At 49.7% G+C, this 57671-nt stretch carries 52 protein-coding genes (2 of these 52 running past the window's edge); 12 read left to right on the top strand and 40 right to left on the bottom strand.

Annotated features, from left to right (window positions below):
• The 4 genes from AB4124_RS21600 to AB4124_RS21585 form a co-directional block, all read right to left on the bottom strand.
• Positions 1 to 1582 carry the 5' portion of a glutathione ABC transporter substrate-binding protein gene (locus tag AB4124_RS21600; RefSeq protein WP_339265938.1) on the bottom strand. The gene continues 8 nt to the left of window position 1, outside the view, so only the first 1582 of its 1590 coding nucleotides appear in the window; the start codon lies at positions 1580 to 1582; the stop codon falls past the left edge of the window.
• A gap of 94 nt (positions 1583 to 1676) precedes the next feature.
• Complete coding sequence (locus AB4124_RS21595) at positions 1677 to 2681, bottom strand: asparaginase (protein ID WP_441974114.1); 1005 nt, start codon at positions 2679 to 2681, stop codon at positions 1677 to 1679.
• A gap of 28 nt (positions 2682 to 2709) precedes the next feature.
• A complete protein-coding gene (locus AB4124_RS21590; RefSeq protein ID WP_430104844.1) occupies positions 2710 to 3870 on the bottom strand; it encodes an ROK family transcriptional regulator in 1161 nt (386 codons plus the stop codon).
• Between the two features lie 817 nt (positions 3871 to 4687).
• Positions 4688 to 4924: an indolepyruvate ferredoxin oxidoreductase subunit alpha gene (locus tag AB4124_RS21585; protein WP_015736133.1), complete on the bottom strand. Its 237-nt coding sequence runs from the start codon at positions 4922 to 4924 to the stop codon at positions 4688 to 4690.
• 287 nt (positions 4925 to 5211) lie between these two features.
• Here AB4124_RS21585 and AB4124_RS21580 point away from each other — a divergent pair, with 287 nt between their 5' ends.
• Complete coding sequence (locus AB4124_RS21580) at positions 5212 to 5859, top strand: helix-turn-helix transcriptional regulator (RefSeq protein ID WP_076322011.1); 648 nt, start codon at positions 5212 to 5214, stop codon at positions 5857 to 5859.
• Between the two features lie 110 nt (positions 5860 to 5969).
• On the opposite strand, the gene AB4124_RS21575 is transcribed toward AB4124_RS21580, so the two are convergent.
• Both AB4124_RS21575 and AB4124_RS21570 read right to left on the bottom strand, forming a co-directional pair.
• Positions 5970 to 7049 (bottom strand): PQQ-dependent sugar dehydrogenase, encoded by a 1080-nt coding sequence (locus tag AB4124_RS21575; RefSeq protein ID WP_430106701.1) that lies wholly within the window; start codon positions 7047 to 7049, stop codon positions 5970 to 5972.
• A 32-nt stretch (positions 7050 to 7081) separates the two neighbouring features.
• On the bottom strand, positions 7082 to 8590 hold the full coding sequence (locus tag AB4124_RS21570) for a UDP-N-acetylmuramoyl-L-alanyl-D-glutamate--2,6-diaminopimelate ligase (RefSeq protein ID WP_441974113.1): 1509 nt from the start codon (positions 8588 to 8590) through the stop codon (positions 7082 to 7084).
• A gap of 963 nt (positions 8591 to 9553) precedes the next feature.
• On the opposite strand from AB4124_RS21570, the gene AB4124_RS21565 reads away from it, so the two are divergent.
• A complete protein-coding gene (locus AB4124_RS21565; protein WP_441974112.1) occupies positions 9554 to 10408 on the top strand; it encodes an SDR family oxidoreductase in 855 nt (284 codons plus the stop codon).
• Between the two features lie 194 nt (positions 10409 to 10602).
• On the opposite strand, the gene AB4124_RS21560 is transcribed toward AB4124_RS21565, so the two are convergent.
• From AB4124_RS21560 to AB4124_RS21530, 7 genes are all read right to left on the bottom strand, one after another.
• A complete protein-coding gene (locus tag AB4124_RS21560) occupies positions 10603 to 11343 on the bottom strand; it encodes a LutC/YkgG family protein (RefSeq protein ID WP_430104852.1) in 741 nt (246 codons plus the stop codon).
• Positions 11336 to 12856, bottom strand: coding sequence for a LutB/LldF family L-lactate oxidation iron-sulfur protein (locus tag AB4124_RS21555; RefSeq protein ID WP_430104854.1), 1521 nt, complete (start codon positions 12854 to 12856; stop codon positions 11336 to 11338). The genes AB4124_RS21560 and AB4124_RS21555 overlap by 8 nt, the downstream gene beginning before the upstream one ends.
• The gene (locus AB4124_RS21550) at positions 12843 to 13580 is read right to left on the bottom strand and encodes a (Fe-S)-binding protein (RefSeq protein WP_339290641.1); all 738 of its coding nucleotides are present in this window, start codon (positions 13578 to 13580) and stop codon (positions 12843 to 12845) included. The genes AB4124_RS21555 and AB4124_RS21550 overlap by 14 nt, the downstream gene beginning before the upstream one ends.
• A gap of 105 nt (positions 13581 to 13685) precedes the next feature.
• Positions 13686 to 14462 carry a DeoR/GlpR family DNA-binding transcription regulator gene (locus tag AB4124_RS21545; RefSeq protein WP_076322195.1) on the bottom strand — a complete coding sequence of 259 codons (777 nt, stop codon included), beginning with the start codon at positions 14460 to 14462 and terminating at the stop codon, positions 13686 to 13688.
• Between the two features lie 30 nt (positions 14463 to 14492).
• On the bottom strand, positions 14493 to 15962 hold the full coding sequence (locus tag AB4124_RS21540; protein WP_441974111.1) for a rhamnulokinase: 1470 nt from the start codon (positions 15960 to 15962) through the stop codon (positions 14493 to 14495).
• Between the two features lie 74 nt (positions 15963 to 16036).
• Positions 16037 to 17296: an L-rhamnose isomerase gene (rhaA, locus tag AB4124_RS21535; protein WP_441974110.1), complete on the bottom strand. Its 1260-nt coding sequence runs from the start codon at positions 17294 to 17296 to the stop codon at positions 16037 to 16039.
• A gap of 106 nt (positions 17297 to 17402) precedes the next feature.
• Complete coding sequence (locus AB4124_RS21530; protein ID WP_441974109.1) at positions 17403 to 19472, bottom strand: bifunctional aldolase/short-chain dehydrogenase; 2070 nt, start codon at positions 19470 to 19472, stop codon at positions 17403 to 17405.
• A gap of 509 nt (positions 19473 to 19981) precedes the next feature.
• Between AB4124_RS21530 and AB4124_RS21525 the strand changes: the two genes are divergently transcribed.
• Positions 19982 to 20875 (top strand): hypothetical protein, encoded by an 894-nt coding sequence (locus AB4124_RS21525; RefSeq protein ID WP_441974108.1) that lies wholly within the window; start codon positions 19982 to 19984, stop codon positions 20873 to 20875.
• Positions 20876 to 21188: 313 nt separating this feature from the next.
• Here the strand turns inward: AB4124_RS21525 and AB4124_RS21520 are convergent, their stop codons facing one another.
• The 3 genes from AB4124_RS21520 to AB4124_RS21510 all read right to left on the bottom strand — a co-directional run bounded on the left by AB4124_RS21520 (position 21189) and on the right by AB4124_RS21510 (position 23362).
• Complete coding sequence (locus AB4124_RS21520) at positions 21189 to 21533, bottom strand: hypothetical protein (RefSeq protein ID WP_430104862.1); 345 nt, start codon at positions 21531 to 21533, stop codon at positions 21189 to 21191.
• A 97-nt stretch (positions 21534 to 21630) separates the two neighbouring features.
• Positions 21631 to 22722, bottom strand: coding sequence for a redoxin domain-containing protein (locus AB4124_RS21515; RefSeq protein WP_441974107.1), 1092 nt, complete (start codon positions 22720 to 22722; stop codon positions 21631 to 21633).
• Positions 22723 to 22834: 112 nt separating this feature from the next.
• Positions 22835 to 23362, bottom strand: a complete 528-nt coding sequence (locus AB4124_RS21510) for an N-acetyltransferase family protein (protein ID WP_430104866.1) — start codon at positions 23360 to 23362, stop codon at positions 22835 to 22837.
• Positions 23363 to 23531: 169 nt separating this feature from the next.
• Here AB4124_RS21510 and AB4124_RS21505 point away from each other — a divergent pair, with 169 nt between their 5' ends.
• Both AB4124_RS21505 and AB4124_RS21500 read left to right on the top strand, forming a co-directional pair.
• A complete protein-coding gene (locus AB4124_RS21505) occupies positions 23532 to 25361 on the top strand; it encodes a DUF2334 domain-containing protein (protein WP_441974106.1) in 1830 nt (609 codons plus the stop codon).
• A 145-nt stretch (positions 25362 to 25506) separates the two neighbouring features.
• Positions 25507 to 26199 carry a pentapeptide repeat-containing protein gene (locus AB4124_RS21500; protein WP_441974105.1) on the top strand — a complete coding sequence of 231 codons (693 nt, stop codon included), beginning with the start codon at positions 25507 to 25509 and terminating at the stop codon, positions 26197 to 26199.
• Positions 26200 to 26330: 131 nt separating this feature from the next.
• On the opposite strand, the gene AB4124_RS21495 is transcribed toward AB4124_RS21500, so the two are convergent.
• Genes AB4124_RS21495 through AB4124_RS21480 form a run of 4 tightly spaced genes read right to left on the bottom strand, consistent with a single transcriptional unit; the run spans position 26331 to position 30481 of the window.
• Positions 26331 to 27437, bottom strand: coding sequence for a Gfo/Idh/MocA family protein (locus AB4124_RS21495; protein ID WP_441974104.1), 1107 nt, complete (start codon positions 27435 to 27437; stop codon positions 26331 to 26333).
• Between the two features lie 20 nt (positions 27438 to 27457).
• A complete protein-coding gene (locus tag AB4124_RS21490) occupies positions 27458 to 28189 on the bottom strand; it encodes a ThuA domain-containing protein (RefSeq protein WP_441974103.1) in 732 nt (243 codons plus the stop codon).
• A gap of 53 nt (positions 28190 to 28242) precedes the next feature.
• Complete coding sequence (locus tag AB4124_RS21485) at positions 28243 to 29403, bottom strand: Gfo/Idh/MocA family protein (RefSeq protein WP_441974102.1); 1161 nt, start codon at positions 29401 to 29403, stop codon at positions 28243 to 28245.
• Positions 29404 to 29428: 25 nt separating this feature from the next.
• Positions 29429 to 30481, bottom strand: a complete 1053-nt coding sequence (locus AB4124_RS21480; RefSeq protein WP_441974101.1) for a LacI family DNA-binding transcriptional regulator — start codon at positions 30479 to 30481, stop codon at positions 29429 to 29431.
• A gap of 350 nt (positions 30482 to 30831) precedes the next feature.
• Here AB4124_RS21480 and AB4124_RS21475 point away from each other — a divergent pair, with 350 nt between their 5' ends.
• Positions 30832 to 31875, top strand: a complete 1044-nt coding sequence (locus tag AB4124_RS21475) for an ROK family protein (RefSeq protein ID WP_441974100.1) — start codon at positions 30832 to 30834, stop codon at positions 31873 to 31875.
• Positions 31876 to 31904: 29 nt separating this feature from the next.
• On the top strand, positions 31905 to 33158 hold the full coding sequence (locus AB4124_RS21470; RefSeq protein WP_076322031.1) for an MFS transporter: 1254 nt from the start codon (positions 31905 to 31907) through the stop codon (positions 33156 to 33158).
• 86 nt (positions 33159 to 33244) lie between these two features.
• On the opposite strand, the gene AB4124_RS21465 is transcribed toward AB4124_RS21470, so the two are convergent.
• Complete coding sequence (locus AB4124_RS21465; protein ID WP_441974099.1) at positions 33245 to 35008, bottom strand: beta-galactosidase; 1764 nt, start codon at positions 35006 to 35008, stop codon at positions 33245 to 33247.
• 191 nt (positions 35009 to 35199) lie between these two features.
• On the opposite strand from AB4124_RS21465, the gene AB4124_RS21460 reads away from it, so the two are divergent.
• Both AB4124_RS21460 and AB4124_RS21455 read left to right on the top strand, forming a co-directional pair.
• Positions 35200 to 36114 carry an AraC family transcriptional regulator gene (locus AB4124_RS21460; protein ID WP_076322033.1) on the top strand — a complete coding sequence of 305 codons (915 nt, stop codon included), beginning with the start codon at positions 35200 to 35202 and terminating at the stop codon, positions 36112 to 36114.
• Positions 36115 to 36244: 130 nt separating this feature from the next.
• On the top strand, positions 36245 to 36637 hold the full coding sequence (locus tag AB4124_RS21455) for a DoxX family protein (RefSeq protein ID WP_215153961.1): 393 nt from the start codon (positions 36245 to 36247) through the stop codon (positions 36635 to 36637).
• A gap of 219 nt (positions 36638 to 36856) precedes the next feature.
• Here the strand turns inward: AB4124_RS21455 and AB4124_RS21450 are convergent, their stop codons facing one another.
• The 6 genes from AB4124_RS21450 to AB4124_RS21425 form a co-directional block, all read right to left on the bottom strand.
• Positions 36857 to 38098, bottom strand: coding sequence for an MFS transporter (locus AB4124_RS21450; RefSeq protein WP_441974098.1), 1242 nt, complete (start codon positions 38096 to 38098; stop codon positions 36857 to 36859).
• Positions 38099 to 38239: 141 nt separating this feature from the next.
• Positions 38240 to 38518, bottom strand: coding sequence for a hypothetical protein (locus tag AB4124_RS21445; RefSeq protein WP_441974097.1), 279 nt, complete (start codon positions 38516 to 38518; stop codon positions 38240 to 38242).
• Between the two features lie 9 nt (positions 38519 to 38527).
• Entirely contained in the window at positions 38528 to 40021 is a 1494-nt protein-coding gene (locus AB4124_RS21440; protein ID WP_430131144.1) for an alpha-N-arabinofuranosidase, read from the bottom strand.
• 196 nt (positions 40022 to 40217) lie between these two features.
• Complete coding sequence (locus AB4124_RS21435; protein ID WP_441974096.1) at positions 40218 to 40964, bottom strand: amino acid ABC transporter ATP-binding protein; 747 nt, start codon at positions 40962 to 40964, stop codon at positions 40218 to 40220.
• Positions 40965 to 40979: 15 nt separating this feature from the next.
• Positions 40980 to 41639: an amino acid ABC transporter permease gene (locus AB4124_RS21430; protein ID WP_076322039.1), complete on the bottom strand. Its 660-nt coding sequence runs from the start codon at positions 41637 to 41639 to the stop codon at positions 40980 to 40982.
• Between the two features lie 158 nt (positions 41640 to 41797).
• Positions 41798 to 42565, bottom strand: coding sequence for an amino acid ABC transporter substrate-binding protein (locus AB4124_RS21425; RefSeq protein WP_430131134.1), 768 nt, complete (start codon positions 42563 to 42565; stop codon positions 41798 to 41800).
• Between the two features lie 279 nt (positions 42566 to 42844).
• Between AB4124_RS21425 and AB4124_RS21420 the strand changes: the two genes are divergently transcribed.
• Complete coding sequence (locus AB4124_RS21420) at positions 42845 to 43570, top strand: hypothetical protein (protein ID WP_430131131.1); 726 nt, start codon at positions 42845 to 42847, stop codon at positions 43568 to 43570.
• Between the two features lie 118 nt (positions 43571 to 43688).
• On the opposite strand, the gene AB4124_RS21415 is transcribed toward AB4124_RS21420, so the two are convergent.
• The 9 genes from AB4124_RS21415 to AB4124_RS21375 all read right to left on the bottom strand — a co-directional run bounded on the left by AB4124_RS21415 (position 43689) and on the right by AB4124_RS21375 (position 51934).
• Positions 43689 to 44204 (bottom strand): hypothetical protein, encoded by a 516-nt coding sequence (locus AB4124_RS21415; RefSeq protein ID WP_076322042.1) that lies wholly within the window; start codon positions 44202 to 44204, stop codon positions 43689 to 43691.
• Positions 44205 to 44538: 334 nt separating this feature from the next.
• A complete protein-coding gene (locus tag AB4124_RS21410; RefSeq protein ID WP_441974095.1) occupies positions 44539 to 45468 on the bottom strand; it encodes a manganese-dependent inorganic pyrophosphatase in 930 nt (309 codons plus the stop codon).
• 126 nt (positions 45469 to 45594) lie between these two features.
• Positions 45595 to 46617, bottom strand: coding sequence for a UDP-N-acetylmuramate dehydrogenase (locus AB4124_RS21405; protein WP_441974094.1), 1023 nt, complete (start codon positions 46615 to 46617; stop codon positions 45595 to 45597).
• A 202-nt stretch (positions 46618 to 46819) separates the two neighbouring features.
• Complete coding sequence (gene rpoD, locus AB4124_RS21400) at positions 46820 to 47770, bottom strand: RNA polymerase sigma factor RpoD (protein WP_076322045.1); 951 nt, start codon at positions 47768 to 47770, stop codon at positions 46820 to 46822.
• A gap of 255 nt (positions 47771 to 48025) precedes the next feature.
• The gene (gene nagZ / locus AB4124_RS21395) at positions 48026 to 49345 is read right to left on the bottom strand and encodes a beta-N-acetylhexosaminidase (protein ID WP_441974201.1); all 1320 of its coding nucleotides are present in this window, start codon (positions 49343 to 49345) and stop codon (positions 48026 to 48028) included.
• A gap of 174 nt (positions 49346 to 49519) precedes the next feature.
• Positions 49520 to 49675, bottom strand: coding sequence for a hypothetical protein (locus AB4124_RS21390; protein ID WP_165593394.1), 156 nt, complete (start codon positions 49673 to 49675; stop codon positions 49520 to 49522).
• Positions 49676 to 49798: 123 nt separating this feature from the next.
• Positions 49799 to 50647, bottom strand: a complete 849-nt coding sequence (locus tag AB4124_RS21385) for a DegV family protein (RefSeq protein WP_213644287.1) — start codon at positions 50645 to 50647, stop codon at positions 49799 to 49801.
• A gap of 150 nt (positions 50648 to 50797) precedes the next feature.
• Positions 50798 to 51151, bottom strand: coding sequence for a GIY-YIG nuclease family protein (locus tag AB4124_RS21380; RefSeq protein WP_379404421.1), 354 nt, complete (start codon positions 51149 to 51151; stop codon positions 50798 to 50800).
• A gap of 27 nt (positions 51152 to 51178) precedes the next feature.
• On the bottom strand, positions 51179 to 51934 hold the full coding sequence (locus AB4124_RS21375) for a DUF2087 domain-containing protein (protein ID WP_430205500.1): 756 nt from the start codon (positions 51932 to 51934) through the stop codon (positions 51179 to 51181).
• Between the two features lie 157 nt (positions 51935 to 52091).
• On the opposite strand from AB4124_RS21375, the gene AB4124_RS21370 reads away from it, so the two are divergent.
• Entirely contained in the window at positions 52092 to 53390 is a 1299-nt protein-coding gene (locus tag AB4124_RS21370) for an MFS transporter (RefSeq protein ID WP_339266007.1), read from the top strand.
• On the opposite strand, the gene AB4124_RS21365 is transcribed toward AB4124_RS21370, so the two are convergent.
• The 4 genes from AB4124_RS21365 to AB4124_RS21350 all read right to left on the bottom strand — a co-directional run bounded on the left by AB4124_RS21365 (position 53380) and on the right by AB4124_RS21350 (position 57171).
• Positions 53380 to 54057 carry a DUF4166 domain-containing protein gene (locus AB4124_RS21365; RefSeq protein ID WP_441974093.1) on the bottom strand — a complete coding sequence of 226 codons (678 nt, stop codon included), beginning with the start codon at positions 54055 to 54057 and terminating at the stop codon, positions 53380 to 53382. The two genes, AB4124_RS21370 and AB4124_RS21365, sit on opposite strands and share 11 nt — an antisense overlap.
• A complete protein-coding gene (locus AB4124_RS21360) occupies positions 54041 to 55000 on the bottom strand; it encodes a DoxX-like family protein (protein ID WP_441974092.1) in 960 nt (319 codons plus the stop codon). The genes AB4124_RS21365 and AB4124_RS21360 overlap by 17 nt, the downstream gene beginning before the upstream one ends.
• Positions 55001 to 55189: 189 nt before the next feature.
• On the bottom strand, positions 55190 to 55828 hold the full coding sequence (locus AB4124_RS21355) for a response regulator (protein ID WP_441974091.1): 639 nt from the start codon (positions 55826 to 55828) through the stop codon (positions 55190 to 55192).
• A complete protein-coding gene (locus AB4124_RS21350) occupies positions 55825 to 57171 on the bottom strand; it encodes an ATP-binding protein (RefSeq protein ID WP_441974090.1) in 1347 nt (448 codons plus the stop codon). The genes AB4124_RS21355 and AB4124_RS21350 overlap by 4 nt, the downstream gene beginning before the upstream one ends.
• Before the next feature lie 259 nt (positions 57172 to 57430).
• On the opposite strand from AB4124_RS21350, the gene AB4124_RS21345 reads away from it, so the two are divergent.
• Positions 57431 to 57671, top strand: partial view of a polyphosphate polymerase domain-containing protein gene (locus AB4124_RS21345; protein ID WP_430104904.1) — the 5' portion only. 473 nt of this gene lie beyond the right edge of the window; 241 of the gene's 714 nt are visible here — the first part of the coding sequence; the start codon lies at positions 57431 to 57433; its stop codon lies off the right edge, out of view.

Below are 57671 nucleotides of genomic sequence, written 5' to 3'. Positions count from 1 at the left end.
CTTCTGCGTTGATCACGCTGATCGATCCGTCCGGAAGAGCTTTAACGCCTTCAAGATAAGCTCTCTTGCCGGTGATGACCTGATCGACCCCGAGGAATGCCCAAGGAGCGTCTTCCCAGATTTGTTTTTGGATGTTTGCATAGATTTCTTTTGCATCTTCAGCTTTTACGGAGGCGTTAGCATCCTTGATCCATTGATCTACATTGTCGTTCTTGTAGTATGCTGTATTGGAACCAGCTGGCGGGAAGAATTCACTGCTGAACAGACCCTTTGTTGCACCGTCAGCATCACCCGACGAAGGGGACCAGCTTACATACCACATTTGAATTTTTGCGTTTTCCGGCGTAGCCGAGTTAATCTGATCAGACAGGGTAGCACCCTCCATCGATTTCGGTTCAACTTTGATTCCGACAAGCGCCAGCTGCTGCTGAATGAACTGCATGCCTTTTACCGTTTCGGAATCGTTTTCTCCCCAAATCTCAGCTTCGAATCCATCCGGATAGCCTGCTTCCGCCAAGAGGGATTTGGCTTTCTCCGGGTCATACTCATAACCGGATTGCTCAGCGTAATACTGCGTCATGGAGGACATGGAAGAGTTCAGCTTCGAGCCCAGTCCGGATTTAACTACTTTAATGTAAGCATCTTTATCGATAGCATAGTTGATGGCTTGACGAACCTTCAGATCGTCATAAGGTTTCTTCATGGTGTTAAGCGTAATATAACGAACGATGGTGGAATCGGTCTTATCAATGACGATATTGGAATCGCCTTCTACTTCAGAGACTTGCTCGGTAGGCATTGGATAGATGAAATCCGCTTCGCCCGTCTTCAGCATCGCGATCCGGGAACCGTTCTCCGGTACCGGTTTGAACGTAATGCTGTCTACCTTCGGAAGACCTTCTTGCCAGTAATCTTCATTCTTTACAACGACAAGGCGGTCACCTTGAATCCATTCCTTGAACTTGTATGCCGCCGTACCTACAGGATTCTTCGTGATGTCGGCACTTTCTTTAAGCGCTTTCGGGCTGATCATCAGCGCCATTGCGGTTTTGTTCAAGAAAGCGTTGTACGGTTGGCTAAGGGTGATGACAACCGTGTGGTCATCCGGAGTTTTAACATCGGCGACGGTAGAGAAGCTTTTACGCATTCTAAGATTGTTCTTTTCATCCATGATGCGATCCAGGTTGACTTTTACAGCTTCTGCATTGAAATCCGTTCCATCATGGAACTTTACGTTCTGGCGCAGATTGAATGTGTAAGTCAGGCCGTCTTCGCTGATCTTGTAGTCTTCAGCCAGCACAGGAACGAGTTCCATCTTCTCGTTAAAGCCCATCAAACCTTCGTACATCGTGCGTGCACCGGAAATGGAGTGCGTGTCTCCGGCATTGTGAGGGTCAAGCGTAATGAAGTTGGCGTTAATCGCAATGACAACATCTTTGTTATCTTTTGTCACCGGCTTACTCTCGCCGCCGCCTTCACTTGCCCCTTTGCCGCTTCCGCTGTTTCCGCCGCAGCCTGCCGCAACAATCGTAAATGCGAGCAGCAGCATGAGCAGTGACCATGTTCTACCTTTGAATCTCATTGTTTTACTCCCCCTTTGATGTAGTGAATATCTATAGATTCACTCGCCGCGTCAGCATATAACATCCTGCCGATCACCTTGAGTTCCTCACAGCTTAAACATTCCATTCATACACCGCGTGTCGCTTCCCAACCAGCGTACCGCCATCATTGAAAATCTCATTCGGAACAAGCGCATACAATCTATCGATCGTAGCTTGATCGCTGTAACCGAGGCGCTCCAGAATGGAAGCGATAATGCATGGCCATACTTGCTCGGAGCCATCGGATACTTTAAGCGAGATCGCCAAGCGTTCTTTCCGAAGTCCGATGCCATACACACCCTTGGCGCCGCCCTTGGCTGCCAGGTTGTGGTCCCGGAGCAAGGCGGAGCACACAAACTTCGTGTCTGCAATGATATCCGGATACTCATTCATCAGCTTTGCCATTCTGGCAGCTGCATCCGCCGTCTCTGCGTCCTTGATCAAATCCGGGCAGGCCAGCTTAAGGAAAGCGTATCCGATACGGTCCAGCGGAAGCGCGAAAATGGGAAGCCCACAGCCATCAATGCCTTGCGGAATCGAGGAAACCGGAACTTCGGCAAAATAAGCCAGCGTCTCGATGATCTCTTGCTGAACCGGATGCTCCGGCTTGTAATACGTGCTCTCGTCCCAGCCCATATGCTTACACAAAGCAATCAAGCCGCTGTGCTTACCCGAGCAGTTATGGAAGATCCGCCGCTTGTCCTCATGATCTCGATGGCGCTGCGCCTTGGCATCCTCGTTCAATGGATAAGTTGCGCAGCAGTGTAGCGTTTCTTCCTGAATCCCGGTTTTCTTCAAAATAGATTCCAATGCATCAATGTGGAAACGTTCGCCCCGGTGGGAAGCGGCAAACAAGGCCGTTTCTTCCCCCGTAAGTCCGTACACCTCGTCAATCCGACGTTTCATTACCGGTATTGCTTGGAATGGTTTAGCCGCCGATCTCAGAAAGGTCATATGATGCGGATCACCCGCTGCATAAACCACCTTTCCGTTCTCGTCTACAACGCTGATCGCTCCGTAGTGAATGTTCTCCAGTACGTTTCCGCGATATTCCTCTACCAATGGCACAAATCCCATGATTTTGCTCCCCCGATCTCCAGTTGTATTAATTCAATCGAAAATAACGATCCTGTGCGACAAGTCCCGACCCTATGATGACCCCATGTTCGTGAAGCTCGGAGCGGACAATCGTGAAGGAATCCTGAAGCGGTTCCCAGATATACTGTGAGTAGCACAGGTCGGTGATCTCTTCATATACTTCAGGAAACTTGTCCAGAATCTCACCACTCAATATGACGCTGTCCGGATTGTACATGCTGACGACGTTATTAATCGTAATCGCCATATACGCGAGTGCCCTATCGATTAAATAAGTCGCCCATCGTGTTCCAGCCCGTCTTTCCGCGAACAGTTCCTCAATCGTACGAACAGGCTTAATCTTGCTGGCTTCCGACAACAAGGACGGTATATTGATATAAGTTTGGAGGCAACCGGCTTTTCCGCAGTCACACATCATACCTTCAGGATCAACGGTCGTGTGTCCGATTTCCCCCGCGCTATTGGTCACCCCGCGGTAAATCTCCCCTTCCAGGATCAGCGCTGAGCCTACCCCATTACCGAACCCAAGGAGAACCGTCCGGTTGGAGCCGTATGCCGAGCCTTTAAGCTGCTCTGCCAACGCCTTTACCTTAAGCTCATTGTCTACCACCGCTTGAAGTCCGGTTAATTCCTTGAGCCTCTCGGCAAGCCTCACATTCTTCCAACCAAGCTGTACCGAGAAATTAACCACTCCGGCATCAACATCGATGATGCCCGGCAGTCCCACGCCAATGCCCACCACCCGCCTGCGATCGATATCGCATTCCGCGATGAGTTCCTCAATGGTGTATGCAATTTGGGCCACCGTGGCTTCGGCTGTATCCTCCGATACTCTCGGAAAACTTCCGCTGCACAATACATTTCCCTGAACATCGATGAATCCAATATGGGCTTGATGGCGATCGAGCTCAACGCCAATCGAGATGACCGCCGTATCCAGCAGTCTTATTAAGGAAGACTTTCTTCCGCGTCCCGCCGAGGCTTGTTCTTCCGTCTCGTGAACGTACCCTTCTTCCGTCAGCTCCGATACGATCCGGCTGACCGTTGTCGGACTCATTCCCGTCTGTTTGGCAATAGCTGCTCTTGAAATCGGCTGTTCGTTCTTGATGATTTGGAATACTGTGAGTCTGTTCTGCCGCTTCATAAAGTCTTGATCATGCTTTTTCATGAAGACATCCCCTATTTAATTTCACCAGTAGATTAATTAGATCATTTTTCCAAATAAAACGATCCGAAATCATCAAAAAACCGTGATTATTATCAAATTTATTATTTTTATTCTCCAGTGATATTAATAATAAAACGTGTTTCGTAAATGTGTCAATATATATGACACATTTAAATTAATATTTTTTTGTTTCTGGAAATGTAAGTGTTTCAATCTTTTGCGAAAGAAATTCAATCTCGTACATACATACAGATGACCGCGCTTCGCGCACAACATGACATCAACTTAACACGAAGTCTCCTAAAATGTAGATAACAACGTTGTTCCACCTCATAAATAAAGCCATCTGAGGAAAGAATGATTGGGGCATTCTTCATCTCGGATGGCTTCAAAAGGAAAATTTTATGATTATTTCGAATTATTGAGCGTCTAACTGTGTTCTAATGTATCTTCCGCCCATAACGAATTAAACCACCCGAGAAATAAATTCGAGGTGACCCTCAAATGATCCCGGATGGCTTATGTATAGAGAACACGCATTTTGATTATCATGAAGCAGGTTAACGCTCAATTTTCCGACTAATTATCTTAGCCGCCTTTATTTGTTTACTTGCTCTTAATGTCTAGTCTTCTATCTTTAATTAATCTTTTAATCTCTTATCTCTTTATCTTTAATCTTTTGATCTTTCCCACCAGCGGAGGTTTGAGGATAGCAGATCCTTTGGGAGTCCGTTTCTACCTTACCCATTTCATTCTGGAAACGGACGGACAACAGAGCGGATAGCCTCAAACCGGAGCGAACCAAACCGGAGCGCCCCTACTTGTTTTTGTAATATTCAACTGCTTTATCAAAATAATGCTTCTGGTCTTCCGGCAGATCCTCAAAATAGAAAATGGCCGCAACCGGACAAGCCGCTTCGCAAGCCCCGCAGGAGATACAAATATCGGTATCGATATAGAACTGGTCATCTCCTTCTTCTATGCAATCCACAGGGCAAACGTCAACGCATTCTCCCGCTTTCTCTTCAATACAAGCTGAGCCAATAACGTACATCCGTATTCCACCTTCCTGAGTGTAATAATCTTTCAAACATTCGACTGACTATCATTGCAAAAAGCTCAAACTTCATCAATTCCTTAGTTTTCTATACTTTTTATACTAAAATATATCATAATTATGTGGTTAATCATGCCAATTGTCAATAAACCGCGTGATGATAGCCTCAAAACAGCCATTCCGGTTGACTTATAGAAAGTAAAGACATAAGATGAGACATATTGCTTTTTAACCTTTTTTGTTAAAAAAGAAAGCATTCATCGAGAAACAAGGCGGTGATTATAGTGGATCAAGAAGTCGCATACAGTACTCGCGAGTATATCATGCAAATGTTAAAAATAAATGGTGAACTCAGCACAAAATCCATTACCGAGGCACTGGGCATAACAGGGATGGCCGTTCGGCGCCATCTGGAGAGCTTGAAGAGCGAGGGTTACATCACCTATCGAACCGTGAAACAACCGATGGGAAGACCCGTCTCCTTATATAGTCTTACGGAATCCGCCGAAGATTTTTTCCCTAAGAACTATCATGCACTTGCACTCGATCTGCTGAACGAGCTGCAGGACGAGGCCGGTGATGAAATGATTTCACGGCTCTTCGACAAGCGTAAGGATACATTGCTGAACAAGTACACGCCTACGGTGAAAGCCGATGCGCTCGAAGATCGGGTTGCAGCCCTGGCCCAGGTTCAGAACGACAACGGATATATGGTGGATTACAAAAAAGTCAACGAAGAAGAATATCTCCTCGAAGAACTGAACTGCCCCATATCCCAAGTAGCCAACCGGTACCAACACGCATGCCGCTGTGAGCTTGACCTGTTTCAATCCTTGCTGGAGGCGGATGTGGAACGTACCGAGTGCCTTGCCAAGGGCGACAAAAAATGCGTCTACCGTATTCGAAAACAAACCGAAGCCAAGCAAACATAATATCTGTTATTGCCACTTCAGGCTCCTTCCATACAGGAAGGGGCCTTTTTTGTTATCGTACTTGTCCTATCTTATTCTCTTAAATTGCAAGACATGTATAATTCTTTGAATTATTTCAGCACCAGCAGTCGATCATCCTGATCGGAGGGCACCCCACGGCCATCGGTATTGTTGGTAATGACATAGGTTTTGCCATCATGGACTTTGACGTCTCTTAATCGGCCTTCCCCCTCCAATACCAACTCAAGTGAGGCATTCTCCGGCTGAAATCGGTACAGCTTCTGGCCGCGAAGGGTGGCCACGTACATGTGATCCTCCTCATCAAAAGCGATGCCTGAAGGAGCAATAGCCGTTTCACTGCTGTGGTAGAGCGGGGATTTCATGCCCTCTTGCTGTTCATCCCCGATAATCTCGGGCCAGCCGTAATTGCTGCCAGCCGTGATCTCATTAATCTCATCATGTCCGCCGGGTGTGCCGGACGGTCCATGCTCTGAGCTGTAGAATTCACCTTCGGAATTCCAAGCCAAGCCCTGCGAATTTCGATGCCCTAACGTATATACATAAGAACCTGCGGTCGGATTATCCGTCGGGACCTTGCCGTCCAGCGTCAATCGCAATATTTTGCCTGCAAGGCTCTCCTGGTTTTGCGCAAGCTCTCCTTCACCCGAATCTCCCGTCGTTACGTAGAGCATCCCATCAGGTCCGATCGCAATTCTGCCGCCGTTATGTACGTTAGAGCCGGGAATGCGCTCAAGAAAGACATGCGACTCTGTCCATTGATTCCCCTCCTGCTTTAGAAGGACCAACAACCGGTTCATGACTTTTCCATCCTGATTATAGGTGTGGTAGGCGAAGGCCTTGCCGGAATTTTGAAAATCAGGGGCTAACGCAAAGCCCAGGAATCCGCCTTCTCCTTGATGGGCGACTGGCTTCTCGGTATGTACCGACTGTCTGGTAAAAGTGCCGTCCTTGATCTGAACGATATTTCCTTCCCGCTCGCTAATATAAATCGTATCGCCGTCAAAATCGATAGACCAAGGTGTCCTCAACTGCTCTGCAAGCACTTGATAAGCGGAATCATTTTTTTCCTCCCGATGATCTTCCTGCCTCCCTTCTTCCTTAGAAGGAGAAGACTGTGTACAGGCAGTAATAAGCAGCAAAGCTGCAATTAAAGTTGCCCCAACCACCATTCGTTTCAAAATCCAGCACCTCCCGGGTAATTTTATAGCTCCGGTGTCATCATCTGGATGCCTTGCTCCATGTCCAGCAAGGAACGCAATACAATATCCTCATCGCTAAACGATTCGATCTGGCTGCCTGCTACATAACGGGTCTCATGTCCTCGTCCGGTAATAATGATCCTGTCCTCGTCACCTGCCAATTCCACAGCTCGTTGAATGGCTTCTTTACGATTCAGGATCACCTCCCAATTCCCCGCTTCATGCGAGGTTAAGCCACCCAACATCTCAGCCATAATCTGCTCCGGATCCTCCGAGAACGAATTGTCTGTCGTGAACAATACATAATCCGAATACGAAGCTGCAATGTCCGCCATGAGCGGACGTTTCAAGCGATCTCTTTCGCCCCGGCAGCCCATCACGCATATCATTTTTCCTGAAGTGATTTCTTTGGCGGATTGCAAAGTTGCCTTAAGTCCACCTGGATTATGCGCATAATCCACAACCACGTGAAATCTTCGTCCTGTTTCTATTTCTTGAAATCGTCCATGAACCCCTGCAAATTGATGAAGACTTCTACGGATTTCTTCAAGCGTTACCCCTTCCAGCAAACAAGTGGTCATGGCAGCAAGTGCGTTATACACATTGTGAACACCATGCACCTTCAGACTGAAGTCGCCGTGTCCCCATGGCGTTTCTATATGAAATGTGCAACCTTCACGCTTGTTTTGAATTTGTGTTGCCCGAACATCAGCCTCGTTACGAATGCCATAAGTTACGATCTGTGCGGATGTACGTTTTGCATAATAGGACGATGCTTCTTCATCCGCATTCAGGACGGCCTTCTTCAGCATATCACGGTTACTGTTACCGATCTGGGCGAACAAAAGCTCCTTCGTATTGCGATAGCCCTCCATATTCTGGTGGAAGTCCAGATGATCATGCGTTAAATTCGTAAAGACCACGGTCTGAAAATCGCATCCGCGCACTCTCCCCATATCCAATCCGTGCGAAGACACTTCCAACACGGCATAGGCCCCGCCATGAGTGACCATCGTGTGAAAATAACGCTGCAGTTGGATCGTATCCGGCGTGGTATTCAGCGTCTTCTCCATATGATCTCCGATCTTCATGTAAAGTGTGCCAATAATGCCCGTTTTGCGGTGAGCGTCATTAAGTATTTTTTCTACCATATGGGTTGTCGTTGTCTTGCCGTTCGTCCCGGTAATTCCGATCAGTTTCAACCGCTGCGTGGGATCTTCAAAAAAAGCGTTTGCGAGAATCGGCAGAATTCTTCGGGTATCCGGTACCGTTATACGCGTTACGTTTCCTGGAAGCACTGGCAGCTCCCGCTCAGCTACAATGGCAACTGCGCCGTTGCTTATCGCATGCCGGGCATAATCATGGCCGTCCACGTGAAAGCCCGGGACACAGACAAACAGGCCGCCAGGCCGAATCTCTCTTGAATCTGTATCCAAGTTCGTGATATCCACGGAAGTACTGCCTGTTATGGTCTTAAGTATCAGCTGCTCCGTCAGTGATTTCAGAATCATGTCAGGTTCCTCATCTCGTGATGTAATCAAAATCCCAGGGTAAGTGGCAGTATGATATATAAGATGTAGAATTTACGACGATGTATCGTTTTAACCAGTATTTCTTATTAACCTAACCAAGCAAACGCATTCTGAAACTTAAAAAGGCGGATTCCTTGATGATCAAGCTCGATCGTGCGCACAGGGAGCAGTGCGCACGATGTCTACTAATCCTCCCATATACTGGAACCTTCATTTGGCTCCTGCGTATTTAACATCAAGGGGTTGATCTTATGTTTTTACTAATACTCTATGCTCTGATCATAACGGTCAACGTTCTGATCGTGTTGTTCGGCTTGTATGTCTTCAATCATCCAGATAATGATTGGTTACGAATGTTCAATGGAATTCCTGAGGATGTAGAACAAGATGATATTGATTTATTGAAAATTAAATTCAGGGCTGTAATCGCAATAATAGTCGGTCTGATCATGGGTTCGTTTTCGGTATTGCAGGTCATCGTTACACATATTGGGTAGGGAGGTAAATCATTTGTTTCCAATGCTAGTTGGTGTGATAATGAAATAGACGATCATGACATTTTAAAGGTGCAAGCACTTGGAATTTTAATTCCAACAAATTCATTTGAAATGAGGTAAATATATCATGAGAAAGATTAACTGGCCCGGACGAACCAAGTTAGAAAATTCATCTGGTAACGCCTCTCTGGTTCTGGATGTTATTCTCTATATCCCTCGTTGGATAATGAGGCTTTTTTAGTGGAGGGTATTCGCTCCATCACCTTGTCCGGTTGCAATCGGGAATCACTTAAAGAATGTGATGACTGGAAGCGTTAACCATGTTACGTTTGAAGTAAGCGGTTGCAATACCAATGTTGCCAGATGTTAATGCAGCCTGCCAATAAAGGATGTGTACAGAGGATTCGCTACGCTACTCCATATCTGCTTGAAAGGAGAACCATCGATGGGACCGTTCACTGACGATTTGCTTCAAAATAAAGTCGTATTGATCACGGGAGGCGCCACGGGGCTGGGGCGTGCCATGGGGGAGAAATTCGCCCAGCTTGGCGCCAAACTCGCCATCTGCGGACGCCGTGAGGAAGTTCTGCAGCAAACGGCCGAAGAATTAAGACAGCAGGGCTGTGAGGTATGGTACAAGAGCTGCGATGTACGGGACCCTGCACAGATCTCGGAACTTGTTGAAGCGGCAGAGCAGCATTACGGAGGCATTGATGTGCTTGTCAACAATGCAGCCGGGAATTTTATCAGCCCCACGGAGCGTCTCTCCCCTCGGGCTGTAGATGCCGTGCTGAACATTGTGCTGCACGGCACCTTTTACGCAACCCTTGAAGTCGGCAAACGCTGGATTGAACAGGGCAAAAGCGGAACGATGCTCAACATCGTCACAACATATGCCTCGACAGGCTCTGGCTACGTGGTCCCTTCGGCAGCTGCAAAAGCGGGCGTGCTTGCGCTGACACGGTCCCTCGCGGTGGAATGGGCTCCTTACGGCATCCGTCAGGTAGCGATCGCCCCGGGTCCGTTCCCGACCGAAGGCGCTTGGTCAAGATTATCGCCCACGCCGGAACTGGAACAGAAAATGATTGACCGCATTCCTCTTAGGCGCGTTGGCGATGCAGAGGAACTAGCCAATCTCGCCGCGTATCTCATTTCCGATTATGCCGGTTATATTAATGGTGACGTGATCACCATCGACGGCGGCGAATGGCTGAGGGGTGCGGGGCAATTCAACGACTTGGCGGAAGTGACCCATGAGCAATGGGACCGTCTGGCCGAACTGACACGCAAAGGCAAATAACCTCATATGTAAGAAAAACATCTATCGACGTACTTTTACTACAGCAGACAGACTGCCTTTAGAGGTTTATCGAAATTTTCAGCTTCACTGAAAACTTATACATTCCATAATCTTATAATAGCCCCAAGCCGTGAGCATGTCATAACTGCTCCCGCTTGGGGCTATCCGGTATCCTGTGTTTCCTATGTTATTCGTTAACTCTCATAGGTATCGACCAGCAGGGCATACACGATCCCTGGCCCGTGAACGCCAATCGTAAGATCGTTCTCGATATCGGCGGAACGGCTCGGACCCGAGATGAAGTGGATTCCCGCCGGCAGCTGCTCGCGTCCGGACTGATCGAACTGAACCAGAATCTCGCCTAGTCGGGTAACCATCCGCTCTACGGGGATGATAGCCATCAACACGGTCGGCAGCAGGCTGACGGATCTGCCTTTATGCGGGGCCGATTTCACCGTAATCGAACCGGTATAAGCCGCTGCGTAATCCGCCATGACGACGCCAAAATCGGCTCTGGCCGCTACAGCCCTCCAGTCCGTGTCCGCTGCATCATTCCAGGAGAGAACAAGAGCCTCCGGCAGGCTCTCTTCAAGCCCCAGGCGGTCCAGTGCCTCTTCCTGCTGACGAAGAATCGTAGCCGCGCTCATCTCCTTCGCTTTGTCCCTGATAAACCGGCTGACCTCTTCGCGATGGCTCAGCCTTACCACATGGCCCCCGGCCGCTTCAAAGTTGGCGGTAAACTGTGTAATCCTCTCCTCAAGGGGCCACTCAAATTCATTCCAGAAGTCGGGGGCACCGCGGAAAGGGTGCTCCGGGGCGGTGCGAACCCGTTCTCTCCCCAGCTTCGCGGCGATACCATCCATGAACTGCTCCTGCTTCTTGCGAGACTGTTCTTCAAGTCGGTTCAGCCAGCTGCGATCAGTTTCGTTAGTCATGGGCATTCTCCCCCTTTCCGGACTTCTGCTGCTGAAGCCGCTCCTTCAATCGGTTTGCGATTTCAGGGTCCATCGACCCGGAGGTTCTGCGAATATCCTGCTCCATCTCCGACCATCGGTCACGGAAGGATTCCTTAGGGAGACTCGGCGTTACCCTGTACGAATTCCACCCCTTCAAAGGACCGATCCTCGTTCGGATCTCCCCGCGTCGCACCACCAATTTCTGCCCCCACTTTCCGAGGGATACCACACTACGGTAACGCTTGGCATTCCCCATAATCGCCGAGAAGCCCTTCATTCCCATCGCTTCCAGCTTGTCACCGCGCCCAGCTTCAATCTTCCGGCGGCGCAGGGAAACCAGCATATCATGCAGCGGAATCTTCACGGGGCATGCTTCATAACAGGCCCCGCACAGGCTGGATGCGTTGGCGATATCGTCCCATTCCGCGACATTCTTGTTCAAGGCCGGTGTTAATACGGCACCGATGGGGCCGCTATATGTGCCTCCATAGGCGTGCCCGCCAATATGGCGATATACCGGACAAGCATTCAGGCATGCGCCGCAGCGTATGCAGTTGAGCAGCTCCTGAAATTCGGGGTCGCCGAGCTGGAGAGAACGTCCGTTATCGATGATGATAATATGCATTTCGTCCGGTCCATCGGCATCCAATTCTCTCTTCGGACCACTGATTCCAGACATGTAGACTGTCAGCTTCTGACCCGTCGCCGAGCGCGGCAGCAAGGTAGCCATCACTTCGAGATCCGCCCATGACGGGATAATCCGCTCCATACCCATCAAGGTAATCTGTGTCTTGGGCACCGTCGTCACCATGCGGGCATTGCCCTCATTCTCGAACAATACCATCGAGCCTGTCTCGGCGATCGCAAAATTACAACCCGTCATGCCAATGTCCGCTTCTAGGAATTTCTCGCGCAGCTTCATGCGGACAAAACCCGCCATAATCGCCGTATCGGGCGGCAGCGTTTCGCCTGCCTCTGCGGACAACAGCTCCGCGATCTGATAACGGTTCTTATGGATGGCAGGAATGATGATATGAGATGGCGTTTCATCCGCAAGCTGAATAATATACTCACCGAGATCCGTTTCGACGGCTTCCACCCCGATCGAGTCGAGCGCCTTGTTCAGATGCAGTTCCTCGGACACCATCGATTTTGATTTTACGACGGACTTGGCCGCCTTATGCTCCGCAATCTGCAAGGAGATCGTGACCGCTTCTTCCGCCGTCTCCGCAAAATGGACATGGGCTCCGTTCGCCCTGGCCTGTTCAGCAAACTCATTCAAATAGTAATCCAAGTGCGCAATGGTATGAAGCCGAATTTGGCGTCCCCGTTCCCTCCACGCATCCCAGTTGCCATGTTCCTCCGACGCAAGCTTTTTGCCAAGCCGCAGCCGTTCTGTCGTAAACTTCACCGCATTGCGCAAAAAATCATTATTTAGGGCGTAGCCTGCACGTTCCTTAACTGTCTGCGCTTTCGATTCAGCTGTGCTCATGTACGCTCACCCCCTCATACAGAAGCTCGGCCAAATGTTTGACCTGAACCTTCTCGCCCCGGTGACGCAGATTGCCGGCAATATTCATGAGACAGGCCATATCGAGACCGACAAGCACGGACGCCTCGGTCTCCAGCACATGATCGCTTTTCTCTGTCACCATGGCCCCCGAAATGTCCGCCATTTTCACGGCAAACGTTCCACCGAACCCGCAGCAATCCTCGGCAAAAGGTAAGGGAACAAGCTCCAGCCCCTTGACGTGGCTGAGCAGTTTCATCGGTTGCTCCTTAACGCCGAGCAGGCGGCTTCCGTGACAGGAAGGATGATAGGTTACCTTTTGCGGATAAACGGCGCCTACATCGGTCACGCCCAGCACGTCAACAAGGAATTGCGTAAACTCATAGCATTTGGATTGAAGCGCTTTCGCTTTATCCAGGTATATGGGATCGTCCTTGAACAAATCCGGATAATGATGAATCATATACGTGCAGGAGCCGGAAGGGGACACAACAAAGTCGCTATCGTCAAAAGCGTCCAGAATCGTCTTGGCACTTATGCGTGCATCATCCCAATAACCACTGTTATAGGCCGGTTGGCCGCAGCAAGTCTGGATTTCGGGGAATTCCAGCTGCACGCCGTACCTTGCCAGCAATCTTGCCATCGATTCAGCTACCCGCGGGAACAAGGCGTCGCTGAGACAAGTGACAAACAATGAAATCTTCAACCTCTTCACCCCGCTAATCATCAGGATATGGACCGAGAAATCGGCCTCTAGCAAGAACCCCCCGGACCGGGGGGATTCTATGTGATATGTTATAGCAACTTGCTCCTATACAGATTCGATCTTGATGCCCAATGCTCGATAAGGTGCCGCTTCTTCTTCCTTCAAGCTGCGATCGGTAATGATCAGATTCACTTGGGAGAGATCGGCAACCTGCGCAAAAGCCTGCGTGCCGAATTTGCTGGCATCGGCGAGCAGAATGGTCTCATCCGTCATTCCGATCATTTTATGCTTGATTCTCGCTTGAAGCTCATTGGATTCGCTAAGGCCCCGCTCGATGTGCACACCCTTGCATGACAGAAAGGCTTTATCCACGTAGTATGCATCCAGCGAGCGTTCTGCGAGCGGACCGACAAAGGACAGGGAGCGATGAGCCAGAATGCCGCCTGTGGAGATCACCTGAACCCTCTCCTTGGTGCTCAACTCAGCAGCCACCTTTATCGAATTCGTCAGCACGGTAATCGGAATATCCGGTATGATTTTCGCCATGTACCAAGCCGTAGAGCTTGCATCCAGCAGGATGCGATCATTCGGATGGATTCGCTTGACCGCTTCCTCCGCGATTCGCTGCTTCTCCAGCGCATGCATGATTTCCCGCTCAGCATACGGTATTTCCGGCTGCGACCGCTGAATTTCCGGTTGATCCTTCACGCTAACCGCTCCGCCATGGGAACGGCGCAGGCGCCCTGCCTGTTCCAGCCTGTCAAGATCGCGGCGAATCGTTTCTTCCGTTACACCGCAGAGCTGACTCAGCTCGGAGACTCGGATGCTCCCTCTTTCGTTGACCAACTGTACTATTTTCTCATATCGTTCTGCAACCAGCATCATACCGCCCATCCTTACTGTTTATATATTCTATCGCTTCCCGGTCCGCTGACCGAACACTCCGTAAGCTTCCTCCCATAAGGGAGTTTCCTTCGGCTCATAAGTCTTGACCGGGAAAGACTCTCTAATGACTGCGCGTGCTTCCCATATATCGGATAGCTCGCCTTGCGCGATCCACTGCACGGCCATATTGCCGATAGCACTGCCCTCTGCGGGACCTGCCCAAACGGGCTTCCCTATCGCATTCGCAGTCCACTGACATAATGTTTCATTATGAATGCCACCACCTACCATATGCAAGCCCTGAAATTTTTGCCCGGACAATTCCTCAGTCAACTCCAGCACATAACGGTATTGCATAGCCAGACTCTCCATTATGCAGCGCACAAGAGCACTTATCCCCTGCGGAACGCTCTGGTTCGTGCGGGCCGCATATTCCACTACCCGCTTCGGCATATCACCTGCAGGGAGGAATACAGGATCATCGGGATCAATGAAACAAGCAAATGCTGGCGCCGCATCCGCCATATTAACCAATTCGGGGTAGGAGTACGTTAACCCTTCCCGTCCCCAGGTCCGCTGGCATTCCTGCAGAATCCAAAGTCCCATGATGTTCTTGAGCAGCCGATACGTACCGTACGCTCCTCCCTCATTCGTGAAGTTCAGCTCTCTGGCCCGTTCATGTATGACAGGCTGGTCGACTTCGGTTCCCATCAGCGACCAGGTACCGCAGCTTAAGTAAGCAAATGATCGTTCCAGTGCCGGAACCGCCACAACGGCGGAAGCCGTATCATGCTCTGCAACCGTATAGAGCGGAATGGATGGAATCCCCAGCTCCTCTGTTACGGATGACCTCAAAGCTCCAACAAGCGTACCGGGTTGAACAACAGGATGAAATAACTTAGGAGGGATATTTAATGATTTCAAGAGATGATCATCCCAGCTGGCCGAAAGCGGGTTAAACAGCTGCGTTGTGGTAGCATTCGTAAATTCATTCGCCAGTTCGCCGGTCAAGAAGTATCGCAGCAAATCGGGAATCATAAGAAAACGCTCGGCCTCTTGAAGCAGGTAGGGCTTCTGCCGTTGCAATGAAGCCAGCTGATAGATTGTGTTAAACGAGAGGAACTGAATCCCCGTCCGATCAAAGATCTCGGCAGGCGGCACATCCCGGAAGACCTGTTCCATCACGCCATCCGTACGTGTGTCCCGATAATGATACGGATTCATGAGCAGTTCCCCGCTCCGATCCAGGAGTCCATAATCCACCGCCCAGGTATCAATGCCGATGCTCGACGGCAAATTATGCTGTCCCTTCAACCGGAGCAAGCCCTGCTTCATCTCGTGGTAGATCCGTAATATATCCCATTGGAAACGGTCGCCGATTCGAACCGGATCGTTCGGGAACCGGTGGATTTCCGTTACGTCGATGGTTCGGCCATTCCATTGACCCAGCATAGCCCTGCCACTGCTTGCGCCCAAATCAAATGCAAGAATGCTCAACGCTCCCCAGCCTCCTTGTCAGATCAAAATCAACGATTCGGGCACCAACCCGAGGGTACTCCGTCTTCTCATCCTTACGAACGCTTCAGCAATACATCCTGCTCATACTGTTTCACTTCGGACAGCCACTCTTCTCTGACAGGTACACCCATGCGTTCACAGTAATAATCCCACACCGCTCCAAACGGATAGGACTTAAACTCTTCCGATATCGCCAGGCGGGTCGTATAATCGCCTTCAAGTTCAGCCTGCTTCAGCTTATCGACAGGCTCCAGCTTGGCACGCAGCAGCGTCTTAATCGTATTTCGGGTCCCGATAACCCACGCTGCGATGCGGTTAATGCTGGCATCAAAAAAGTCCAGTCCGATATGGGTAACTTCCAGCAGGTTATTGCGAACCAGCTCGCGTCCAATCTCGATCAGTTCATCATCCATGATGACGACATGGTCGCTGTCCCAGCGCATTGGCCGGCTGACATGGAGAAGAAGTCCATCGGTGAAAAGAGCAAGCGACGACAGTTTGCCAGCAATGCTCTCGGTTGGGTGGAAGTGGCCCGCATCCAGGCAGATCAGCTTGTTGTTTCGAATGCCGTACCCCATATAAAACTCGTGGGAACCCACAACATAAGCCTCAGAGCCTAGTCCGAACAGCTTGCTCTCGACGGCATCGAGGTTCCATTGCGGATTCATTTCTTCAGCAAAAATCTCATCCAGGGCATCCTTCAGCCGCTGCCTCGGCGCCATTCGGTCTACCGGCATATCCTTGTATCCATCCGGAACCCAGATATTCGTTACACAGGTTTGACCCAGCTGTTCCCCGAAGTAAGCCCCGATTCTTCGAGACGCCTTGCAATGCTCAATCCAAAATTGACGGATCGCTGGATCGGCATGACTCAGCGTAAATCCATCCTTCGATTTGTCGTGGGAGAAGCAGGTCGGATTAAAATCGAGGCCAATGCCTTGCTCCTTGGCCCATTCCACCCAAGACTGGAAGTGCCTCGGCTCGAGCTGATCCAAATCAACGGACTCGTCGGTATCCGCGTAGATTGCATGAAGGTTCACTTTGTGGGATCCCGGAATGAGCGACATCGCTTTTTCCAGATCGGCCCGCAGCTGATCCGGCGTACCTGCAGCCCCGGGATATTCCCCAGTCACGGAGATGCCCCCGGATAGCTCCTGATCGCGGAACAGAAATCCTCGGACGTCATCTCCTTGCCAGCAGTGGATGGAGATTTTGATGCGCTCAAGTTCCGTCAAGATTTCGTCCACGTTGATGCCATGCTGCCCATAGAGCTTTTTAGCTTCTTCAAAGTTCCTTGCAACATCCTGCCTCATCACATATCCTCCCGTATGATGGATAGCCGGGTCATATTAGACCCAGCGCCCCACCTTAATAAGAAATCTTGATTCCTTGCGGTAGATGTGTCATACCTTCATTCGATTAACGAGTAAATGCAGCAGGTACCCCGCCGTCAATCGTCAGCATGCAGCCGGTCGTCTTCGAAGATCTTGATGATGCAAAGTAAGCGATGCCTTCGGCAATATCCTGCGGATAGATGTTGACAAGAAGCGTTGTGCGCTTACGATAATGCTCTTCCAGCTGATCGGGTTCAATCCCGTAAGCTGCTGCCCGCTCGTTTCTCCAGTTCGAATTCCAGATCGCGGAACCTTGCAGAATGGCGTCGGGCAGAATGGTGTTGACTCGGATGCCGTATTCTCCGCCTTCAGCAGCAATGCAGCGCGCCAGATGAGCCTCCAGTGCTTTTACAGAGCTGTATGCGGTCACGTTCTTGCCGGCATAGACAGAATTCTTCGATCCGACAAACACCATGCTTCCGCCAACGCCCTGTGTCTTCATCAACGAGAAGGCTTCCCGCGCAACCAGGAAATAACCTGTGCCCAGCACGTTCATGTTCAGGTTCCATTCCTTCAACGATGTCTCGTCAAACGGGCTGGATGTTGCAAGGCCCGCATTGTTGACGATAATATCAACACCGCCATAAGTGATGGAAGTTTCTCGATAGGCGCGCTCCACCGCCTCTTCGTCGGTTACATCCATCTTAACAGCAAATGCCCGATTCTCCCCGTATTTTGCGTTGATCTCCTCGGCAACCTGCTGCGCCCCTTCCAGGTTCAAATCCGCCAAAACGACATGCGCGCCTTCTGCTACTAGCCTCCGGGCTGTGGCACTTCCGATACCGCCTGCTCCCCCGGTAATAAAAGCGATCTGGCGGGAAAACTCCGCCTCAGCCGGTGCAAGACTCAATTTATACAACTCAAGCGGCCAATACTCCACGTTGTAGGATTCATTTTCACTCAGGGATACAAAATTGCCCAGGGCCGTCGCACCGCGCATGACCGCAATCGCCCGATGATACAGGGCGCCGCTGACTTGCGACATCGCCCAGCTCTTGCCTGTGTTGATCATTCCGATGCCGGGAATAAGAATGACGCGCGGAGCCGCCTCGAACATGACGTCCCCTTCATGATGGTTGCGTTCAAAATAAGCTTTATACTGCTCTTTGTAAGCAGCAATCCCATCGATAAGCTTTGCCTTAAGGCCTTCCACATCATCGGCGTCAGGTGTCCAGTCGATGAAGAGAGGAACTACCTTGGTATGAACCAGATGATCGGGGCAAGCTGCGCCTACCTGGGACAGCTTCGGCGAATCGGCACCGCCGACAAAGTCCAGTACATCATCTTGATCGTCGAAGGAGAGGATCATTTTCTTCACGTCGCTGACGGCGCCGCGAACAGCAGGCATCACTTTAGCAGCGATGCTGCGACGCACTTCCGATGCAAGCGGTGTATGCTTCCGGCCGCCGAACAGCTTGTCGTTATCTACTCGAGCTTCGATGAAAGCTTCCGCTTCACTAATGATACGAATCGTTTGCGCGTAACAGGCTTCCGATGTATCGCCCCATGTGACAAGCCCATGCTTCTCCATCAGTACCAGCTCGGCCTTCGGATTAGCCAACACCCCTTCGGCAATCATCTTCGACAAGGTAAATCCGGGACGAACGTAAGGAACCCACACAAATCGGTCGCCAAAGATCTCCCGTGCTAATTCTTTGCCGTTATGGGCGCAGCATAAGCTGATAATGGCATCCGGGTGGGTATGGTCCACATGCTGAAACGGCAAGAAAGCATGCAGCAGCGTTTCAATGGATGCGCGCGGGTGCTTCGCATCGACCATGCAATGCCCCAGATAAGCCACCATTTCCTCATCCGACATCGAATCCCTTTCGAATAACGGCCGAATATCCTCCATGCGCAAGCCTGTGAAATTGCCCGATTTCATGGTAGCCAGATCGGAACCGCTGCCTTTCACGTACATAACCTCAATGTCTTTGCCGCGAAAATCCTGAATCGTTGTTTTGCTGGATGTGTTGCCGCCGCCCCAGTTGCATACGCGCCGGTCGGAACCGATCAAATTCGAACGGTAGACGAGCTCATCCAATGTATGTTGTGCCTGCTGTGCCTTTGACTGTTCCCATAAGCTTTGAACCATGAAGCTTCCCCTCCGATTGACCCTATGAATTTGCTTTCATTTGTTTCCCATAATATCACGCCCGTTTGTCTTTGAATAGTGCATTTTCAAAAATAAACAAAGATTGATATGTGTTTATTCAGAATTCCATCTTATAAATCTGTTGCAAACAAAAAAACAGCCCTGCCAGAGTTACCTCTAAACAAAAGCTGCTAAATTACAATCTATGATGGGTCTGAGCCTGCGGCTGCCATTTGATCCGCCTTCGCAATTCCTTCCATTAAGGCATCACGAAAGGCGATTTCATCCTCATTGACATAACCCATAAATACAATTTCCGAAATGTCCTTATGGTTGAAAAAGATATTGGAATCTGCGGTCAGATTAACACTTGCTTCATCCCCGGCTTTAGTCCAGCCCAGAAATCATTCCGGGGTACAGGGTTCTGTTACATCCCCAGCCCGTTAAAGTCACCCCCATTCTCCTGTAAATTATAAACAATTCATCATTACGGAGAGGGTGTCATTCATATGAATCAACTTGCACGTGAAACGAGGAACTGGGCGTTCAAGCTGTATAAGCAGGAGACTTGGCTTTTGCTGACAGGGCTGCTCGGGTTTTTGTTAGCTGGAATATGCGGGATATGGGTATTGCTGAATGGGGGGGCTGTCTCGCCGGATGGAGATATCTCCAAAGCGTTTTCCTTCAACGCGGCTCTGGGGATCTTCATCGTATCAACCGCAATCATTTTGCCGGTTTCCGGTATGAGGACACGAAGCAAATCGTTCTACCGCTGGTGCTATATTCCGCTCGTTCTGTTCTCCTACTTCGCCGAAACCGTTCAAAATTTCCGCGGTGTCGATCCGCGATTCGTTCAGAACGGCTCGACCTTTGATCATGTCATCTCGACTATTTTCCCTGCCGTTGCGATGCTGCTTGTCGTGTTCTACCTGACCCTTGGCGCCCAATACTTCCGCAAGCGTGTAATAGAAGCCCATCCGGAACTCGGACTCGGCATTCGTTATGCCATGATCGCGGTGCTGGTATCTTTTGCAGCCGGCATATGGATCTCCATCAATGCGGGACGTTTTACCGGGATCGGCGGCAATATCATCTGGCTGCACGGACTAGGATTTCATGCGCTGCAAGCGATCCCTTTTGTGGCGTGGCTGTCCATGAGGAAATCCGTCAATCCTGCAGTTAAACCGATCCTCATCCATATTAGCGGTCTGGCATATTTGCTCGGATTAATCGCCATCGGATGGCAGACGTTTCTTGGATACTCCATCGCCGAATGGTCCTTGCTTCCAATTATGGCGGGCAGCTGTTTTCTCGTCGCATTCACGCCAGTTATATGGCTGCTCAGTCAGTCCAATGCAACCGCTGAACCTGTCCACCATGCCCAATCCACACGTAATGTATAAGACTTGCATAAGAAAAACGGCTATCGACGAACTTTCTCAGAAGACAGACCGCGTTTATAGGATGTTTTTCTTGCGATATCAGGAAGGCCCATGCTTCGAAGTTTATACTTTCTGATATCTAAAAAAAAACGGCTATCGACGAACTTTCTCAGAAGACAGACCGCGTTTATAGGATGTTTTTCTTGCGATATCAGGAAGGCCCATGCTTCGAAGTATATACTTTCTGATATCTAAAAAAAAGAGACAGTACTGGGATATTCCCACCTGTCTCTTCTATAAAAACACTGCGCCCGTGATCTAAATTCCTAGACGTTTAGATAAACAAGAACGGAATGAGGAACAACAGCGCTATGGCTTCCCAAGCAAACACATTGCCTCCCCAGCCGTATCCACCGTAGCCACCGTAGCCACCGCCGTAGCCGTAAGGTCCAAATGCGGATGTTTGCGCACCGCTTTTAGCTGACTTCGAAGACTTTTTGCCCTTTTTACCCTTTGTGGACAATGTATATACGGATGGGTTCGCAAATTCGAGTTCAAGGCCTCGATCATGTACACCGCGAATAGTCCCCACGACTTCTGTTCCATCACGCATGACAGCGCAAACGGTTTTGCCGACGTAACCTCTGCATCCTTCTGCCGAAATTGGTATTGGTTGCACTTATTTTCCCCCTCCCCAGCGTTTGTGTATTATATTCCGCCTGGGGAGAAGGCGGCAGAGATAGGTGTCCACATCTCCAAAAATCCGCCATTTAACCTCACTTAATCGCGCTAGCTTTTCGGTAGGCTCTAATCATTAAATCTTCGTCAACCGCGCCTTGAAACCGCTCAGATATCAGACCGTCCGGCGAGATGACGTAGGTGGTCGGATAGGCCACCACCTCGTACCGTCTGGTGCTTGCTCCGTTCTGGTCGTATAGGACAGGAAAGGTTAAACCGTTCTGCTCGACAAAAGACTGTACCTCACTCATGCTATTTTCCAGATGCGTCATATTTACAGCTAGTATTATCACGTTCTCATCCTGATGTTTATCGTAAAAATCCTGCATATAAGGCATTTCTACCTTGCAAGGCGGACACCAGGATGCCCAAAAGTTCAGAAGAACCGTTTGCCCACGATAATCGGACAGTTTGATCTCCTGCCCTTCCCGATTCATCAGCGTAAAATCCGGTGCGCGAAGCCCGGGCTTCAACCCTTCAGCAACGGCTTCGGGATTGTTTTTGTCATTCGGCGATACGAGTGCTTCTCGTTCGCTGACCGAGGTGGAAGCGAAGTCATAGATTGCCCACACGAAAAGAGCGCCTATGATGAGTTGCACCGCTCCATTTCTCCCTAATCCCAGGGTAAGAAAACGGGTGAGAGGAGAATGGAATTGAAGCCAGCTCATCGTCAGCAATGTACCGAATAATAAAATAAAGAATAAGGAAGAGTTTAGACCAGCCCCGTCCGCCCACAACCACTGAAATACATACCCGGCCCATCCGCTCGCGAATGCCGACAACAGAGCGGACTTCAGCAGTAGACCTGAATCTTTTCTATTCTTGTTCCAGCGCAGAGCTATGTAGATCAGGGATAGAACGACCCCAAGCCATATCCCCTTCGTTCCGCCCGTCATGTAAATAAGCGAGGTCGGATGCTGCAAGGTGCGGATCGGATCGAACACCAGCATCCCGAATTTCCATGAAATAAAACCGATGATAAGTACAGATAAATAGGTGTCCAGGATCCATTCCCGCTGCGGCATCTGACGCAAACGAATTCGAAGCGCAGCGAAACCAGCCGCCGCACAAATTAGAAAAATTACAATGTCGGCCCTCACCATAAAAGGACCTATCGGAATTATACTCAAATGCGAACCTCCTATGGTCGGCAAAGCAATTGTAAGCATCGCTATTACCCACCGGGGTATATCCCCATAATAGTAGATTCCCTCTCTAATGTAAACTCAAGCGGAGCACTTTTTAAGAGAAGGACCGAATCCGGTCAATGGAACTCCACAGCAGCGCCGTTTCAGTATGTGTTTTTCCGCCGATGACAATCTCTTTTCGTTTCAGTTCCTGGCCGCCCATATATTTATAAAAATGCTCAGCCTTATTGCCTTCCAACACCCAGACCAATAATGAACGATATCCTCTAACTTGCAGAAATTCCTTCAGCCTCGCAAACAGCAGCTTTCCCCAGCCCTTCCCCTGAAGCTCTTCCAAAAGATAGATCGCGTAAAGTTCTCCTTCATGAGAAATCTTCTGCTCTCGCTCCGTGCCGTAAGACATGAACCCGTATACCTCGCCATCTTCATCTGCAATGACCAGAAGTTGTTCGTCCTCCGGCATATTGGCAAGCTTCCAGCGCCAGCCTTCTATCCGATCCGCAGCAGACAAATTCTCTAAGAAGCTATCATCCACGATTCCTTTATACGTCGTTTTCCAGCTATTCACGTGGACGTTAGCGATGCCTGCAACATCATGTTCATTTGCGTGTCTAATATGCATAAACTTCCTCTTCCTCCTGCTCATATCTTTATCTCTATGTATTCGCGGACACGATCTGCGATCCTCTTTTTTATGAACGCTTCATCACTGATGACGCAATGCCCATTCCCGGCATACATATATCGAGATCGGTACTCCGAGCAGCTACCCATGGAAGGAGCGCATCTTGATGAATAAAGCATTGATACGGCTTGAAGATATCGGACCAGGCGGCTGGTATGAGACAGAGGAACAACAGGCGAAGCTGCTGGTCATCGCACAGTTCCTGCATCATCAACAGATCCCCTTTCACCTGGCCGTCATTCCGCGATATGTCGATCCGGTGCACCGTGTGGATCGATCGATAGATGATCTGCATGATGAAGCTTCCCTTCGATTTGCAAGGCTGCTACGAAGGATGGTAGCCCTTGGAGCCTCGCTAGGTATTCATGGATATACGCATCAGTACGGGGAATCGGTAAGCGGCGACGGATTCGAATTTGCTTATCCCGAATGTTGCGCCAATTGTCCTCCGGATGATCCGCCCGAGGCGCTCCATTCGCTCCGGCAGCTGCAGCAATCCTATGCTTATCAGCAGGTACAACGGGCTCATAAGATGTTTCAAGCGGCTGGTCTTACAGCGGTCTGGTATGAAACTCCCCACTATACCGCTTCATCTGTCCAGCGGCATATTATTGAGATTTGTAACGGCATCCTCTATGAATCTCCGCCTTCCAGCCCGGATGCAAGGAGAGCCGCACTCCAGCACACCCCGGACGATCCGATGACAAACGGAACGATCTACGTTCCCACTCCGCTTTATTATGTGGCAGGTGACAAGATCGAGGAAGAAGTCACTCGTATGGAACGGACATTACAGGATTTCACAGGCGATCGTGAACTGGCCTCGTTCTTCTACCACCCCTATCTCGAATTCCCCTATATCCGTTTCCTTGCTGACGGCACTGTACATTATGAAGAGCATTCGCCTCTTAGAAGAATCATTCAGTCCTTTAATAGGGAGCGTAAATCGTTTGTGACCATAACCTCAATCTTGCCCTTCATACCGGATTTCAGGGAAACCCGATGGCAGGACAGGATGACCATGAAACTCCCTAAGTTTCTGCACGCCACGAGAAAAGAGCAGCCGGATCGATGGATCGTCCGGGACGAGGCCAACAACTTATGGTACGACGCTACTTTTGGGGTCTTGTCCCCCATTAAAATCCATAATGGCATACAGTATATACGCCCGCTGTTGGCAGGCTGGCCGCTTTACCCCGGTGGGACTGCGATGGCAGGCGATTATGATGGAGATGGCAGCGTCGATGCGGCTGTATGGCATGCGGAGCTGGGGATTTGTGAGGTTGCCTTGGGTTCAGGGAGCCGTTTAGTACCATCGGGTCATTGGCTCTGTGAATTTGGAGCCGTGGACTGGAAAGCCCTTACGGGGGATTTGGACGGGGACGGCAGACATGATTTATTTCTATGGGACCCTGTCACAGGAAAAGCCGCCATTGCTTATAGCTCCGGGTGTCATTTTTATTCTCCCCTAATTCAGCATGAGGTTTCCGTACAGGGTGAAGGCGTGATTCCCTCCATAGGAGATGTGAATGGCGATGGTCTGGATGACCTGGTTGTGTGGAACTCCGACTCAGGCACATGCCGGGTCTGGTTAAGCAGCGGAAAACAGCTCGTGGACGCCGGAAATTGGCATTCTGACAAAGATTCCATCAGTTCACCCATATCTGTGATGTTAGGTGACGTGGATGGGGATGGGCTGAAAGATTTGATTCTCGTTGAACATATCGCAGGGAAATGGCTCGTTCTCTATAGCTCGGGAACCGCCTTCGGGCGGCAGGAAGAACGGTTTGGGCCTTGGGTTGCCGGTGAATCAATGACACCTCTCATTGGCGATCTAACGGGCAATGGCCGTGTCAGTCTGCTGGCATGGTCTCCGAATCGGCTCGGCGGAACCTTGGACGCCGCCATCAATTCCAGGGACCGGACAATCGGATAAGGACATGATATACTTCTATACAACATAATCAGGTTTATTCAGAACTCCCGTAATATGCGGTCTGTCTTCTGAGAAAGTACGTCGATGGAAGTTATTCTTATAAGTTCTCATCTCTATACTTATTTCTATGTTCGGAGGAGAAATCATGTCATCCAAAAGCGAAAACCATACCAACAGCAACACAGCCAGTCCATCCCCCCCAGTCAAAATCGTGAAACCCAAGCTCCCCAAGCAGCTTGAGTCTATGATTCTATCCGATGCCGGCGTTGACGATGAATCCTCGTTCATTCAATCCACTTGTCAGGACGAGACCCTGTCTTATATTTCAGCCGACAAGGTTCAATTCGATCAAATGATATTCCATAACGTTACGTTCCAGCACGTCACGCTCCACCATGCCGAACTAACGGATCTGGTATTTAACCATTGCGACTTGTCCAACGTAGATCTCAGTGAGGCCATTATGTACCGCGTACAATTCAATCATTGCAAAATTCTGGGGCTCGACTTGACGGCAGCCACCATCCGTAATGTCGTCTTCGATCATTGTACGGGCGACTACGCTACGTTCCGTTTTGCTAACATGAAGCAGGTGTCCTTCCAATCCACCTCCCTCGTAAAGTCGGACTTTTATCATTCCGAATTAAGCAAGGTGGAATTTGTGGATTGTCAGATCGACCAATCGCAGTTCTCCGGTACGAAGCTTGCGGGGATCGACTTAAGCCGAACCGATTTCCATAATATTGGCGTGACCCTAGAGGATCTTCAAGGATGCATCATTTCACCGCATCAAGCCATCCCGTTAACCAAAATATTCGGTCTAGTCGTCAAAGAATGACCGTAAGTTATATGTGCCTAAATCATCGAGTTCGTTCGTTTATATGGAGAACGTATCCGTGCATAGCATAAAGCGGCTTACACCGTGGTCCGTTGGACCTTTCGGGTTAAGCCGCTTTTTAGATCATCCTGTTATTGATCAAGAGTATACTTCTGCAAATCCAGCGGCAGCGGTGCCGGGATGTCACAGGTGCTGACCATCTCATAGCGCTTGCCTTCATCGGAAGCATCATGGAATCCCCACATAGCTTCAAGCACATGGTAGGCAAGCTCGCCACTCGCACGGTGAGCTCTCCCGCTGCGGATAGCATAGGCCATATCCGCTGGGCCGATCCCTCTTGTATTCTCGTTATACCCCGGAAGCAATGGTTCTTCCGTCCACTCGGTTTCTCCGGTCAACCGATATTGAACCGAGCCGCCAAAGCCGTTGGGATCTGGGACGAGCATTGTACCCTTGGTGCCGTAGATTTCAATATTAGGAAGCGTGCTCCCTCCAAATACATCAAAACTCGTAATCAGCGTGCCAATCGCACCGTTATGAAACTCCATAAGTCCAGCCACGTGAGTAGGAATGTCCACCTGAATCTTCTGACCCTGTTTCTTCTCACTGGTAATCGTCCGCTCCGTAAGGGCCGTTCCGGTCATGCCGCTAATACGGCGGATGGGTCCCAGCAGCTGAACCAGCGCTGTCAGGTAGTAAGGCCCCATGTCAAACATCGGACCACCGCCAGCGGCATAATAAAATTCCGGATCAGGATGCCAATGCTCGTGTCCGCGGCTCATCATAAATGCGGTCGCTGCAATCGGCTTGCCGATGCGTCCGTCTTCAATGAGTTTCAGTGCCGTTTGGATACCGGCTCCAAGGAATGTCTCAGGAGCGCATCCGGCAAGCAGCCCTTTGGACGCAGCCATATCCAGCACCGCCTTACCCTCTTCTCGGGTCACGCCAAGCGGCTTTTCCACGTACACATGCTTGCCGGCTTGCAGTGCATCCAGCATAATTTGCGCGTGAAGTGCAGGTATCGTCAGATTAATGACCAGCTCAATCTCCGGATCTGCAAGCAGTTCCTCGGTAGTGTATACATTCGGGATATTATACTTGGAAGCCTGTTCCTCGGCACGCGCACGATCGATATCCGCACAAGCCGTCAGCTCCAGGATATCGAACTTATGGCAGTTTTCCATATATATGCCGCTGATTTTTCCGCAGCCGATGATGCCAACCTTTACTTTCTTCATGATCCAAGTCTCCTTCTGCCTTATTGGCTGTCTCCCATGCCTGTGTAGCTTTGACCTTCCGTAAACACACTCATGTCCGAACCCGAATACAACGCTTTGCCTTCAGCAGCCCAGAGCAATCCCCTGCGCATCATTTCCTTCACCTGCGGCATATCGACGATATCGGCATGATGGCCGAGGGAATTGTAATAGACCCGTCCATATCCCCAGCGCTTCGTCCACGCCACTGGCATGTCGACCGCTTTGTTAAGCAGGTGCGGTCCGGCCGCAACTGGAAAACGAGTGGTTGCCAGCACTTCAACGGCCGGATCCACATGCAGATAATACTGCTCGGAGGCCACCGTGAAATCCTGCATTCCTGCTACCAGCGGACTGGAGCTCGATTTAATCTCAACCCGGTATTTCACGCCGTCGTTGCCTGGATGCGCAACCCAGTTTCCTCCTGTCATGAACTGCCAATCCACATTGTTGCGGAACGAATCACACATACCGCCGTGGCAGCCCGCCAAACCGGTTCCCTTCTGTACGGCAAGCGATACGTTCTCCACCTGCTCCTTCGATATTTCGCCCATCGTCCATACCGGCACGATCAGATCCAAGGATTGAAGCTTCTCTGCATCATTAAAAGCATCCAGCGTGCCGGATACTTCTACCTCATATTGCTCATCCCTAAGCAATTCCGCGAATATGCCGGCAACCTGCTCGGGTTCATGTCCGTCCCAGCCGCCCCATACAATTAAAGCCTTTTTCATGATGATAGCACTCCTTTTTTATGTGTCCGGCCAAGATTGGCCGAATGACTTGATTACATTTCCGACAGCTGCACCCAGCGGCGCTCTTCAATGGATTTATCCACGGCTTCCAGCACTGCCTGGCATTTCACGCCATCCTCGAAATTGGGCATAGGCTGCCTTCCCTCGGATATAGCGGTCGACAGCTCCAGAATTTCATGCGTAAAGGTGTGCTCGAAACCAATCGTATGTCCCGGAGGCCACCATGCTTCCATATAATCGTGAACGGGATCGGTTGCGAGTACGCGGCGGAAGCCCTGAACATCCTCAGCGTCGGATGTAAAGTAAACCTCCAGCTCATTCATCCGTTCAAAATCGAATTTAACACTGCCCAAGCTGCCGTTGATCTCGAAGGAGTTGGTGCTGCGGTGACCCGCAGCAAAGCGGGTCGCCTCAAAACTGCCCAGCGCCCCGTTCTCAAAGCGGGTCATGAACAGCGTAGCGTCATCTACCGTCACTTTCCCCATGGGACCGCCTGTGCTTCCTTTTGCGCTTAACCCGGTCATCTCGCTGGCAATAGGACGCTCCTTGATAAAGGTTTCGCTCATTCCAATCACTTCCTGCATATCGCCGACCAGATAATGGGCGAGATCGATCAGGTGAGCTCCAAGATCCCCGTGCGATCCGGATCCGGCCACTTCCTTCTGCAACCGCCATACCAGCGGAAACTGCGGGTCCATGATCCAATCCTGCAAAAACCAGGCGCGAAAATGATAGATCTGACCCAATCTTCCACCTTCAATCAGCTTCTTGGCCAGTCTTACGGCTGGTGAAAATCTATAGTTAAATCCGACCATATGGGTGACTCCCGCTTCTTGCGCTGCCTGCAGCATCTCTCTGGCGTCCGCCAGGGTCAAAGCAAGCGGCTTCTCGCAAAATATATGCTTGCCCGCCTTGGCCGCGGCAATGGCAATCTCCTTATGGGCATCGCTTGGAGCATTGATATCGATCAGATCGATATCTTCCCGATGGACAAGCTCCTTCCAATCGGTAACGCTTTCACTCCAGCCCAGCTGAAGCGCCGCTGCTTGAACGGCCGACACATTACGGCCGCAGATTGCTACCATTTCTGGCTTCAGCGCCTCCGGAAAAAACATCGGGAGGCTCCGGTACGCATTGCTGTGGGCTTTACCCATAAATTTATAACCAATCATGCCGACACGTAATTGTTTCATCCTTCATTCCTCCTTGAATAAGGGTTCATTGATTTCGATGAAGCGAAGATGTACGGATTACCAGGCGAGTTGAAAGTTGGCGATGAAGCACCGCGTTCGTTACGTTACCTTCTGGCAAATCGGAGGCTTCCAGCATCCGAAGCACATGCTCCGCAGCAAGGCATCCCAGTTCATAGAACGGAACTCTCACGCTGGTAAGCGGCGGAGTACACAGCTCGGCGGCATCCGAATCGTCATACCCGACAAAGGCAGGCATTCGTTCTTCTGAAATGCCTAATGCCCGCAGTCCCTGCTGAAGTCCAATCGCCATGCGGTCATTGGCGGCAAATACGGCTTCAATCCGGTCCAACTTCCCGGCGATTAACTCGGCTGCGGCATAACCGCTTTTGCGGCTGAAGTTGCCTTCGAACAGCAAGGATTCATCCAGCACGATTCCCGCTTCATTCAGTGCCCGGGCGTACCCCTTCAACCGGTCGCGACTGTTGGAATACTGAGGCGGCCCATTCAGAAAAGCAATCTTCCGGAATCCCTCCTGCGTCAAGTGATGAACCGCTTGATAGCTTCCATCCACATGATCGGCATCCATAACGTGAAACGCCTCGCCGTCAAAGTATTGATTAATCAGGCAATAGGGTTGATTCGCTTCGCTCAGCTGTTTGATGGCCGCACGTTCGCCTTCATCATCCCGGGCGCCCAGAATAATGCAGGCATCAACTTTCTGGGTTCGGAACAGGTTCAAGTAGTCCATCGAACCGCCGGGCTCGCGGAACAGCATCAACAGGTCATATTGACTCTCCAACGCCTTACTGCCAATACCGCTCAATATTTCGGAAAAATAGTAAGCGGAGAATATACGAGCCTTCGGCAGATAGGGCATGACGACGCCCAGGTTACCGCTTCTTCGGCGGGCAAAACTTCGGGCAAGCGCACTCGGGGTATACCCGAGCTGATCCGCCGCTTCCAGCACCCGCTGCTTGGTCTCCTCCTTGATTGGTCCGACCCCGTTCAGTACACGGGATACCGTTGCTTCCGAAACGCCGGCAAGCTGTGCAACTTCTTTACGACTAGCGATATTCATCAAGCCTCCTGCAATTTATGTACGCGCGTACATTTTCTCATGGAGCCTTTCTGTTGTCAACCGCCTTAATCTAATTTCATGTATAATAGGGCGCCAAGAAACGCTGCTGCGGTTCTCCATGATCCTGATGCCGATCCTCGGCGGTACCATCATGCTTCTGCGATAATCTCATACTGCTTCTAGAATTAGAGCGTCCGCATCCCTTATCCTTTGTTGCGAACGTTCTTTTTCTGTCCTCCAGATATCCTCCGATTTCATGCAGCAAAATTGTTCTTGCACCATCATTTGAGATATGCAATAATCATCTCCAGACACTTATTAAACTCGTTTAAAAAGGTGAGGAAGTGGTGATGACAACGCGCAAAGAAGCTTTACCCACACCGCAATCCATGAAATACGCCGTGCGGCGCGCGCTCCGCTCTTCCCTGCTGGAGCTCGGCAGTGGAACCAAAGCGGAGCTAAGTGATCGGCTCGGCATCAGCTTTCCTACAGTGAGCAAAGTTCTGGAACAGATGGCGCAGGAAGGCGAGGTCACCCTGCTCGGACTGGATGAGTCCAGTGGCGGCAGGCGTGCAAACCGCTACGCTTTTAACCCGGACTATATGCTGGGTCTCGCCGTTTATTATGAGAAGGAGCAGAGCGTATATACCATTTTTAATTGGAACGGCGATCTGATCGAAAGGAAAGCTGAAGACGGCATACTCCAGCTTGGACCGGAAGCGCTGGCTTCCCAGCTAGGAAGCTGGATCCATCGTTATCCGAAGATCCGCTCGATTGCGGTCGGCATGCCGGCTGCGGTGCGAGATGGCGTCATTTTTCACGTACCGCTGTACGGGACATTCCAAGATTACGACCTCAAATCTTACCTGGAGAACCTGTTCTCCATTCCTGTCATCGTGGAGAATGACATGAATGCGGCCGTGCTTGGCTATCAGAATCTGAGCCGCTCGGAGGAGGCTTCCCTGGTATACGTGTATCTCGGACATAATGGACCGGGGGCGGGACTGCTGATCAACGGAAACGTCGTTCGGGGCAGGTCGTTCTTCACGGGTGAGATCGGCTATGTACCGATGAGCAAAGACAACAATTTTCATGATGTATTGGACCGTAAAAGTTCCGTCATGAGCAGTCTCATCGAGCCGGATGAGGAGCAAATCGATGCGTTAAGCCGATTAAGCGCCGCCTTCACCGCGATTCTCAATCCGGATGCCATTCTGTGGTGTGAGCATAACCTTCTGCCCTCCACCCTGCTCTCCGTTAAAGACCGGGCTTCCGCCTACGTACCGGAGCGGCATCTGCCCGAAATGCTGCTTCGCGAGTGGGAACATGACTATATAGCCGGCCTGCAGCGGCTTGCTCTGGATATGATGATATCCGATACTAGTGCAATGTAAAATTCAACGATGACGATTGGGGAATAACCGTGAATACAGACCTTCAAACGAAAGCAAAACCTAAATTCAGCAAAGACTACACCCTTCATTTGGCAACCATCTTTCTCGGCTTTATCATTTTCGGAATATCGGAAAATATAAAGGGACCCGCCATTCCAAGAATTCAATTCGACTTCAACCTGGATGAAATGCAGATCGGTACCTTGCTATCGCTGAACGCGCTCGGGTACTTGATTGCCTGCTCTTTCACCGCGCTGTTAACCCGGAAGATCGGGATCAAGTGGGTCAGCATGGCTGCCTTCGGTTCGATGGCTCTCTCGGGTGTGTTCATCTTCCTGTCCCACAGCTACCCAATGTTTACCGCGTCCTACTTCTTCATGTACATTGGAAACGGCATGCTGGAGATCGGCCTCGCCATATTGGCGGCCCGGATCTTTGTGCGAAACACAGGCACGATGATGAACCTGTCCCATTTCTTCTACGGAATTAGCTCAACCGTGGCACCAATGATTGCATCCGGCCTCATGACCGTAAGCGTGTTTAATTACACGCTGGACTGGCGGGGTATGTATCTGGCCATGCTGATGTTATCCGTACTGCCGATGATCCCGGCACTCATGAGTAAGTTTCCCGGGGACGATCTATCCGAAACGGAACGAACTCCGCTCAAGTTATTAGTTAAAGATCCTGCGCTGTGGCTGGTCGTCATGATTCTTTCCTTCGGCGTTGTATCGGAGATGGCCGTTGGCGGTTGGCTCGTAAACTTTCTTGAAAAATCGTACAAATGGGAACCTACGGCTGCAGCCGGGATGCTGTCCGCCTTCTTCCTCTGCTTCTCGGCAGCACGCCTGCTGCTTGGCCCGATAACGGATCGGATCGGCTTCACGCTGTCCATCATCATCCTGTCCGCGCTGACCGGAGTATGTACATTTGTCGCAATCTTTGGCGGGGAATCCTATGCCTTCCTGTTTGCGGCTGCCGGCATTGGAATTGCTCCGATTTATCCGACGGTCATGGCTCTAATTGCCAAAAGATATCCGAACGAGAGCGACACTGCGATTACGTTCATCGTCACCATGATGGGAATCGGCAGCGTTATCGGCAATTACGCGATCGGAGCAATCACGAACGGATTCAAGCAAATGTACGGCAGCGGAACAGAGCTCGGTTTGCTGCGCGGGCTGCAGGCCGGCTATGGCTTCATCGGATTGTGTGCCATCCTATGCTCACTCTTCGGCATCATTCTGTACCGTTATTTAAAAGTTCGTAAGCAATTGGTTTAATCCTATGAACACTAAAGTGAGCCCTCTCATGAGTACGAGAGGGCTCACTTTTATTCATTAATAACGTTTGTCTACCCACACCCTCATTAACCCAAGTCGGGTTGATCAACAAGTTCGATGCTTGCTGTTTCGGTATGATGCAGCTCAAACACCAAGATCTCATTGCGCCCCTGCTTCAGCAGCGGTCCAGGCAGATAAAGTGCTGCTTGCGGTCCTTGTTCCCAGTAACGCCCCAGGTTAAATCCATTAACCCAGACGACCCCTTTTCCCCATCCGTCCAAGCGGAGAAACGTATCGCCAATGTCATCCACCGAGAATTCACCCCGATAGAAGGTAGGGCGATCCCGCTGTTCAAGCGGACCCGCAAGCGGTTGAAACGGTGCCGCATTCGGATTCTCAAGCGGCAAAGGATAGATGCTCCAGTCATACAGGAACTGGTTGTTCATCCGGACTCCCTCAGTGATCCCTTTAAAGTCCTTCAGCTTCGGGCCGTAATTGATACGCCCCATATTCTCGACAACGATCTCAAGCCGAGCACCGGCTGCCGGAACATCGATCTGCAGGGCTTGGGGATTCCAGCGTTCAACCGTTCCCTGATACTTACCGTCCAGGAATACCTGTGCCCGGTCATGCACCTCTTGCAGATACAGCGATTCTCCTTGACGAGGTCCGGAGATATCCGTTGCGTAAACGATGAAGCCATAACTTTGACCCAGCAGTTCCATCGGAACAGGTGTCGTACGTTTCACCGGATCGGATAGAACTGACAGATGCTCCAGCAAGTCGGCATAATGCGTCATGCGAACCGAACCATAGCTCTTTTTCTTGACGGACTGAGGCAGACTTGGGAAATCCGAGAGCTCTTTCCCCTGATGCTTCGCAATCGCGCTGCGAATGGCCTCGTATTTAGCTGTTACATCCCCACACTCCGAGATAGGGGCATCATAATCGTAGCTAGTTATCGTGGGCTCATACTTCTCGTGAAAATTCGCCCCGTTATAAAATCCGAAATTCGTTCCGCCATGAAACATGTAGAAGTTCACGGATGCATTCAAGTCCAGCATCTCCTTGAACACGGCGGCAGCATCTTCCGCGTCCCGGGTATGATGGGGTTTCAACCAATGATCAAACCATCCATTCCAGTATTCCATGCACATCAGAGGGTCTTCTGCGCGATATTCCCGCAGTTTGGCAAAAGCTTCCTCGGTTCTTGAACCAAAATTGACGGTGGCAAGCACGCCTGGAACGGTTCCCCCTTGCAGCATCCCGTCGGTGGGACCATCCGAAGTGAACAGCAATACATCTACGCCCCGCTTGATCAAGCCATCCTTCAAATACTCCAGATATGCCGTATCATTACCGTAGCTCCCGTACTCGTTCTCGATTTGCATGGCAATCACCGGACCTCCATTGGAGGTTAATAACGGAACCAGCCGCGGAATCAGTTCATCATAATAATGGTCAACCTTCTCCAGATATACCGGATCCATGCATCGCAGATGGATATCCGGATACTGCAGCAGCCAGGACGGAAGCCCGCCAAATTCCCATTCTGCGCATATGTAAGGGCTTGGTCGAAGGATCACATGCAGCCCGAGATCGCCGGCAATTTGGACGAATCTCTCCAAGTCGGCGATACCATCAAACATAAATTGTCCTTCCTCAGGTTCATGCAAATTCCACGGAATATAGCTTTCCACGGTGTTCAACCCACAGCTTTTCAGCTTCATCAGCCTGTCTTCCCAATATTCCGGTACGATCCGAAAATAATGTATTGCACCCGACAGAATCTGGATCGGCTCATCCCCGAGCACGAACTGTTGATTAACCGCTTTCAATTGAGCTTTCATATCCTGTTTCCTCCCTGCTCGTATCATTTCGCTTTCTATTATCATCATCTATCAAAAGCTCGTGCTGCTCAATCTCCAAATGGATCATTCTTTATACCTTTTGTGCTGAATATTCAGAATCGCAAGCTCCTATTATGATAATATATATGGCATAATCACTGGAATTTTCGATGCCAAAGGAGCCGACCCATATGGATATCGCTTTTCGCTTCCCTAATATGATTCACACCCTTCAAGTAACAGGATGCCTTTTTGATTCCCATCCACCCGGATGGAGTTATCCGAGGCATCATCATCATCTGTTCGAGCTGCTGTACTGTCTGGAAGGCGAGGTCCTGCAGGAAATTCATCGGGAGTCCTTTACGCTGCGGCAAGGGGAATGGCTTCTGATCAAATCCGGAGTGCCCCATCAAACCTCCAATTTGGCGAGCGGGCCGTATGGATACTTCAACGTTCATTTTGATCTCGATGATCAGGAAATTCGGAGTTTATTGTCCGCCGCCCCTTACCGTCACATTCGCCAGCAGGAAAGCGAGCACAGCAATCTGAATGCATACGTTCAAGAGCTGGAGGGAATCGTTCGGCGCAGTCAGCCGGCAGCCCATTCGCTTCATCCGGAGAACCCGAGAGCTGAATACAATCTCACCTTTGAAGACAGGCTGCTGCTTCAGTCCTATACATTGCTCATCATCCACGATGTACTTTCACTTCTGAAGGTGCAGGATGAAGTCAAGCTGCCTTCGTCGACACAGGCTGCAGCAGGCTCGCATAAACCGTCTTCCTTGCATGCTGCCGATGCGGCGCATGCCATTGAAGAGAAATTATCATCAGGACTCACAGAGGAGATCTCTGTCGCAGCGGTATCCAAAGAGCTTAATTTAAGCCGCAGCCAATGCAGCAAACTGTTTCGCCAGGTTTACGGAATATCGCCAAGACAATATATCAGCCGTCAAAAGCTCACCCTAGCCAAGGAACTGCTGGTCACGACCCATCTGCCAATGACGGCGATCGCAGACAAACTCGGTTTTCGCTCAGCAAGCCATTTTTCAAGACAATTCCGCCGCTGGACTGGGCAGTCGCCAACCGAATACCGTCCCAGACACTAAATAGTGGAATTTGATTATTTTTAGTAAGTTACTTGACAATTAACAGCATAATTGAGTATGATACAATCTATAGTTTCAGCTATACAAAAGTTAGTTGATAACAATTAAAAACAAGGAGCTGTTACCATTCATGCGTAGTTATTCTTCTACGGGTACATTTATTATTCGAGTTATTCTGGGGGTCATCTTTTTGGCTCACGGTTTGGATAAATTCCAGAGCGGCATCGGAAATATCGAGGGCTTTTTCGCAAGTTTGGGTATCCCCGCATTCATGGCAACCGTTGTGGCCATTATCGAAATTGTAGGTGGTATTGCACTGATTATCGGTTTGGGAACAAGGATTGCCTCCCTTGTTCTTGGCGTCGTGCTTGTCGTTGCTATTTTTCAGGCCAAGCTGGGCATGGGTTTCCTAAATGGCTATGAATTGGATATAGCGCTGCTCGCAATGGCTGTCCACCTTGCCCTTAGCGGCAGCAGCCTGCTGTCAGTTGATTCATTGTTTAGCAAGAAGAACAAAGCCTAAAGCAAACGCAAAGGCTCGCCGTTAATCCGAGGCGCGACGACCTCATTTAAGAAAAACGTCTATCGACGTACTCTCAAAGAGGACAGACCGCGTTTAGCGGTAGTTTTTCTTGCGATATCAGGCAGCAGATCCTTCGAAGTTTCTATATCTTAAAAAAAGCCGTACCTGACGATCAGTCTCCCATGATCCTGATCCAGGTACGGCTCTTTTTATAACATGTTATGAAAAGTTGCTGCCGCCCGTTTCTGCCTCTAAAGCCGAATTCCTTTGCAATCTCAGGAGCGTAAACGACAACCCTGCGGATATCGCAATACAGATTGAACCTACAATGTACACCATGCGAATGCCGAGCGTATCCGCAACTAGACCAATTATAGCAATCGATAAACTCGTTACAATGGATAGCAAGATATCACGCGAAGCGTAAATTTTCGGCAGCATCTCTTGATTTACACTGGATTGGAGCGCGGTTTGCTGAGCCACATCCCGCAGCTGATAGGCCGGTCCCATTGCTATACACAGGATCAAAGCCACGATCGGGATACTGTTCAGGCCATACCATAGGGTAAGCAAACTGAACACCGCGGAACCTACGGCCATGCATGGAATCAGATTCTTCTGGATAAAGGAAGACAGCAGCAGCATCAGTAACCCACCCACAATGGCGCCTACATAATAACTGGCGTTAATGAATCCCCACCAAGCTTCGCCTTGATGCAGCACTTCTTTGACATACACCAGCGTGATCGCTCCTACCCAGATGGTTCCGGCAATCCCTTCAATCATATCCATCATCGTGACGATTCTTAATGTAGGATTTCTCCACAGGTAGAACCAGCCTTCACGTATCACTTCCCAGCTTGGTTTCGCTCGTCCAGCTGCAGCCGGTTCCTTCGCCTTCATGGAGCGCGCTGCGATCCAAAGGGAAAAGACGGATACCCAGATGAGTACACAGCTCATGATTAAAGTCGGCATATGTCCAAACCGTACAACTAGAAAGCCCGTAAAGGTATATCCTGCAATCTGCAAGGATTGGCTGGTCACGGATAGTGAGCTGTTGGCCTTAACCAATCGGTCAGGTGCAACTAGTCTCGGAACCATGGACTGGATGAGCGGGTTTCCCCATCCTTCGGTAAAAGCAATGAACAAGATAAACATACATAGTATGGAAACCTGAGATGATATGGATGGAAATGCAATGACCAATGCGGTTAACAACAGAGCTTTCATGACTTGAAGCCTTACCAGAAGCTTGGAGAAGCCGAATTTCTCCATGACAAGCGGAGCCGTAAGACCGGCGACAAACCGTGCGACTGCGTTAAACAGCGGGAACAACGCGGCAATAAAGGCCGATCCGGATTCTTGATACATAAAGGTAGTCAGTACCATAATGTAGACAACGCCTGCCAGCGAAATGCTCGAGTGCGCGGTCCAGTAGTATAGAAAGCCTCCTCTTTTCATGTTCACACCCTATCCTGATGATCTTTTTTCTAATAGTCATAACATAGGTTGCAAGTTTCTGTAAAGATAATGGAAGTTCTCCCATACTAAAAAGGCCTGCTCCCACGATCCATCCATGAGAGCAGGCCTGACTATAATTTGCTATGAAGCGCTACTGGCAACGGGCCAACGGTCTTGCCCCGGATAAGGGCATCGCTTGTCTTTCAGCTTTGCAGTGATCTGTACGATGCAGCCGCACAGCGTGCACGTCGTGTTCCCTTGCAGCTTTGGACAAGAGAAGCACGCACGCAGACGGGCGTCATACTCACCATCCGACACGCACCGGTCAGACGCAAACATGGGAGATGATAGGACGCGTGTAATTTGTTCATCGTTAACCTGGTAATCGTCATGACAACCTTTACACCGATTATCCGCCATCACCTTCGTTTATCCTGCCGTGATCTCGAGAACGGTAACGGACATCGGTGCAAGCTTCGCACGCAGAACGTCGCGTTCCTGTTCAAATGCATGGAATGTTGTTGGCCTCAGGGTCTCCGGCGATTCAAAGGTGTTATGAGCGTCCAGCGAATCGGAGGCAAGCTGCTGGCCTACGATCTTAGACACCTCACCGTTTAATCCCCGAAGCTGAATCGTCACGTCACTTTGATCCGTGTGGCTCACATTACACAGGCTCACATGGATTTTGCCAGCTTGATCCTTCGAGGCCGTTACGGATACTTGCGGAATCTTCTCGCCGTCCATCTCGTAATCGACGCCGCTGTAATTGGTTGCCAAACGTTCTGCATCCTGATGCACTTTATACATATCAAACACATGATAGGTCGGAGTCAGGATCATCTTCTCGCCTTCGGTCAAAACGACGGACTGAAGGACATTGACAACCTGAGCAATGTTCGCCATGACCACCCGATCATTATGCTCGTGGAAGATATTCAGCGTTAACCCCGCCACCAAGGCATCACGGATCGTATTCTGCTGATACAGGAAGCCCGGGTTAGTGCCAGGCTCTACATCAAACCAGGTCCCCCACTCGTCTACAATGAGGCCTATCCGCTTGTTAGGATCATACTGGTCCATGATCGCCGAGTGTCTGGTAATCAATTCATCCATATGAAGCGCCTTCTTCATCGTGGTGAACCATTCCTGTTCGCTGAAACCGGTAGCAGGTCCTTTACCGGTCCAGAATTCGCCCGGAATCGTGTAATAGTGAAGACTGATGGCATCCATAAACGGATGAGCTTCTCTCATCACGGTTTCCATCCAGCGGTAATCATCGACGTTCGGGCCGCAGGCAATCTTGTAAATCTTGTTATCGCCATAGTTGCGAACATAAGTCTGATAGCGTCTGTACAGGTCCGCATAATATTCTGGCCGCATATTGCCTCCGCAGCCCCAGTTTTCATTCCCAACGCCAAAATATTTCACGTTCCAAGGCTTCTCGCGGCCATTCTCCTGACGCCACGCAGCCATCGGCGACACGCCATCGAAAGTCATGTATTCAACCCATTCCGACATCTCCTGCACGGTACCGCTGCCAACATTGCCGGATATGTAAGGTTCGCAACCCAAGAGCTCGCAAAGACGCAGGAATTCGTGCGTGCCAAAATGGTTGTTCTCTACAACGCCGCCCCAGTGCGTATTGACCATTTGCTTCCGATTCTCGCGCGGACCGACGCCGTCCTTCCAGTGGTACTCGTCAGCAAAACAACCGCCGGGCCAGCGCAGCACCGGTATGTTAAGCTGTTTCAGCGCCTCCAGCACATCATTGCGGATCCCCTCCGTATTCGGAATCGGTGAATCCTCACCCACCCATATGCCCTCATAAATGCAGCGGCCCAGATGCTCGGAGAAATGACCATAAATATTGCGGTTGATTTTACCTTTGGATACATCCGAATGAATGGTAATAACATGACTCATGACTTATTCCGCTCCTCGCTCTTGTTTTGTAGATGTTTATATGAAACGGTTTAATATTCTTTAAAATAATGATATCGGCCAAACTGGATTCCGTCAACCCGTAATTTAAACGTTTTCACAAAATAGCCCTATTTTTTGCCAAAAAAAAGACCGGCCCAAAGTCGATCTTGCGATCGGGCTCTGAGCCAGTCACTGTTCAACGCGTCGCCCGAATTAAAAATTCCCGGGTCCGCTCTGCCTTCGGTTGGTTAAATATTTGATCCGGCGTGCCGGATTCGACGACCTGTCCGTTATCCATGAAGATAATTCGGTCTGCCACTTCTTTGGCAAAACTCATCTCATGCGTTACGATCACCATCGTCATATGCTCCTCGGCCAGCTGCTTGATGACCGCCAGCACCTCGCCTGTCAGCTCGGGATCCAGCGCCGATGTCGGTTCATCAAACAGCATGATGTCCGGATTCATCATCAGCGCTCTCGCAATGGCCACGCGCTGCTTCTGCCCGCCCGACAAATTTCCAGGATATACATCCGCTTTATCAGATAAACCGACCTTCTGCAGAAGCGCTGCGCTGTTTAACCTAACTTCTTCCTTCGATTGTTTCTTCACATGTTTAGGTGCCAGCCCCAGATTCTCCTGTACCGTGAGATGAGGAAACAGGTTGAAATGCTGGAAAACCATACCCATCCGGGCTGTGATCGCTTTGATCTGCGGCGGGTTGACATACACGCCATCCTTTACGAGATATTGATCCTGCAGCTTGATCGATCCGCCATTGATCTCCTCCAGATGCACCAGGCTCCGGAGCATGGTGCTTTTACCCGAGCCGGAAGGTCCGATGACGGCAATCACTTCATTCTTCTGTATCTCAAAGCTGACGTCCTTCAGCACGTCCAGCTGACCGAAGGATTTTTTTACATGGGTTACTTCGATAATTGCCATTATACGACAGTCCTTCTATTCATATTTAAATCGGCGTTCCAGAAACTTAAATAACATGGTTAACACTAGCGTCATCAGTAGATAAATAACACCCGCGATGAAAAACGGCATAATCGTGACATCGCGATTGACCGCCGTATAGGCGAAGTGCAGCAGCTCCGGAACCGCCACGGCATACAGCAGCGCCGTATCTTTCACCAGCGTAATGGATTCGTTGGATACCGCCGGCAGGGCTACGCGAAACATTTGGGGCAAAATCACTTTCGTGGTCGTTTGCCAGCGGTTTAGGCCCAGCACCTTGGACGCTTCATATTGACCCTTATCAATCGCCAAAAGGCCTCCCCGGAAGATTTCCGCAAAATAAGCAGCATAGTTTAGCACAAAAGCCAAGCTTGCGGCTACAAAACGGTCTAAAACGAGATACTCGCCGATCACGGGCAGCACCGGCAGACCGAAGCAAAAGAACAGCAGCTGCAGCAGCAGCGGCGTACCCCGAAAAACATAAATATAGGCATTGGCCAACCAAGCCAGCGGCTTGATTGCGCTTCGAACCATTAATGTGAACACAAAACCGAGCGGGATGGAGACCAGGATGGCAATTAAAAACAACAGGATCGTTGTCTGTGCGCCCTCCAGCATCGGTTTGCCGATTTGAACGATGTAATCCATACTCATATACTCTTAACTCCTAATGGAAAAACTTCTTGAGATGCTTGAAGTTCTTCAAAGATATCGTAGACCCATAGCAGGGAACACAAAACCGGAGCCTTTGGTCAAAGTCCGGTTTCTTGGAATACCTATGGAAGGATGAATAACCATCCTTGTGGAACATCTTACTTCAACACTTTGTTTTCGCCAAACCATTTCTCGGAAATCTTGGCTGCCGTACCATCGGCATTCATATCGTCCAGTGCTTTTTGCAGACTTTGAAGCAGCTCCTCGTTGCCTTTCTTAACTCCAATGCCGTACTGCTCCGGTGCCAGGGATTCCTCGAGAATCTTGTACGTTCCCTCTTCCTTGGACATGAAGTATTTCATCACGACTTCGTCTATGATCACAGCCTCTACGCGTCCATTCTTCAGATCGCTCAGAGCCAGCATATTGTCAGGAAATTCGTTGATCTTCTTCACCTGCGTGTGAATCTCGTGGGCACTTAACGCATCAGCAGCTGAGGATAGCGACTGCAAACCGACCTGTTTGCCTGCCAAATCGCTGATCGAAGTTATATCCGAATCAGCCAGCACGGCGACGACCTGGCTATTCTCCAGATAAGGCTTAGTGAACAACACCTTCTCCTTGCGCTCATCAGTAATGGTATAGCCGTTCCATATCAAATCAATACGGCCGCTGCTAAGCTCGGACTCCTTCGATTTCCAATCGATGGGTTGAAACTTGATTTCCTTGCCCATCTTCTCGGCGGCTGCACGAGCATAATCGATATCAAAGCCGACAATTTCATTGCTCTCGTCACGAAAACCCATGGGCGCGAACTTGTCGTCAATCCCGACAACCAGCTCATTGCCATCGCTTGCTGAGCTTGAACAGCCGACTACGGTTAATAAAAGCATGAAGCCTGCTAATACGGATGCTATCTTTTTCACCAAAAAATCCCCCTCGTAGACATTAAACGCAGCCATATTCAGGATGTATAGGAATCCGTTTCATATGCAAACTGCTTTTTCACTTTAATACGTTATCAAGACTCCATGATACCATATTAGCAGAGAAGAGTCGATAGTTTCATAGAATGGCCAATTTTCCATTTGACAAGAAATTTATGTATTTTCATCCTATTTTAAGGTTACTTTAAGGATGATTTCAGTTTAGCGGGAAAGAATGATGGACTGTAAGACCAACATCAAGAAAGGCGGTAAACAACAATGACAACCCACTTGAAGTCAGTGAAGCGGCTGGTGCTTGTCGCCATCGCTGTAGTCATGGGCCTCGCTTATCTTCCCGTCTCGGTCTCAGCGGAACCGATTGGACAGCAAACAGAATCACCGGCTGTTCCTTCGACCAAAGACGAACGCGGGCAACATAAACCCGGTCATATGTTCAAGGCAATCTCTCAATTTCTGAAGCTGGAACCGCAAGTTCTTCAGGATAAACTCAAAACCTCGACACTCGCGGAAATAGCCAAGGAACAAGGTATATCTAGAGATGCCATGAAAGCCAAGATCGTTGAGCTGTTGAAGGATAAAATCGCCTCGCATCCGAAGCAGCTGGGTAAATCCATCGATTACTCCGCTGCCGCAGACAAGCTGCTTGACGCCAAAGGCGGATGGCATAAGCAGCGGATGCATCATCGTCATGGCCGATTAATCTCGGATAGCGCCGAGCTGGCCAAGCTTCTGAAGACGACGCCGGAAGCACTCAAGCAGTCGCTCCAATCCGGAAAATCATTGGCTCAGATCGCGAAGGAGCAAGGCGTGCCCGTCCAGTCCGTCATTGATCAACAAGTCCAAGCACTTACCAAGCGCTTGGATCAGAAGTTGACCGAAGGCAAACTGACGAAGGAAGAATACGAGGAGCGCAAATCCAAAATTGCTCCGTTCGTCAGCGATGTGGTGAATGGTAAACTCAAGCCGATGAAACACAGTCGGTAAAGTGCCCGCTTGCGCTTGACCCTGTTGTCATTGGACAGCACAAAAGCCGCTCCAGCGGTTAGGAATAACCAATGGAGCGGCTCTTTATTTTCATCCGTTTATTCTATTTATCATCCATTTAAGGCACGTATTGTTGGATCATCTTCACAACGACGCCATCTTCGACGGTGATATGAAATGGAAACCATTTCATATCTACGATATCATCCTTTTTGTAGATGTCCGTGAATTTGTCCAGACTTACCAACTGGTTCCAGGAAATCTGGGCATCCTCATACCGTCCGGTATGATCGTACAACTGAAGCAGCACTTCTGCATCTTCTGCCACAGGAAGTTCAATCTGTTCTTCCGTATCATTTACGATATAATAGCCGTCCAGAGCTTCCGTCATCTCAGGGTCCTGTTCCCGTTCGCGGAATACCTGATTCGCTTCCTCTCCCTCATACCATTCAATCGGATCTACTTGCAGATAGACCTTGCCGTCTCTAATCTCAAGGCCGTTGATGTAGACAGCTTCCTGATTCGAAGCTTTCGGAACCGGCTCATAATTGTTGCCTGAGGCTACGCCAACGGTTGTCATCATGATCAGTACAAGCAGCATCATTGCTCCCAATTTCCAAGCCGACTTCTTCATCTTCTCATCGCTCCCTCTTCATCCTTCTATTAAATAGATTCAGCTCGTGAACCCGACTTATCGTACATTAAACATCATTAACCCAATTCCTGGATATTTGAAACGTATATGTATTTTATCATTCATATCTTTATTATACGAACCCATTTGGTAAAATGGATGTCAATTCGATGTAAATTCATTACAATATTTCAATCTTCGTAAGCGCTTAAAGACGGCGATATTGAATTATATTGTAATTATGGATGAATAGAGGAAAATCAACAATAAAAAAACAAGCCCTCCCCACTGATTCCTCAGTCGATGGTCAGGCTTGTTAATACTCATTCAGAAATTATTGATTGAATGTTTCGGTCAGAACAGGAACGATCTGCGATTTGCGGGAAACCACGCCTTTAAGCAGAGCCTTGTTCTCCGACAGAGACACATTGTATGCTTTCTCAACGGCTTTGGACTCTTTACCGAGTGCAAGAGCGATTGAATCGTTGTTCAGAATATCTGTCACGACGAAGACGAACAGATCAAGGTTTTTGTCAGCGATAATCCCTTGAATCGCATCTTCGAGTTCGGCTTGACGGGACAATACATCATTGGTATCGACCGCGTTAACCTGTGCGATTTCCACTTTGGCTCCGCCCATTTGGAATTCCTTGGCGTCCAGGGAGATCAATTGCGCGATGGTTTTGTCGCTCAGATCGGCGCCTGCCTTGAGCATCTCCAAACCATAGACGTCTGCATCCACGCCAGCGATCTCAGCCAGCTCGCGAGCTGCTGCGATATCTTCGTCCGTGCAGGTTGGGGATTTGAACAACAGGGAGTCCGAGATGATGGCGGACAGCATCAGGCCAGCAATTTCTTTACGAACAGCTACGCCTTTTTCCTTGTAAATCTTGTTCAGAATGGTAGCTGTGCAGCCGACAGGCTCAGCACGGTAATATAACGGGTGGCTTGTCTCAAAATTCGCGATACGGTGATGATCGATAACCTCAATTACGCGAACCTGATCAATGTCGCTTGCACTTTGCTGACGCTCGTTATGATCCACGAGAATAACGTCTTGGGCTTCATTCGCAACCGTCTCAACGAACCGCGGCGCTTCTACCTTAAAGTAATCGAGCGCATATTGCGTTTCACCGTTAACGTCACCAAGACGTACGGGCTCGGCGGAAAGGCCAAGCTGGTTCTTCAAATCAGCATAAGCAATAGCAGAGCAGATCGTGTCCGTATCCGGATTTTTGTGTCCAAAAATTAATGTTTTTGCCATATATAATGCCCCTCTCGCAACATAAATTTCATCGTTTATATCGATAAACAGATGATCACCTATCTGATTATATCGTTAAATTCTACTTATTCCAATTCCTTTACAGAGATTATTTTTAGGTCGTATTTATACCAATACAATTTCCGGTTCCGGAACGAATCCAAAATGGTTGTTAATCGACTCCGAGATCAGATTCATCAAGTACAGAATGTCGGTTGCCTTGGCATGCTTCTGGTTCAGAATCATGTTACCGTGATGCGGAGAAATGATCGCGCCGCCATATTCGGTTCCTTTCATATTCAGCTGATCCACGAGCGAGCCGACGGCTACCCCATAATCATAATTATTTTTGAATACGGAACCGCAGGACGGGTAATCGAAATGGCGTTTACTCGTCCGGTACTTGATGATGTCAAGCATTGACTGCGGCGTCTCGATTCCTCTTCCTGCCAATGCGTGCACCTCGCCCAGGAAGAATGAGAAGAAGGACGGCAAGGATGATGGATGGCTGCCGCGGGTCTTCCATTCTGTAAGCAGTTCGGACGTCATGCTGATCTGCTCCTCCGAGCTGACCGGAATATTGAGATCGGCGCCGACTATGATCCAAGGGTGCTGCTGGAAGATGGATTGCTTGTATGCAAATAAACAGTCCGGCACGGGAATGGACTGTACCTTTAAGCTCGAATCCGTTGTATCGATATAATAAACCGTGTCCAGAATATCGCAGATTTGGCGCGCATTATATTTGGCATTCATATAGATGCCAGCTCCTACGCAGCCTGGCAGCAAAAAAGTAAAGTCGAGCATATCCGTCCCCCCCATTAAACCCATCAAGGACAGTAGCGACATGGGCGCGCCGGATGAAACGTACCATTTATCTCCCGACACCCGAAGCTCCACCAGGTTTTTGAGCGATATAAACACCAGATCATGGTTCGGTTCATCCGGGAACAGGATATTGGAGCCCATCCCAAAGATGTACCATGGCATCCCGCGTTTCCTGCAGTCCTGCAACAGATCCGCCAGGTCATTTGCCGTTTCAGGCATGGCCAGATAATTGGCTGAACCGCCGATCCCGTACGTAGAAAAAGCAGACAGCTCCACATTGCGCTTGCACAATCGGTCGATAGCAGATGTATGTAAAGTCATCGTAGACATGTCACTCCCTATTCTTCACATTAGGCACAACATTCCTTACTAAATGTGGGGATGTTACATCATTATGATCCAACTACTTGGGTGGTGTCAAACTGGAGTGGAATCCTGGCTTAATAGCAAAAAATCCCTGGATTACAGCCATTAGACCGTAACCAAGGGATTCATTCATGATCTCTTTATTCGTGCCCAGGGTTTATTCAAGGAAATCCTTGAGACGTTTGCTGCGGCTCGGATGACGCAATTTACGAAGCGCCTTCGCCTCAATCTGCCTGATGCGTTCACGGGTAACGCCGAACACCTGCCCTACTTCCTCCAGAGTGCGGGTCCGACCATCCTCAAGTCCAAAGCGCAGCCGGAGCACATTCTCTTCACGCTCGGTGAGCGTATCCAGCACTTCCTCCAGCTGTTCCTTCAGCAGCTCAAACGCCGCGGCATCTGCCGGAGCCAATGCGTCCTGATCCTCAATGAAATCACCCAGGTTGGAGTCGCTCTCCTCACCGACAGGCGTTTCCAGGGACACAGGTTCTTGGGATACCTTCTGGATCTCACGTACTTTTTCCGGCGTGATATCCATCTCTTTACCGATTTCTTCTGGTGTCGGTTCGCGCCCCAGCTCCTGAAGGAGCTGCCTGGAGACACGGACGAGCTTATTAATCGTCTCTACCATATGCACCGGAATCCGGATCGTTCTTGCTTGGTCAGCGATCGAGCGGGTTATCGCCTGGCGTATCCACCAGGTGGCATACGTACTAAACTTAAAGCCCTTGGAGTAATCGAACTTCTCCACCGCTTTGATCAGGCCCATATTGCCTTCTTGTATCAGATCAAGGAACTGCATTCCCCGACCAGCATAGCGTCTTGCTATACTTACAACGAGACGAAGATTCGCTTCGGCCAAACGGCGTTTCGCTTCTTCGTCTCCCTCCTCTATTCGTTTGGACAGTTCCACTTCTTCATCGGCTGTAAGGAGGGGAACCCGACCGATTTCTTTCAGGTACATGCGAACCGGATCGCTAATCTTGATGCCTGGTGGAAGTGAGAGATCGTCATGAACCGAAAAATCCTCTGTCGGAGAATTAGCCGCTTTCTCTGTATCCGTAACCTCTCGTTCCAATGCAAAATCCGCACTTTGACGGTTCTCCATTCTATGCCCCCCTGTTGACAATCCCATATTTTCATGCTAATCTAGCATTAGGTTATTATGACATTAAGCCAATAGTTATTTATCCTTCATTCTAGCATATTTTTTACACTATATCAACTTCTAATATATTCTAGTTCATTTCACCCGATCTCACCCTGAGATCGGGTTTTTTATGCTCCAAATCTGCCTTAAGGAACTAGTCATTGCCTCTTCGAACAAGTACAAGTTCATCGTCTTACACTACATATGCTACGTTTATTTAAGCTGATCTAGTACAGCTTTCGTTTGCTGATTCAACGATTTCACATCGGGAGCCTTCGCGGGCTCATCGCTCAGCTGATATTTGTGCTTTAGTTCAAGCGTTGCCCTCACCCGGTCGTTCAGCATCTCCTCCGGGATTACGCCGCTATCAACAGCCTTGGTCAATGCTTGAATGACCGCTTCTTCTAATGCATATTCATGTCCGATCAGAATCATGTTGCTCCCTGCGACGACGGACTTCACGGAAGCCTCCCCTACGTCCGTGCTGCCGGAAATAGCCCCCATTGTCATATCATCCGTTATAACGACTCCCTTAAACCCCATTTCTTCCCTTAACAAATCGTTAATGACGGGTTTCGAATAGGAAGATGGCGTATCCGGATCAATGCCCTTCATCAGCAGATGCGCAACCATGACCACATCGGCCCCTTCATCAATCGCTTGTTGAAAAGGTACCAGCTCCACTTCATGCAGACGCTTTAGATCATGGTCAACAACAGGCAGACCGAGATGGGAATCGACCGAAGTATCGCCATGCCCAGGAAAATGCTTCACTACAGGAACGACACCATTCTTCTGTATCCCCTTCATGGAGGCGATCCCCTGCGCACTTACGGTTTCTGCTGTGGTGCCAAAGGCTCGATCGCCGATAACCGGATTGTTCGGGTTGCTATGAATATCCAGCACCGGGGCAAAAACCATATTGAGTCCGACTCCCGACACCTTTTGCGCGATAAGACCACCAACACGATTGGTCAGTGCAAGATCCCCGTTGCTTCCGATTTTGCCGCTTGACGGCAGCTTCACATATTCATCGGGAAAACGGGTAACCCGTCCACCCTCCTCATCAATACTCAGCCATAGCGGCACAGGATTCACGGCATTTGCCTTCTTCAGCTCATTCAATAGGTCTACTGACTGCTGTACGCTATCGATATTATCCTTAAAAAGGATAAATCCGCCTACATGGTAATCCTCCAGCAATCTGCGCGAGGTATTATCCAAGGTAGTCCCTTCAATTCCAACCAGCACCAGCTGGCCGATCTTCTCCTTGACGGTCATGCTATTCAGAAGCTCAGCTACCGCATCTTCAGGCTCGTTCTCAGGCAAATTCCCGTCCTCGCCTTCGTTGTCCGTGCTGCCTGATGAAGGCGGTGTCCCGTCTTCATTATCTGGAGAAGGAGTCTGCGGCTCCTGCACTTGCTCCGAAGGCGAAGCTCCTGGCCCGTTGTCCCCAGGGTTGCTGGGTTCGGCTTCGCCCCGACAACCTGCCACAGCCAATAGCAAGATGACAACCAGCATCGTTAAGCACATCCATTTTGTCCTACGCTTCAACTTGTCACCTTCCTTCAAATTCACACTATTATATTCGTCCTCTGTTCCACAGAGTCCTTCCATCATAACATGATTTCCTTACAGCCCAAACCAAGCCTAAGCTGCCCGCCTAAGAAAGAAGAAAGAGCCGCATCGACAACGGCCCTTCTTCGCCTATTTAAGCAGTCCAAGCTTACGGGCTTGCTCCTCGGTTAATATAAACTGCTCCGTGTCCCATACTTCATCCTCATCCGTTCTTCCGAACATCAGCATGATATCATCCCATATATTCTTTTGCATCGCCTCAGCTTGCGTGATAATCACTTTCATGTGAACGTCATTCCTTTCCTTGGAATCATCTCCTACTACATATACAACCATCACAGGTCGTATAGAATCGAAAAACAAACAAAAGCCTGCAGATAGTATCTGCAGGCAGGATCTGTACTATAACTAGGAATAAGCAGGATGATATTTAATCCACGACATCGCAATGGTGCCCTCGCCGGCATGAATGCCCGCAACGGGAATAAAGGTCATGATTTCGGTTTTCAACGCCGGATGGGCCCCGCTAATTTCCTTCTGGATTTCTTCGGCCTCTTCTACGTTGTTTGCGTGCATGATGCAGACCTTTTTAATTTTCTGTAAATCCAGTTTCATAAGTTCCAGCATTCTCTGCTTGGCCTTCTTGAACGTTCGGATCTTCTCTTCCACAATGACTTTGCCTTCATCAAATCGCAGCAGCAGATGAATGCGGAGCAGATTGCTGAGAAGAAGCTGGGTGCCGGATACCCGACCGCTGCTGTGAAGCCGGTGCAGGCTTGCCGGAATAAGGTAGAACGACATGTTTTGCACCATGGACTGGATTTTATCTTTTATCATCTGCACGGTATCCCCTTGGCTATGCCAGTGAATCCCGGACATGATCATTTCGCGTACCGGAAACGCTCCCGCTTGAGAATCGATGCCAACCACGGGTACCTCGGCAATCTCTGCTGCCTGCATAGATGAATTCAATGTTCCGCTGAGTTCGGATGAACAGTGAATGGCGATAATATCATCATACTTCACTTTCAGGGATTCATATAATTCGATGAATTCACCGATTGGAGGCTGTGAACTGCTGACTTTCGGTTCATCTTTCATTCTTTCATAAAAGGTCTCTGCCGAGATGTCAATTCCTTCCCTGTACGCCTCCTGTCCAAGTATCAACCTCAAAGGTACAATATAAATATGATTTTCCTTGGCGAATTCAGGATCGATTGTACTCGTGCTGTCGGTTACCCAAGCTATGGATCTCATTATCGTGTTCACGTCTCGCTTTCGTGTAGTAAGAAGTAGGAAAGGAAGCGATTTAAGCCTCTAAATTCATCATATCTTACCCTTACAGCGCATTGCAAACGAAAGGAATGTGATTTCATATCCTACACATAGGTTCGCCACACAAAAGCCTTATTTTCGCTCTGCGTTATACCCCTTTTCTCCAAAAGGTTCCAGCTGTTCAATCCAATATGCCTCCCGTTTGCTGACCGCGTCCTTCAGATCATAGAACGGATCTTGCTTCGGCTCAATCGTCTCCAGAATCTCGAAGGCAAAAGCATCCTCACCATACTCATTCCATTCCCGCTGAAGCGTCTTATTGTAGCTTGTTCCCATCTGCAGCTCGAATCGTTTGCCGTTCATGGTCTTCAAGTTATTCGTTCCGGCAACAAATACCTTGCCGTTCTTTGTGTTTCGAATTTGATACACGCCTGCTTCAATCTTGATTTCCTTATACATTTGATTTAGTTCCTGTCTGCGGTTCATGGCGTTAAAACCTCCTAATCTTAGCGTTTATGTCGTTAACCAGTACTGGCTTCCATCATCCTTGCGATTCAAAAAACCATATTCGATCAAATATCGGCGAATGGTCACATAATCGGGATTGTCTCTTCCGATCGTATCGTTGATTTCCTGTTCGGAATACAAGACATCCGGTTTAAAACGGGCAGCGATTTCTCGTAAAACGACGTACTTTTGTTTCTCTTTGAGCTTAAATGTCTTCAGCGGGCCATCGGTCCCTTCGGGAAACACCTTGGCCAGGATCGATTGCCTTTCTTCTTCCGTGACATTGTAGCGCTCATCCACCATTTTGGCCTGCTTTGGAATTTCCACGAATGCCGGTGCATGGTCATCCTTTTCCTTCAGCAGCTCCATTAAAGTCAGCAGCACCTTGGACTGTCTTTCCTTCTCCTTCAAGGCAAAACGGTGATTGCGTATCGTCGATGCACTGCCTATGCCGAGCTCCTGTTGTACCTCTTTATCGTTCTTGCCTTGGTAGAAGAGCTGCAGCAATCGATTCTGATGCTCGGTCAGTCCAGTCAGCTTCTTATCGAGGCCAGACAGATACTGAAACACGGAGCCATGCTCCCGGCGGATATGAACGGTCATGTATCGTTCTGACTCATATAACACATCTTGGTCCGGGTAGATGATCCCTTTCTCAATCGTCTTCCCGCACAGGAGGCATACCCATACGGGCCCTTCGTCAATATAGCCTTGTTTAAGTTCATCTATAGAAGCATTCCAGAAACGCTCGTTCGGATCCAATGTTAACACCACTTTTCAATTGGTTATTTATATAGACATTTTATATTTTTGTCTATAACATGTCAATCGCACTCCACTCACATATAATATTTCTTCCTCCCTTATGTGGAACCTGCTAGAATAGAGGTTGCTGCTGTAAAATTTAGGGGGTATCATCATGGGTTTCATTCAACAGTCGGCAAAAGAAATGCATTCTTGGCCGCGTAACATCAAGCTGTTTTTTCTAGCTAACGTGCTGTATCAGATCGGTACCGGCATGTTTAGCGTGCTCTACAATTTGTACATACAAGGCCTTGGATATAATGACTCCATGAATGGAACAGTGGTCAGTATTCAATCCCTGGCAACGGCACTGATGTTCATTCCGATTGGCCTGATCGGAGACCGTGGCAGCCGCAAACGAATCCTCGTCCTTGGGGCGTTGTTAAGCGGTGCAGGACTGATCGCGCGCTCTTTTCTTGAAAGCGAGTTCAGCTTGCTTGGTCTTGCAATATATACCGGTTTATTCGCATCCTTTTTTCAGGTGCTGGCTATCCCCTTTTTAGCGGAAAACACGGCGAAAGCGGCTCGCATGCGGATCTTTAGCATCCATGCCTCGCTTGTTCTTGCTTCTCAAGTGCTCGGAAGCATGGGAGGCGGATTCTTGGCGGATGCCCTGCAGGCCGTTGGTATGAACAAGGTCGGCAGCTTGAAAACCGCGCTTTTCATAGGCGGCCTGGCCACCTTTGCGGCGTTTATCCCGCTCTTGTTCACAACCGATCAGAAGGCCGAGGAGATACAGGCACTGGATGCACCGCTTACGGATCATCAACCAGCTCAGGCAGGAGGAGCTGTTAACACCTCCGGTTTGGGGGATTACAAAGTCATCGGTCAGTTCGCGCTTGCCCAATTGTTAATCGGCCTGGGCTCAGGGCTTGTCGTGCCTTATTTGAATTTATATTTTACCAACCGCTTCTCGGTATCGTTATCGGCTGTCGGCATTCTGATATCACTCGGACAAGTCATGACTATCGTATCGATGCTGATTGGACCTACACTGGTGAATCGGGTGGGAGCCGTCAGGGCCGTGGTGCTCTTTCAAGTCCTATCCTTGCCCTTCCTGCTGTTAACCGGGTTCACGAACGTACTCCTCATCGCATCGGTCGGCTTCCTGTTCCGCCAAGCCCTGATGAATGCTGCCAATCCGATACAGTCCTCTATTCTGATCGACCGCGTACCGGATCACCGAAGAGGAATCGCCAATTCGGTCACGCAAACAGCCTTCATGCTAGGCTGGGCTACCATGGGACCCGTACAATCTAAACTCGTCACCACTTACGGCAGCTATTGGGGATATGCGATCACATTTTGTATTACCGGAACGCTATATGTTGTATCTTCGTTTCTATACTACCGAATGTTCCGTGAGCGAAAGAGCAGCAGCCTCTCCTCCTCTGATACTACCGCTACTCTCTAACCTCAACCCGCAGAGGTTTCACATGTAGCGGAACAGCTCCATTGGCTACAGCCATGATCCGGGCCTGAAAGCTTCCCTTGTACCGGAAGACAGGCCCCCATATCGGATTGTCCACCTCAACGGAGATCCGGTATTGTTGATTCCCGTCATCATACCACTCGCATACATCGGCTGTTCCGGTGAGCCACCGGGGAACTCGAAACTGCAAAAGCCCCTCATAAAACCTCTGCTCCCCCGATTGAATACGAATTCCTCCGTTAGCCCCCGCGGCTATCCGGAGATCGACCGCCAGGTGCTGTTTATTCCCTAAATAATCCACGACACGGCTGCGCTGCGCACTATAGATCATCGTGGCATCAAACCGCCTCTGAATGCCCGGAAAATCAAAGCTGCGACACCACGTCACCGTTTCTCTTCCCCATTCATCCCGATAAGCATAGTTCTCAATCCGAAACGGGATCCCTTTCCCTCGATTTGGAAACATAATATACCGCGTCGTGCCTATATAGAGAGGCAGTGCAGCCCAAGGCGCGTACCAGATCTCTTCCATGATGCCTTCGCCAATCGAAGCGATGTGATCCTTGCTGTCAAACCCGAACCGCTCCTGAATTTTGGGATGGAGCTTTTGAAATTGCGAGCCTAGCGCTTGTTCATAGATCGAGGTCATGATCATTCACTCCTTTGCCGGATGTATGCCCGCGAACCGGTCTTCGTCTTCGAGCCGGACGGTAAGCGCTTGGCAAATCCGAAGCGGACAGCGAAGCCATCAAGCAAAACCCCATCATGGATCCGCTAAGCGTTAACGGATTGAATGGGGCCTTCATTAACTCGGGATCCGTTATCCATGCTCCAAGCATCAAGATCGTCAGCAAGAGAATTTGCAGCCTGTACCACAACCGACTCTTATGAAAGAGCAACGTCAATAATCCGACTCCGATCTCGGTGATGCCGAGCAATGTCAGCACCAAGCCCTCCTGGCCTCCTGCCAAGCCCGACTGCCTCAATAGATCAAGCTCCCCGGCTTCCGGAAACAACAGCTTCGGTACCAACCCCTCATAACACCATAGAATGACCAGCATAAGTGCGCTCAAGGCATGGATGAGTGCCTTTTGGATCGTTGCCGAAGGCGGAATATCCTTCTCTGCCCATAAACGCAGCACATCAAAGCTCCATGCCGTCGCCGCGCCGAATATAGGCCGGAACAGCAAGCGGTCAAACCAGGCGCCCGCCATGCCGAACCGCGTTTTGTAATCGTATTGGGTAGAGAAGCTTATGCCCCCGCTTCCCTTGTCCGCATACTTCCAATAGCCGCTGCCCTCCCGAATTAGGGAGCTGCGTTGATCCGAGCCAAAGCGCAGCACCGAGATCCGATTCCCCGTCTTCGGGTGGACAGCCGTTTTCGTGGCTCCCGCCCCTGTAACTTCCAGTCCGAACCCAATGCGGGTTCTATATAAAAACCGCTGGATGTCTGAATCAGCCTCCGGTAAATAATGAATCTCGGAAAATCGCAGATCCCACTGTTGATGCAGCTCAGGCCTTTGCGTCAACGTCCACAACTTATCCATCTCCGTCTTGATATCGAGTTCAACATAGATCGGATTTCTCTTCATGCGCTCAGCTCCCCTTGGGATGTCCTTTCGTTACTTAAGCCGGACACCTCTCTATTTACAAGTCATTTTACAGCCGCCGGGGACTCGCCGTCAGACCTCACTTTTATAGAACATACCAAGAAGAGGTACTACGTTTCGTAGTACCTCTTCCGATCCTTCCATATGATCCAGTCTTAATCTGCACCAGAGCTAGCTGTCGTTCTTTCTCACAATCCCTTTGCGGCGGACCTTCTCCACGGCTTCCCTGCTGCTTCTTACCCCGAGCTTTTTCAAAATTTTATTGATCTGGTTCTTGAGCGTGCTCTCGGTTTTGAACAGCTTCTGCTCCATCTGGGAATGGGTGTACCCTTCATCCAACAGATCAAACACCTCACGCTCCGCAGGCGTTAAGCCGCGTAACTGCTCTTCGCGCTTGAGGCGGGCAAATTCCTTGAGCAGCACCTCCATCGACCCCGGATGAAACACCGCGCTTCGGATCGCTGCCGGAAGCTCCTTAAACCTCGACTTCTCAATATAATTGATGGCTCCAGCCGTAAAGGATTGCATGATCGCCAACTCGTCACCGAGCGAAGTCAGCATGATGGCCTTGGCCTGCGGTTTACGATCAAGAATTTCGGCGGCGGTGGATATCCCGTCATGTCGACCTGCAGTCAGCTGAATATCCATAAGCACGATGTCAAAGGAGAGGATTTGCGCCATCGCAATCGCTTGCTCGGGCGACTCGGCCGTCCCGACAACCATCATATCTTCCTGCGCATTCAGAAAAACGGTCATCGATTTAATCCAATCCGGATCATCCTCCACCAAGAAGATTTGTATGCGGTTCAAGCTTCTTCCCTCCCGGATAAACGAATAATTTTACTACGCGGAAAATATAACGCAATCTCCGTACCGACCGATTCGCGGCTCTGCAGACTAACGGAACCACCGCTTTTCTTCATCACGTTATAAACATACGACAAACCAAGCCCGAAGTTATGCTTCTTTTGGCCCTTGGTGCTGTAAAAAGGTTCAAACACCAGCTCCTGCTGCGCTCTTGGAATGCCGATCCCGTTATCTTTAACGGTAATCGCCGCCCCTTTGCGGTCTGCCGTAATCGCTATCGTAATCAACCCTCCTTCAGGCATCGCCTCCACACTGTTACGAATGAGATTGCTGATCGATTCCTTCAAATGGATGATATCCGCGAGCAGCCACGGCCGCTGACTACAGATCACCTTCAATTCAACGCCATGCCTGCGCAGCTGATCCTGTTCACGGAGCTGCAGTTCAGCAAGCAGCTGATCCACGCGGACAGGCTGTTCCACCAGCTTGAATGCCTTCATCTGCTGCTGCATGCGCCCCACCATGGCAAGCAGATGTTCCGATGAGTTCGCTATGACTTCAAGCTGTTCGATGGCAACGCCGTTGTCCTGTGGCAGCAGCCGTTTTACGTTTTCCGTGCTCATCGCAATCTTCCCGATCTCGTTCTTAATCGTATGATTCAGCATCGATGTCCCCGAGCTGACGGCTTGCATCGTGCGATCCATCGGATCGCGCTCAAATTTCAGGCGTACGCCCAGGACGCCGTACACAAAGGTACAGATGACGGCAACGCCCAGTGAATACAAAATGAACAAGGAGACATACCGGAACGAATCATAACCGGGCGAGATCAGGTTTCCCACATTAATCAGCAGCATCACACCGAGTAAGGTAGGTACCATAATCCAGGTAGTGATCCACATGCTTTTGCGTTTTTGCGGATTCATCTCTTGGGACAACGCGCGAATAAGCAAGGCACATGCGGCCACATAATAGGGAACCGTCCACACGAATAACCAGCCATAATGAATTCGGTAACCCTCCGTCAAAAGCACTTGTGCCAGCATCGCGAGCACCGGCAGAAACAAGCCTATTTTGAAATCGCGCATTCTCTTATGATGCTGAGGTCTGCGGGTATACACCATGCAAAATATCAACACGCCGTACGGTGTCAGGGTATGGTTGAGAAATTGTATCCACGGCTCGTACCGGACCGGAATAAAACCGGAAGGCGCAAGCAAATCCGTCAAGCCGCCGATCCCTGCGCTCCATAGAAAAAAAGCCGCCCAGCGGTTCACCTCGCTCCGAGGCTGATTGAACAGTAGCACAGCCGCCGCGCTCCACAGCGCTACCACATAATATATCATGACGCATCGTCCATTCTCTTCGCGAATATAGTTTCATCCTACCATAATTGTAACAGCAGCGGGACCTCCTTCCTTACCTCCACGAACAAGCACGATCCATCGAATCATGAATTCCGTCTACTTCGAAATCTCGATTTTTACATAGCAAAAACATTCAGTTTACATTCAGCCGCATTTAAGAAAGATATCAGGAACGATTGATAGGATAGATTTCGTAAGCAAACAAGCAAACGAATGATAGAGAGAAACGAGGTGGAACATGACGACCCCATTAAAATACCGGAACGAACTGAAATTTTTTGTGAATATTCACCAGTATCAAATCATCCGTCAACGATTGAGAAATCTGGTGACCTACGATCAGCATGCAGGACCTGGCGGGGAATATCACATTCGAAGTTTGTACTTTGACGATATCAACAACAAAGCGTTATACGAAAAGCTGGCTGGGGTTCGGGACCGGGTGAAATACCGCATCCGCATCTACAACGTAACCGACG

The organism is Paenibacillus sp. 2KB_20, from assembly GCF_052115765.1.
GTDB lineage: Bacteria > Bacillota > Bacilli > Paenibacillales > Paenibacillaceae > Paenibacillus_AQ.
This window is presented reverse-complemented; position numbering and strand designations above follow the sequence as displayed.

Coding starts and splice junctions, on each gene's coding strand:
- AB4124_RS21595 (WP_441974114.1), bottom strand. CDS start 2,681: ATGGGATTTGTGCCATTGGTAGAGGAATATCGCGGAAACGTACTGGAG.
- AB4124_RS21590 (WP_430104844.1), bottom strand. CDS start 3,870: ATGAAAAAGCATGATCAAGACTTTATGAAGCGGCAGAACAGACTCACA.
- AB4124_RS21585 (WP_015736133.1), bottom strand. CDS start 4,924: ATGTACGTTATTGGCTCAGCTTGTATTGAAGAGAAAGCGGGAGAATGC.
- AB4124_RS21575 (WP_430106701.1), bottom strand. CDS start 7,049: ATGGTGGTTGGGGCAACTTTAATTGCAGCTTTGCTGCTTATTACTGCC.
- AB4124_RS21570 (WP_441974113.1), bottom strand. CDS start 8,590: ATGATTCTGAAATCACTGACGGAGCAGCTGATACTTAAGACCATAACA.
- AB4124_RS21565 (WP_441974112.1), top strand. CDS start 9,554: ATGGGACCGTTCACTGACGATTTGCTTCAAAATAAAGTCGTATTGATC.
- AB4124_RS21560 (WP_430104852.1), bottom strand. CDS start 11,343: ATGACTAACGAAACTGATCGCAGCTGGCTGAACCGACTTGAAGAACAG.
- AB4124_RS21555 (WP_430104854.1), bottom strand. CDS start 12,856: ATGAGCACAGCTGAATCGAAAGCGCAGACAGTTAAGGAACGTGCAGGC.
- AB4124_RS21545 (WP_076322195.1), bottom strand. CDS start 14,462: ATGCTGGTTGCAGAACGATATGAGAAAATAGTACAGTTGGTCAACGAA.
- rhaA (WP_441974110.1), bottom strand. CDS start 17,296: ATGAGGCAGGATGTTGCAAGGAACTTTGAAGAAGCTAAAAAGCTCTAT.
- AB4124_RS21530 (WP_441974109.1), bottom strand. CDS start 19,472: ATGGTTCAAAGCTTATGGGAACAGTCAAAGGCACAGCAGGCACAACAT.
- AB4124_RS21525 (WP_441974108.1), top strand. CDS start 19,982: ATGAATCAACTTGCACGTGAAACGAGGAACTGGGCGTTCAAGCTGTAT.
- AB4124_RS21510 (WP_430104866.1), bottom strand. CDS start 23,362: ATGCATATTAGACACGCAAATGAACATGATGTTGCAGGCATCGCTAAC.
- AB4124_RS21505 (WP_441974106.1), top strand. CDS start 23,532: ATGAATAAAGCATTGATACGGCTTGAAGATATCGGACCAGGCGGCTGG.
- AB4124_RS21500 (WP_441974105.1), top strand. CDS start 25,507: ATGTCATCCAAAAGCGAAAACCATACCAACAGCAACACAGCCAGTCCA.
- AB4124_RS21495 (WP_441974104.1), bottom strand. CDS start 27,437: ATGAAGAAAGTAAAGGTTGGCATCATCGGCTGCGGAAAAATCAGCGGC.
- AB4124_RS21490 (WP_441974103.1), bottom strand. CDS start 28,189: ATGAAAAAGGCTTTAATTGTATGGGGCGGCTGGGACGGACATGAACCC.
- AB4124_RS21485 (WP_441974102.1), bottom strand. CDS start 29,403: ATGAAACAATTACGTGTCGGCATGATTGGTTATAAATTTATGGGTAAA.
- AB4124_RS21480 (WP_441974101.1), bottom strand. CDS start 30,481: ATGAATATCGCTAGTCGTAAAGAAGTTGCACAGCTTGCCGGCGTTTCG.
- AB4124_RS21475 (WP_441974100.1), top strand. CDS start 30,832: ATGACAACGCGCAAAGAAGCTTTACCCACACCGCAATCCATGAAATAC.
- AB4124_RS21465 (WP_441974099.1), bottom strand. CDS start 35,008: ATGAAAGCTCAATTGAAAGCGGTTAATCAACAGTTCGTGCTCGGGGAT.
- AB4124_RS21460 (WP_076322033.1), top strand. CDS start 35,200: ATGGATATCGCTTTTCGCTTCCCTAATATGATTCACACCCTTCAAGTA.
- AB4124_RS21455 (WP_215153961.1), top strand. CDS start 36,245: ATGCGTAGTTATTCTTCTACGGGTACATTTATTATTCGAGTTATTCTG.
- AB4124_RS21450 (WP_441974098.1), bottom strand. CDS start 38,098: ATGAAAAGAGGAGGCTTTCTATACTACTGGACCGCGCACTCGAGCATT.
- AB4124_RS21445 (WP_441974097.1), bottom strand. CDS start 38,518: ATGGCGGATAATCGGTGTAAAGGTTGTCATGACGATTACCAGGTTAAC.
- AB4124_RS21440 (WP_430131144.1), bottom strand. CDS start 40,021: ATGAGTCATGTTATTACCATTCATTCGGATGTATCCAAAGGTAAAATC.
- AB4124_RS21435 (WP_441974096.1), bottom strand. CDS start 40,964: ATGGCAATTATCGAAGTAACCCATGTAAAAAAATCCTTCGGTCAGCTG.
- AB4124_RS21430 (WP_076322039.1), bottom strand. CDS start 41,639: ATGAGTATGGATTACATCGTTCAAATCGGCAAACCGATGCTGGAGGGC.
- AB4124_RS21420 (WP_430131131.1), top strand. CDS start 42,845: ATGACAACCCACTTGAAGTCAGTGAAGCGGCTGGTGCTTGTCGCCATC.
- AB4124_RS21415 (WP_076322042.1), bottom strand. CDS start 44,204: ATGAAGAAGTCGGCTTGGAAATTGGGAGCAATGATGCTGCTTGTACTG.
- AB4124_RS21410 (WP_441974095.1), bottom strand. CDS start 45,468: ATGGCAAAAACATTAATTTTTGGACACAAAAATCCGGATACGGACACG.
- AB4124_RS21405 (WP_441974094.1), bottom strand. CDS start 46,617: ATGACTTTACATACATCTGCTATCGACCGATTGTGCAAGCGCAATGTG.
- rpoD (WP_076322045.1), bottom strand. CDS start 47,770: ATGGAGAACCGTCAAAGTGCGGATTTTGCATTGGAACGAGAGGTTACG.
- nagZ (WP_441974201.1), bottom strand. CDS start 49,345: ATGTGCTTAACGATGCTGGTTGTCATCTTGCTATTGGCTGTGGCAGGT.
- AB4124_RS21390 (WP_165593394.1), bottom strand. CDS start 49,675: ATGAAAGTGATTATCACGCAAGCTGAGGCGATGCAAAAGAATATATGG.
- AB4124_RS21385 (WP_213644287.1), bottom strand. CDS start 50,647: ATGAGATCCATAGCTTGGGTAACCGACAGCACGAGTACAATCGATCCT.
- AB4124_RS21380 (WP_379404421.1), bottom strand. CDS start 51,151: ATGAACCGCAGACAGGAACTAAATCAAATGTATAAGGAAATCAAGATT.
- AB4124_RS21370 (WP_339266007.1), top strand. CDS start 52,092: ATGGGTTTCATTCAACAGTCGGCAAAAGAAATGCATTCTTGGCCGCGT.
- AB4124_RS21365 (WP_441974093.1), bottom strand. CDS start 54,057: ATGACCTCGATCTATGAACAAGCGCTAGGCTCGCAATTTCAAAAGCTC.
- AB4124_RS21360 (WP_441974092.1), bottom strand. CDS start 55,000: ATGAAGAGAAATCCGATCTATGTTGAACTCGATATCAAGACGGAGATG.
- AB4124_RS21350 (WP_441974090.1), bottom strand. CDS start 57,171: ATGATATATTATGTGGTAGCGCTGTGGAGCGCGGCGGCTGTGCTACTG.